Here is a 57671-nt window from a genome sequence, read left to right as displayed (position 1 = left end):
TCCCCCGACAACACCTGCTTCACCTTCGACGCCCGGGCCAACGGCTACGCGCGCGGCGAGGGCGCGGTCGTGCTCGTCCTCAAGCCGCTCGCCCGCGCCCTGGCCGACGGCGACCCGGTGCACGCCGTACTGCTGGGCAGCGCGGTCGGCAGCGACGGCGCCACGCCGGGACTGACCGTGCCGGGCGCCGCCACTCAGGCGGAGGTGATCCGGGCCGCGCTGAACCGCGCCGGGGTCGGTGGCGCCGATGTGCAGTACGTCGAACTGCACGGCACCGGAACCCGCGTCGGCGACCCGATCGAGGCCGCCGCCCTGGGCGAGGTCTTCGCCGCCGGTCGTACGCCCGACGCACCGCTGTTCGTCGGCTCGGCGAAGACCAACGTCGGACACCTCGAAGGCGCGTCCGGCATCGTCGGTCTGCTCAAGACCGTGCTCAGCGTCCGCCACGGCCGCCTCCCCGCCAGCCTCAACTTCGCCACCCCCCACCCGGACATCCCCTTCGAGGGCCTCCGGCTGCGGGTGCGCACCGAGTCCGGCCCCTGGCCCCACCCCGACCGCCCGCCGGTCGCCGGAGTCAGCTCGTTCGGGGTCGGCGGCACCAACGCCCATGTCGTGGTCGGCCCGGCACCGGTACGCGACGACACCGCCGCCCGGCATGACGGCCCCTGGCTGTGGCCGCTGTCCGCGCACACCCCGCAGGCCCTGCGCGCCCAGGCCGCACGCCTGCGCGCCCATGTCGCACGGCGGCCGGACCTCGCACCGCACGACATCGGGCACACGCTCGCCACCACCCGCACCGCCTTCGCCCACCGGGCCGTGGTGATCGGCGCCGACCGCGACGAACTGCTTGCCGCGCTCGCCGCCCTGGAGGCCGGCGAACAGACGGCCGGCCTCGTCACCGGCCGCGCGGGCGAACAGGGCGGCACGGTGTTCGTCTTCCCCGGCCAGGGCCCCCAGTGGCCCGCCATGGCCCGTGAACTCCTCGCCACCGAAGCGGACTTCGCCGCCTCGATCGACGCGGTCGCCGCAGCCCTCGCACCCCACACCGACTGGTCTTTGCACGACCTGCTGCGCGGCACACCGGACGCCCCGTCACTGGAGCGCGTCGACGTGGTCCAGCCCGCCCTCTTCGCCGTGATGGTGTCCCTGGCCACCCTCTGGCAGGCCCGAGGCGTGCGCCCGGACGCGGTGATCGGGCACTCCCAGGGGGAGATCGCCGCGGCCCACGTCGCCGGTGCGCTGACCCTGGAGGACGCCGCCGCGCTGGTCGCCCTGCGCGCCCGCGCCATCGCCGAACTCCCTCTGTCGGGCGGGGGCGGCGGCATGGCCTCCGTACCGCTGCCGGAGGCAGACGTACGGGCGCGACTCGAAGGCTTCGGCGGCGCGCTGAGCGTGGCCGCCGTCAACGGCCCGTCCACCACCGTGGTCTCCGGCGACCGCACGGCCGTCGAGGAACTCGTTGCCGGGTACGCGGCGGACGGGGTCCGGGCCAAGGTCGTGCCGGTCGACTACGCCTCCCACTCACCCCAGGTCGAGCCGCTGCGCGAGAGCCTGCCCGCCCTGCTCGCCGCGATCCGGCCCCGCCCGGCGCGGATCGCCTTCTACTCGACCGTGACCGGCGGCCTCCTCGACGGCACCGCGCTCGACCCGGGCTACTGGTACCGCAACCTCCGCTCCACCGTCCGTTTCCGGCAGACCGTGGAGGCCGCGCACGCCGCCGGTCACCGGGCCTTCGTCGAGGTCAGTCCGCATCCCGTGCTGACGGTCGGTCTCGCCGACCTGCCGGGCACGGCCGTCACCGGCACCCTGCGCCGCGACGACGGCGGACCGCGCCGCTTCCTCACCTCCCTCGCCGAACTGCACGTCCGCGGCGGGGAGCTGAGGTGGACCGAGGTGTACGGCACCGAGGCCCGCCGGGTCCCGCTGCCCACATACGCCTTCCAGCGCCGCCGGATCTGGCTCGACGCGCTGCCGGGACCCGAGGCCCCGACCTGGACCCCCACCGAGACGGCGACCGAGCCCGACAGGCCGCCAACATCACCTGACGTCACGGCGGTCGAGCCCGCGGCCCGACAGCCGGCCGTCGGGGCCGTCCCCGCCGACGCGGACCTGCTGCGGATCGTCCGCTCCGGCGCGGCCCTCGTCCTCGGACAGCCGTCTCCCGAAGCAGTCGACCCCGACCTGACCTTCCGGGAGCTGGGCTTCGACTCCGTCTCAGCAGTCGAGTTCCGCGACCGCCTCGCCGCCGCCACCGGACTGGACCTGCCGTCCACCCTCACCTACGACCGCCCCACCGCCCGCGCGGTCGCCGATCACGTACGGAACCTGCTGGGCGGTCTGGACGAGGCCGCCATGGAGCCCGTACGAGAGGCCGCTTCGCACGTCGACGACGACCCGATCGCGATCGTCTCCCTCGCCGGCCGCTGGCCGGGCGGTGCGCAGACCCCCGAGGAACTGTGGGACCTGCTGCGGGAAGGACGGGACGCCGTAGGGGACTTCCCGGACAACCGCGGCTGGGACCTGGCCGCCCTCCACGACCCGGAAGGCCTGCGGCACGGGACGTCGTACACCCGGCAGGGCGGATTCCTGTACGACGCGGACCGGTTCGACGGGGCGTTCTTCGGTCTGAGCCCGCGCGAGTCCACCGCCATGGACCCCCAGCAGCGGCTCCTGCTGGAGTCCTCCTGGGAACTCCTCGAACGCGCCGGGATCGTTCCCGCGACCCTGCGCGGCACCCGCACCGGTGTCTTCGTCGGCGTCATGCCGCAGGACTACGGCCCCCGCCTGCACGAGACCCCGGAGGGCTACCAGGGGCACGCGCTCACCGGAACCCTCACCAGCGTCGCGTCCGGCCGTCTCGCCTACGCGCTGGGTCTCGAGGGCCCGGCGATCACCGTGGACACCGCCTGCTCCTCATCGCTGGTCGCCCTGCATCTGGCGGCGCAGTCGCTGCGGTCAGGGGAGTCGGACCTCGCCCTGGCCGGCGGCGCCACCGTGATGTCGGGGCCGGGCATGTTCACCGAGTTCAGCCGCCAGCGCGGGCTGGCACCCGACGGGCGCTGCAAACCGTTCGCCGCGGCGGCCGACGGCACGGCTTGGGCCGAGGGAGTCGGACTGGTCCTCCTGGAACGCCTCTCCGACGCGCGCCACCACGGCCACCGGGTACTCGCCCTGGTGCGCGGCTCCGCCGTCAACCAGGACGGCGCATCCAACGGGCTGACCGCGCCGAACGGCCCTTCCCAGGAGCGGGTCATCCGCCAGGCCCTGGCCTCCGCCGGACTGCGGCCCGGCGACGTGGACGCCGTCGAGGCGCACGGTACGGGTACCGCGCTCGGCGATCCCATCGAGGCGCAGGCCCTGATCGCCGTGTACGGAAAGGGCCGGGACGCCGGGCGGCCCCTGCTCGTCGGTTCCGCGAAATCCAACATCGGGCACACTCAGGCCGCCGCCGGAGTCACCGGGGTCATCAAGCTCGTGCAGGCCCTGGAACACGGCGAACTGCCCGGCACCCTGCACGTGGACCGGCCCACCCCGCACGTGGACTGGTCGGCCGGTACGGTCTCCCTCCTCACAGCCCCCACTCCCTGGCCGGCCCCGGTCGAGGACCGGCCCCGACGAGCCGGCGTGTCCTCGTTCGGCATCAGCGGCACCAACGCCCACGTGATCCTGGAGGCGGCGCCGCCCGCCGGGGACGAGGGCACCGTCGTGGCGTCCGCCGCCGTACCGGGGCCGTGGATCGTGTCCGCCCGCGACCACGACGCCCTCCGAGCCCAGGCGCGCCGCCTTCTCGCCCGCCTGGAGACGCTCGACGGGCGGGACACCGATGTCGGCTGGTCGCTGGCCGTCGCCCGGTCACTCCACGACCACCGCGCCGTGATCCTCGGCGACACCCGCGCCGCGCGGACCGCCGCGCTGCGCGCCCTGGCCGACGGCACGGACGCGCCCGGACTCGTGCACGGCCCGGCCGCCGGCCGCGAGATCCGCACGGCGGTCCTGTTCCCCGGGCAGGGCAGCCAACGCCCGGGCGCCGGGCGGGCGTTGTACGAGAACCACCCCGTCTTCACCGCCGCCCTCGACGAGACGGCGGCGCTCTTCGACGCCGAACTGGACACCCCGCTGCTCGACGTGATGTTCGCCGAACCGGGCAGCGCGCACGCGGCACTGCTCGACACCACCGCCTACACCCAGCCCGCCCTGTTCGCCCTGGGCGTCGCCCTGTACCGGCTCGCCGCCTCGTTCGGAGTCCGGCCCGACGCGTTCATCGGCCACTCGATCGGCGAACTGACCGCCGCGCACCTCGCCGGAGTCTTCTCGCTGCCGGACGCGGTCCGCCTGGTCGCCGCGCGAGGACGCCTCATGCAGGCGCTCCCGGAAGGCGGCGCCATGGCCGCCCTCCAGGCCACGGAGGCCGAAGCGGCACCGCTGGTCGCCGCGACCGCCGGGCGGGTGAGCATCGCCGCGGTCAACGGTCCCACGTCCGTCGTGGTCTCCGGCGACGCGGACGACGTGCAGCGCATCGCCGGTCAGTGGCGAGAACAGGGTCGCAGGACCAAGCTGCTGACGGTCAGTCATGCCTTCCACTCGCCGCACATGGACGCGGCCCTGGAGGACTTCCGGGCGATCGCGGCGAGCATCGAACTCACCGAACCGGTCATCCCCGTGATCTCCAACGTCACCGGACGGCCCGTGGCGGCAGGGCAGTTGACCGACCCCGACTACTGGGTGCGGCACATCCGCGAGGCCGTACGGTTCCACGACGGACTCGAAGCCCTGCGCGACCTCGGAGTGACGGCCTTCCTGGAACTGGGCCCGGACGCCGTCCTCACCTCCCTCGTCGAGTCCCTTGCCGAGACGGGCGCCGACGACCGACTCACCGCGGTCGCCGCGCTGCGGGGCGGCCGTGCGGAGACCCGGACCTTCACCGAGGCCCTGTCCCGACTGCACGTGCACGGCACGGCCGTCGACTGGCGGGCCGCGTTCGACCGGCACACCGTGCGCGCCGTCGACCTGCCGACCTACCCCTTCCAGCGCAGGCGGCACTGGCTGGACGCGCCCTCCGGCACCGCCGCGACCGCGGCCGGCCTCGACCCCACCGACCACCCCCTGCTCGGCGCCAGCGTCGAACTCCCCGACGACGCGGGCACGTTGTTCACCGGACGCATCGCCCTGCGCAGCCACTCCTGGCTCGCCGACCACACCATCGCGGGCCGGGTCATCCTGCCCGGCGCGGCCCTCACGGACCTCGCCCTCCACGCCGGCGGCGGCCGGGTCGCGGAACTGACCCTGGAAACACCGCTCGAACTGCCCGCCGACGGCGCGGTCCGGCTCCAGCTCTCCCTGGGCGCGGCCGACGACTCCGGCCGCCGCCCGCTGGCCGTGCACTCCCGCACGGAGGGCACCGACGCTCCCTGGACACGCCACGCCACCGGCCTCACGGCCGAGGCCTCGGTCCCGGTCGGCGCGACGAACGTCGTCTGGCCACCGGAGGGCGCCGAACCGGTCGACCTCACGGACGTCTACGACCGTCTCGCCGACGACGGCTACCACTACGGCCCTGCGTTCCGGCTTCTGGCCAAGGCCTGGCGGCTCGGCGACGAGGTGTACGCCGAGGTCGGCCCGGCCCCCGAGACCACCACCGGGCACGCCCTGCACCCCGCCCTGCTCGACGCCGCTCTGCACGCCGTCGTCGCCCTGGTCCCCGGATCGGCACGGCTGCGGCTGCCGTTCGCCTGGGAGGGCGTCACCCTGTACCGCCAGCGTGCGTCGGCCCTGCGCATACGGGTCCGGCCCACCGGCGTCGACACGGTCGCCATGCAACTTCGCGACACCTCAGGTGAGGTGGTCGCCGACGTAGCCGCGCTCACCTTGCGCGCCGCGCCCCGGCAGGACACCACGGCCGGACACCGGCTGGAGTGGGTTCCGGTGAACGCGCCCGAGGCTGTGCAGACGCCGGTCGGGTTACTGCTCCCGGCCACCCCCGAAGACCCGCGGACCGACCCCGCCGAGGCCGTTGCCGCCCGCGCCGGCCATCCCGCTCCGCCCGGTCCCGCCGGACCGTCGAGTGTCGTTGCGGTGCCCGATGGGGGCGTGCCGTTCATCGACCGGGCTGCGCGGGGCGACCGAGGTGAACCGCTGCGGGCCGACCCGGCCGAAGGTACCCGAGGTCGCGTCGACACCGACTCCGCGGGCGCCCTTCGGCCCGTGGGCCCGCCGACCGCGGCCGTCGTGCCCAACGGCGGTGTGCCGTCCATCGGTCGGGCGATCCTCGCCGCCCCTGACGACCCCCTGCGGGCCGTCGTGGCCGAGGCCGTCGGTCGTGTCGTCGAGGCCTACGACGACCCCGCCGCTCTGCCCCGTCCCCTCGGACCGGTGGTCCTGGCCGCCGGTCCCGACGCCACCGCCGTGCTCGACCTGCTCCAGCGCTGGCTCGCCCTCCCCGACACCGAGGACACCCGACTCGTACTGGTGACCCGCGACGCGGTCGCCACCCACCCCGGCGAGGACGTTCCCGACCCGGCCGCCGCCGCGGTGTGGGGACTGGTGCGTGCCGCGCAGGCCGAACATCCCGGCAGGTTCGCCCTCGTGGACCTCAACGCCAAGTCGGCCACCGGCCTTCCGCTCGCCGGTCTCGGCGCGCTGCTCGTCTCGGCGGAGGACCAGATCGCCGTCCGCGGGACGGATCTGCTGGTTCCCCGGCTGACGCGTGCCGCCGACCCGGACCTGCTCGCTCCGCCGCCGGACGCCGGTGATGCGTGGCGGCTGGACGCCGAGCCGCGGGGCAGTCTCGACGGACTCACCCTGCTGCCCGCCCCCGAGGCGGCGGCCCCGCTCGGGCCCGGTCAGGTCAGGATCGCCCTGCGCGCCACCGGCCTGAACTTCCGCGACGTGCTGATCGCGCTCGGCGTCTACCCGGGCGAGGCACGCATCGGGGCCGAGGGCGCGGGCGTGGTCCTGGAGACCGGGCCCGGCGTCACCGGCCTCGGGCCGGGCGACCGGGTCACCGGACTGGTACAGGGCACTCTCGGGCCGGTCGTCGTCACCGATCACCGGCTCCTGGTCCGCATCCCCGACGGCTGGAGCTTCGCCCGCGCGGCCGGCGTGCCCGTGGTGTTCCTCACCGCCTACTACGGACTCTTCGACCTCGCCGAACTCCGCCCCGGCGAGCGCGTGTTGATCCACTCGGCGGCCGGCGGCGTGGGCCAGGCCGCCGTCCAGCTGGCCCGGCACCGGGGCGCCGAGGTGTACGCCACCGCGCACCCCGCCAAGTGGGACACCCTGCGCGGCCTCGGACTGCCCGACGACCACATCGCCTCCAGCCGCACGCTCGACTTCGAGGACTTCTTCCGACGCGGCACCCCGGACGGCCGGGGCGTGGAGGTCGTACTGAACTCCCTGGCACGCGAGTTCACCGACGCCTCGCTGCGACTGCTCGCGCCCGAGGGCCGGTTCGTGGAGATGGGCAAGACCGACTGGCGGGACGCCGCGGCCGTGGCCGCCGAGTACGACGGCGCCGCCTACCTCGACTTCGACCTGTTCGACGTGGAGCCGGACCGGATCGGTGAGATCCTCGCCGAGTTGTTCGGCCTCTTCGCCGAAGGCGCCCTGGAGCCGCTGCAGTTCAGGTCCCAGGATGTCCGGCAGGCACCGCAGGCGCTGCGGAGGCTCGGTCAGGCCCGGCACACCGGCAAACTCGTCCTCACCCTGCCCCCGCCGCCCCCGGACCCGGCCGGAACCGTCCTGATCACCGGCGGCACCGGCACCCTCGGTGCGCTTGTCGCCCGTCGTCTGGTCACCCACCACGGCGTACGGCACCTGCTGCTCACCGGGCGGCAGGGACCGGCCGCCCCGGGCACTCGCGAACTCCGGTCCGCGCTGGCCGAGTTGGGCGCCGAGGTCACGATCGTCGCCTGCGACGTCGGCGACGCGGACGCGGTCGACGCACTGATCGCCGGCGTGCCGACCACCCACCCGCTGACCGCCGTCGTGCACACGGCGGGCGTCCTGGACGACACCGTCCTGACCTCGCTCACCCCACAGCGGCTGGCCGCCGTCGCCCGCCCCAAGGCGGACGGTGCCCGGCACCTGCACCGGGCCACCGCCCACCTCGACCTCTCCGCGTTCGTGCTGTTCTCCTCGGCCGTCGGCGTCCTCGGCAACGCCGGACAGGCCAACTACGCCGCAGCCAACGCCCAGGTGGACGCCCTCGCCCAGTACCGCCGGGTGCGTGGCCTGCCCGCCGTGTCACTGGCGTGGGGCCACTGGGCCGAGGCCGGCGGCATGGCGGCCGGCCTCGGATCCGCCGAGACGGACCGGCTCACCCGCATCGGCCTCGCACCGATGACGAACGACACCGCCCTCGCCCTGTTCGACACCGCGCTCGGCACGCCGTACCCGGTGGTGGTCGCCGCCGAGATCGACACCACCCCGTCGGAGAGCGGCCGGCAGTCCGGCGTGCTGCGCGATCTCGCGGCGAGGGCTCGGCCCGCCGTACGGTCCCGCGACACGTCCCCCGACCCGTCGGGTGCGCTGCGGCGCGCACTGGAGAGCGCGCCGCAGGCCGACCGCCGGCGCAGGCTGCTGGCCCTCGTGCGGAGCACCGCCGCGGCCGTCCTCGGGCACACCGACGCAACCGCCGTACGTCCCGCGATCGGCTTCATGGAGAGCGGGTTCGACTCCCTCGGCGTCATCGAACTGCGCAACCGCCTCGGCGCGGCCACCGGACTGCGCCTCCCGAGCACCGTCGTCCTCGACCACCCCACCCCCAGCGCCCTGGCCGCCCACCTCGACACGCTCGTCGCACCCGCCGCACCGCCCGCGCCGGAACCCGAACCGGCGGAACCCGCTCCCGCGGTCGACGTCGAGGTCCTGCTCGCGGCCGCCGACGACGACGAGATCTTCGACCTCATCGACAACCAGCTCGGCATTTCGTAGGAGAGGCACCCACCACATGACCACGCATGAGGCGAAGCTCCGCGACTACCTCACCCGCGTCGCCACCGAGCTGCACCACACCCGTGAGCGCCTGAAGGAGGCCGAGGCCAAGGCGGACGGCGGCCGCGACGGCGAACCGATCGCCATCGTCGGCATGGCCTGCCGCTTCCCCGGCGGCGCCGACACCCCGGACGCCCTGTGGCGGCTGGTGACCGAGGAACGCGACGTCATCGGCGGATTCCCCGCCGACCGCGGCTGGGACCTCGACCACCTCTACGACCCGGACCCCGATGCGACGGGCCGCAGCTACGCCCGCGAAGGCGGATTCCTCTATGACGCGGGGGAGTTCGACGCCGAGTTCTTCGGTGTCTCCCCGCGCGAGGCGCTCGCCGCCGACCCCCAGCAGCGCCTGCTCCTGGAGACCTCCTGGGAGGCACTGGAGCACGCGGCCCTCGACCCGACCGGCCTGCGCGGCACCCGCACCGGTGTGTTCGCCGGCGTCATCGCCCAGGAATACGGGCCCAGCCTGCACCACCTGCCCGCCGAACAGACCGACGGCTACGTCCTCACGGGCTCCACCACCAGCGTCGCCTCCGGCCGTATCGCCTTCACCCTCGGCCTGGAGGGACCCGCCGTCACGGTGGACACGGCCTGCTCCTCCTCCCTCGTGGCCCTGCACCTCGCCGCCCAGTCACTGCGGCGCGGCGAGTGCGACCTCGCCCTCGCGGGCGGCGCCACCGTGATGGCCGCGCCCGGCATGTTCATCGAGTTCAGCCGGCAGCGCGGGCTCGCCCCGGACGGCCGCTGCAAGCCGTTCGCCGCGGCGGCCGACGGCACCGGTTGGGGCGAGGGCGCCGGTGTCGTCGTGCTGGCCCGGCTCTCCGACGCCCAGCGCCTGGGCCGTCCGATCCTCGCCGTGCTCCGGGGCTCCGCCGTCAACCAGGACGGCCGCAGCAGCCAGCTCACCGCGCCCAACGGGCCCTCGCAGCAGCGCGTCATCAACGACGCCCTCACCGCGGCCGGACTCGGCCCCGGCGACGTCGACGCCGTCGAGGCGCACGGCACCGGGACCCGGCTCGGCGACCCCATCGAGGCACAGGCCCTCATCGCCACCTACGGCAGCGCACACACGGCCGAGCGCCCGCTGCTGCTGGGCTCGTTGAAGTCGAACATCGGGCACACCCAGGCCGCCGCCGGAGTCGCTGGCGTCATCAAGATGGTGCAGGCCATCCGGCACGGCCGACTGCCCAGGTCCCTGCACGTGGACGCGCCGACCCCGCACGTCGACTGGTCCGGCGGAACCGTCCGGCTCCTCACCGCCGCCCAGCCGTGGCCCGCCACGGAGGGGGAGCGGCCCCGGCGCGCGGCGGTCTCGGCCTTCGGCGTCAGCGGCACCAACGCCCACGTCATCATCGAGCAGGCCCCGGCGCGGACCACCGAGCCGTCCGACACCCCTGTTCCGCCCGCCCTCCCGTGGGTCGTCTCCGGCCGCACCCCCGACGCCCTGCGCGCCCAGGCCGCCCGGCTGGCCGACCACCTCGACACCACCGCCGACGCGCCCACCGACGTGGCGTACTCCCTGACCACCACCCGCACCGCCTTCGACGAACGTGCCGTGCTGGTCGGCGACGACCCGGCGGACGCGCTGCGTGCCCTCGCCCGCGGCGAGCACCCGGCGACCGCCGTGCGGGGTGCCACTGGGCCCGTCGGCACCGACGGCAAGGTCGTCTTCGTCTTCCCCGGCCAGGGCTCCCAGTGGCTCGGCATGGCCGCCGAACTCCTCGACAACGCCCCGGTGTTCGCCGCGAAGATCGAGGAGTGCGCGGCGGCCCTCGCCCCGTACACCGACTGGTCGCTGCTCGACGTCCTGCGCGGCACCGGCGAAACCCCCGACCCGGACCGCACGGACGTCGTCCAGTCCGCGCTGTGGGCGGTGATGGTCGCCCTCGCCGACCTGTGGAAGTCCTACGGCGTCACCCCTGACGCCGTGGTCGGGCACAGCCAGGGAGAGGTGGCCGCCGCGTACGTCGCGGGCGGACTGAGCCTGGAGGACGCGGCCCGGATCGTCGCCCTGCGCGCCCAGGCCCTGGAGTCCATCGCGGGCCGGGGCGGCATGGTCGCCGTGGCGTTGCCCGAGGCCGAGGTGGCCCGGCGCCTCGCCGAGCGGTGGCCCGGCAAACTGTCCGTCGGCGTGGTCAACAGCCCCTCCGCCGTGGCCGTCTCCGGAGACCTCGACGCCCTTGAGGAACTGCGCGCCGGCTGTGCGGCGGAGGGCGTCCGCACCAGCGTCATCCCGATCGCCTACGCCTCCCACTCCCCCCAGACCGACGCCCTGCGCGAACGACTGCTGGAAGCACTCGCACCCGTCACCCCGCGCACCGGAACCGTTCCGCTGCTCTCCACCGTGACCGCCGACTGGCAGGACACCGCCCAACTGGACGCCGCGTACTGGGTGTCGAACCTGCGGAGCACCGTCCGCTTCGAGGAGGCCACCCGTCGGCTCGCCGGCACCGACCGCACGGTGTTCGTCGAGGTCAGCGCGCACCCCGTGCTGACCGGTGCGATCCAGGAGACCCTGGCCGAGGCGCGACCCGTCGTCACCGGCTCGCTGCGCCGCGGGCAGGGCGGCCTCGACCGCTGGCTGCGTTCGGTCGCCGAACTGCACGTACAGGGTGTGCCCGTCGACTGGTCGGCCGCCTTCGCCGCCGGGTCCCCGCGCCGCGTCGCCCTGCCGACGTACGCCTTCCAGCGGGACCGCTACTGGCTGGACGCCACCCGCTCGCCCGAACTCCTCGCCCCGGCGCCCACCGCGCAGGACGACGCCTTCTGGAACCTGGTGACCGACCCCGACACCGGCCTGCTGGCCTCCGCCCTGGGGCTGACCACTCCCGAACTCGCCCCCGTACTGCCCGCGTTGGCAACCTGGCGAGAACGCCGCCTGGCCGCCGAGGCGTCCGAGCGGTGGCTGCACCGCCTGCTGTGGCGCCCGGCCCGCTCCGCCCGCCCGGGCCGGCGGCTCACGGGGGAGTGGCTGCTCGTCGTCCCCGACACCCACACCGACCACGCCTTCCCCGGTGCCCTGCGCGGCGCCCTGGAAGCGGCCGGTGCCCGAGTCGTCACCGTCCTCGTTCCCGCGGACACCGACCGGGCCGCGCTCGCCGCGCTCCTGCCGTCCGGCGCCACCGGGGTGGTCTCGCTGCTGGCGCTCTCCGAGGGCCGGCTCGACGGCCACGACGCCGTCCCGCGCTCGTACGCCGCCCAGGTCGCCCTCACTCAGGCCCTGGACGACGCGGGCGTGCCGGCGCCGGTCTGGTTCCTCACCCGGGGCGCGGTCTCCACCGGCCCCGCGGACCGGGTGACCGACCCCGAACAGGCCCTGGTGTGGGGCTTCGGCGCGATCCTCGCGGTGGAGAACCCCGCACGCTCCGGCGGTCTGATCGACCTCCCCGCCGACCCCGACGAGCACGCCTGGTCCCAGGTCGCCGCCCTGCTCGCCGACACCCGTCCGGACCGGGAACGCGAGGCCGCCGTCCGCCCGGTCGGTGTCCTGGCCCGCCGACTGGTACCCGCCGGACCACTGTCCTCTCGTGCCGACGACTCGGCCGACTGGCGGCCGACCGGCACGACGCTGATCACCGGAGGCAGCGGTGCCCTCGGCGGACACCTCGCCCGCTGGCTCGCCGCACGCGGCGCCCGGCACCTGCTGCTGGTCAGCCGTCGCGGGCAGGACGCACCCGGTGCGAGCGAACTCGCCGCCGAACTGGCCGAGGTGGGCACCACGGTCACCTTCGCCGCAGCCGACGTCGCCGACCGCGACCAGCTCGCGGCGGTCCTCGCCCTCGTGCCGGTGGACCGGCCGCTGACCGCTGTCGTGCACACCGCCGCCGCCCTCCACGACGCCCTGATCGGGGAACTCACCCCCGAGCACCTCGACCGCGCCCTGCGCGCCAAGGTGCTCGGCGCGCGCAACCTGCACGAACTCACCGCCGGCTCCGACCTGTCGGCGTTCGTCCTCTTCTCCTCCGTCGCCGGGATCTGCGGCATCCCCGGCCAGGCCAACTACGCCCCGGGCAACGCCTATCTGGACGCGCTGGCCGACCACCGACGGGCGGCCGGACTGCCCGCCACATCGGTGGCCTGGGGGCACTGGGCGGGTGACGGGATCGCCGCCGACGGCGCCGAGGAGACACTGCTGCGGCACGGCCTCGTCTCCCTGCCACCGGACGGCGCCCTCAGCGTCCTCGGCCAGGTCCTCGACCGTGCGGAGCAGCACCTCGTCGCCGCCGACGCCGACTGGTCCGTGTTCTTCCGGGGACGCCCGCACCCGCTCGCCGCCGAACTCCTGCATGCGCAGGGCCGGTCGGCGGCAGCCCCCGAGGAAACCGTCCGCCCGGACCGGTGGAGCGGACTCGCCCCGGCCGAGCTGCGCCGCGAACTCCTCGCCGTCGTACGGTCGCAGGCCGCCGCCGTCCAGGGCCACGGCACCCCCGACGTGATCGACCCGGCCCGCGCGTTCCGCGCCCACGGCTTCGACTCACTGATGTCCGTGGAACTGCGCAACCGGCTCACGGCGGCCACCGGCCACCCGCTGCCCGCCACACTCGTCTACGACCACCCCACGCCCGCCGCGCTCGCCGACTGGCTGGCCGGTGAACTCGGCACCGAGACACCCCACTCGGCCGAGACCGAGACGTCCGTGGCGCTCTCCCCGGTGGACGACGACCCCGTGGTCGTGGTCGGCATGGCCTGCCGCTTCCCCGGTGGGGTCACCTCCCCGGACGACCTCTGGCGGCTGGTCGCCGACGGTACCGACGCCCTCACCGGGTTCCCCACCGACCGCGGCTGGGACCTCGACCGCCTCTACAGCGCGGACCCCGACCGGCCCGGCACCTCCTACTCCAGGCACGGCGGATTCCTCGACTCGGTCGCCGAGTTCGACCCGGAGTTCTTCGGGATCTCCCCGCGCGAGGCGCCCGCCATCGACCCCCAGCAGCGGCTGCTGCTGGAAACCACCTGGGAGTTGTTCGAGCGGGCCGGCATCGACCCCACCGCGCTGCGCGGCAGCCGCACCGGCGTCTTCGCGGGCATCTCCGGCCGCGACTACGCCGGCCGCGGTCAGCATGTCCCGGACGAGCTGGAGGCCTACCTCGGCATCGGCAACGCCGGCAGCGTGGCCTCCGGACGCGTCTCCTACACCTTCGGCTTCGAGGGCCCGGCGGTCACGGTCGACACCGCGTGCTCCTCCTCGCTGGTCGCCCTGCACCTGGCCGCGCAGGCACTGCGGGCCGGGGAGGCCGACCTCGCGGTCGCGGGCGGCGTGCTCGTGATGTCGACGCCGACCACGTTCGTCGAGTTCAGCCGGCAGCGTGCCATGTCACCGGACGGGCGCTGCAAGGCCTTCGCCGCCGGGGCGGACGGCACCGGCTGGGCGGAGGGCGTCGGACTGCTGCTGGTGGAACGGCTCTCCGACGCGCGACGGCTCGGCCACGAGGTGCTGGCCGTCGTCCGCGCCTCGGCCGTGAACCAGGACGGTGCCTCCAACGGCCTGACCGCGCCCAGCGGTCCCTCCCAACAGAAGGTGATCCGGCAGGCGTTGGCCGCCGGCGGACTCGTCCCTGCAGACGTCGACGCCGTCGAGGCACACGGCACCGGCACCACCCTCGGCGACCCCATCGAGGCCCACGCCCTCATCGAGACCTACGGCAAGAACCGCCCCGCCGACCGCCCCCTGCTGCTCGGCTCGGTGAAGTCCAACATCGGCCACACGCAGGCCGCCGCCGGAGTCGCCGGCGTGATCAAGATGATCCAGGCGATCCGCCACGGCGTACTGCCCAAGACCCTGCACGTGGACGCGCCGTCCCCGCACGTCGACTGGTCCGCGGGGACGGTGGAACTGCTCACCGAGGCCCGCCCGTGGCCGGTGACGGACGACGACCGTCCGCGCCGGGCGGCCGTGTCGGCCTTCGGCGTCAGCGGCACCAACGCCCACGTCATCCTCGAACAGCCGCCGCACCAGACGGATCCGGGCACCCGGGCCGTGCCCGCCGACCGGCCCCTGCCCTGGCTGCTGTCCGCCCGCACCCCCGAGGCACTGCGCGCCCAGTCGACCCGGCTCGCCCAGCACCTGGACCGCACCCCCGACCGCCCGCTCGACCTCGCCTTCTCCCTGGCCACCACGCGGGCCGCCCTCGACGAACGGGCCGTCGTCGTCGCAGACCTCGACGCGCTGCACGCCCTGGCCGACGGCGGACCGACCCCGGCCACCGTCGTGACGGGCTCGGCCGCACAACCCGGCCGCCTGGCCCTCCTCTTCACCGGCCAGGGCAGCCAACGCGCCGCCATGGGCCGGGAGCTGTACGCCGCCCACCCCGCGTTCGCCGCCGCCTTCGACGAGGTCGCCGCGGCCCTCGACCCGCTGCTGGACCGCCCGCTCGCCGAGGTCGTCACCTCCGGGGACGGCCTGGACGACACCACGTACACCCAGCCGGCCCTGTTCGCCGTTGAGGTCGCCCTGTTCCGGCTCTACGAGTCCTGGGGCGTGCGAGCCGACTTCGTGGCCGGACACTCCGTCGGCGAGATCACGGCCGCGCACGTGTCCGGCGTGCTCTCGCTCGCGGACGCCGCGGCCCTGGTCGCCGCCCGCGCCCGGCTGATCGGCGCCCTGCCGTCGGGCGGCGCCATGGCCGCCGTTCAGGCCACCGAGGACGAGATACGCGCCGAACTGCCCGACGGCGTGGACGTGGCCGCCGTCAACGGCCCCGAAGCCGTCGTCGTCTCCGGCGACACCGAAGCCGTCCACACGCTCGCCGCCTCGTTCGCCGCCCGCGGCCGTCGCGTCCGGCACCTCACGGTCAGCCACGCCTTCCACTCCCCGCACATGGACGCCGTACTCGACGACTTCCGCACGGTCGTCGCCCGACTGACCTACGCCCGGCCGCGGATCCCGGTGGTCTCGGCGCTGACCGGGCGCATCGCCGAGGGCGAGGACCTGACCACGGCCGAGTTCTGGGTACGGCATGTGCGCGACGCCGTCCGCTGGTCCGACGTGGTCCGCACACTCGACGCGTCCGGCGTCACGACCTACCTGGAACTCGGCCCCGACGGCACGCTGAGCGGGCTCGTCCGCCGGCACGTCGAGGACGGTGCCGCCGTAGCCGTACCGGCGCTGCGGCGGGACCGGTCCGAGACGGCGACCGCGCTGACCGCCCTCGCGCACGTCCATGTGCGCGGCCACGCGGTGGACTGGGCGGCCTACTTCACCGGCAGTGGCGCCCGGCGCGCCGAACTGCCGACGTACGCCTTCCAGCGGCGCCGGTTCTGGCTGGAGCCCGGCACCGCCGCCGACGCCGGCGCGCTCGGCCTCGGCGCTGTCGACCACCCGCTGCTGGGGGCGACCGTACCCCTGCCCGACACCGACGAGCTGCTCCTGACAGGCAGCCTCTCCCTGCGCACCCATCCATGGCTCGCCGACCACGTCGTCGTCGGCACGCCCGTACTGCCGGGCGCCGCGCTCGTCGAACTCGCCTCCCACGCGGCCGACGCGGTCGGGGCGGGACGGCTCGTCGAACTCGTTGTGGAGACGCCGTTCGTGCTGCCGGGACAGGGGGCCGCCCAGATCCAGGTCGCCGTGGGGGCGTCCGACGCGGCGGGCGGCCGGAGTGTCACCGTCCGGTCCCGGGTTCCCGGGACGGCCTGGGTCCGCAACGCCACCGGCATCCTCGGCACCGCACAGGCGCCGGACGGCGAACGGCTCGACCAGTGGCCGCCCGTCGGCGCCGAGCCCGTCGCGGTGGACGAGGTGTACGCGGCCCTTGCCGGGACGGGCCTGGAGTACGGCCCGGCGTTCCGTGGCATCCGCGCCGCCTGGCGGGACGGCGACATCTCCTACGCCGAAGTCGCCCTCCCCGAGGAGCGGCACAAGGAAGCCGCCGCCTTCGGTATCCACCCCGCCCTGCTCGACGCCGCCCTCCAACTCCCGGGACTGCACCAGGACGTGGCCGGCCCGACCCGCCTCCCGTTCGCCTACCGGGAGGTCGCCCTGCACGCCACCGGCGCCACGGAACTGAGGGTCCGGCTCACCGCCACCGGCCCCGACACCTTCTCCCTCCAGGCCACCGACCCGACCGGGGCCCCGGTGGTGTCGGTCGACGCCCTCACCACCCGCCCCCTGAAGACCACCGCTCTCGCCCCGGCGGACGGCCTCTACGCCCTCACCTGGCCGCAGCTCCCGGCCACCGGCGGCGACGTGGCGGACATCTTCGAGTGGACCCAGGTCACCCTCGGTGAGGGCCCGTTCGACACCGTGGCCACTCTCGACCGGGTCCGGGCCGCCCTGGAGCACGCCCTGGCCACCGTCCAGGACCGGCTCCGCGACAGCGGGCCGGCCGGTACCCGACTGGTCGCCGTCACCCGAGGCGGTGTGTCGACCGGCCCTGACGACACACCGGACCCGGTCACCGCCGCCGTATGGGGCCTGCTGCGCTCCGCGCAGACCGAGAACCCGGACCGGATCGTCCTCGCCGACACCGACGGCAGCCCGGAGTCGGCCGCCGCACTCGCCTCGGCCGTGGCCACCGGCGAACCGCAGTTCGCACTGCGCTCCGGGAGCGTCTACGTCCCGCGTCTGGTCCCCGCGCCTCCCGGCCGGACCCCCGTGACGGAGTGGGACCCGGACGGCACGGTCCTGATCACAGGAGGCACCGGAACCCTGGGCGCCCTGCTCGCCCGACACCTCGTCACGCACCGGGGCGTTCGCCACCTCGTGCTCACCTCACGCAGCGGCGAGACAGCACCGGGAGCAGCCGAACTCCGTGCCGAACTGGCGGAGTCGGGCGCCGATGTCACCATCGCCGCAGCCGACACCGCCGACCGGGACGCGCTCGCCGCCGTCCTCGACGCCATCCCTCCGGACCACCCGCTCACCGCCGTCGTGCACACCGCGGGAGTCGTCGACGACGGCGTCACCACGGCACTCACCCCCGAGCGCCTGGACACCGTGCTGCGCCCGAAGGCCGACGGCGCCTGGCACCTGCACGAACTGACCGCGCACCTGCCGCTGGACGCGTTCGTCCTGTACTCGTCGGTGGCCGGTGTACTCGGCTCGCCCGGACAGGGTTCGTACGCGGCGGCCAACACCTTCCTCGACGCCCTTGCCGCCCACCGGCACGCGCTCGGGCTGCCCGCCCAGTCCCTGGCCTGGGGCCAGTGGGCCGGAGCCAGCGGCATCACCGGTCACCTCACGGCGGCCGACCTCGCCCGGCTCGCCCGGCTGGGCGTGCGTCCTCTCAGTGACACGGAGGGGACGGGCCTGTTCGACGCCGCCGAGGCGGTGGGCGGGCCGCTGCTCGTGCCGTCGCCGTTCGACGCGGACGCCGTACGGGCATCCGGTGCACCCGTCTCGGCGCCCCTGCGCGGTCTGGTCCGGCCGGAGCGTGGCCCGGTCCGCCGCAGTGCGGCCACCGAGACGGCCGTCACCTCGCACACCGGGCTCGCCGAGCGCCTCGCCGCGCTGCCGGACACCGCGGCTCAGGACGCGGCCCTGCTGGACCTCGTGCGCGGCGAGACCGCGATCGTACTGGCCACGGCACCCGCCGCCATCGGCGTCCGCAAGGCGTTCACCGGACTCGGCGTCGACTCACTGACCGCCGTCGAACTCCGTAACGGCCTGGGCGCGGCGACCGGCCTCACTCTGTCCGCCGCCCTGGTCTTCGACCACCCCACGCCCGCCGACGTCGCCGCCCACCTGCGCGACCGGCTCCTGGGCGCCGCGGCCCCGCAGCCCGAACGGGTTCCCGTGCGGACCGTCGATCCGGACGACGACCCGGTCGTCATCGTCGGCATGGCCTGCCGGCTGCCGGGCGGGGTCGCCTCCCCGGACGACCTGTGGGCGCTGGTGCGCGACGGCGTGGACGCGGTGAGCGAGTTCCCCGACGACCGGGGCTGGGACCTGGACGCCCTCTATTCCGAGGACGCCGAACGCCCCGGCACCTCCTACACCCGGCACGGCGGATTCCTCGACCGGGCCGCCGACTTCGACGCCGCCTTCTTCGGTATCTCCCCGCGCGAGGCGCTCGCCACCGACCCGCAGCAACGGCTGCTCCTTGAGACCGCGTGGGAGGCGCTGGAGAGCGCGGGTGTCGACCCCGAGGCGCTGCGCGGCAGCCGTACCGGCGTCTTCGCCGGGGTCATGTACCACGACTACGCGCCCCGAGTGCGTGAGGTGCCCGCCGAACTGGAGGGCTGGCTGAGCAACGGCACCGCGGGCAGTGTCGCCTCGGGCCGGATCTCGTACACCTTCGGCTTCGAGGGTCCGGCGGTCACCGTCGACACGGCGTGCTCGTCGTCCCTGGTCGCCCTGCACCTCGCGGCGCAGTCGCTGCGCACGGGGGAGTGCGACCTGGCCCTGGCCGGCGGTGTCGCGGTGATGTCGACGCCGACCACCTTCGTGGAGTTCAGCAGGCAGCGGGCGCTGTCCGCCGACGGCCGCTGCAAGGCGTACGCGGCCGGGGCGGACGGCACCGGCTGGGCGGAGGGCGTGGCGCTGCTGCTCGTGGAGCGGCTGTCGGACGCCCGGCGACTGGGGCACCAGGTCCTCGCCGTGGTACGGGGATCGGCCGTGAACCAGGACGGCGCCTCCAACGGGCTCACCGCGCCGAGCGGTCCGTCCCAGCAGCGAGTGATCCGCCAGGCCCTCTCCGCGAGCGGACTGAACCCCGCCGACATCGACGTCGTCGAGGGACACGGCACCGGCACCACCCTCGGCGACCCCATCGAGGCCGAAGCCCTCATCGCCACCTACGGGCAGCACCGCGACCCCGAACAGCCTCTGTGGCTCGGTTCGTTGAAGTCCAACATCGGCCACGCCCAGGCCGCGGCCGGCGCGGCCGGTGTGATCAAGATGATCCAGGCCATCCGGCACGGAGTGCTGCCCAGGACGCTGCATGTGGACAGCCCGTCCCCGCACGTCGACTGGACGGCCGGAGCCGTGGAACTGCTCACCGAGGCCCGCCCCTGGCCCGAGACGGAGGACAACCGCCCGCGCCGGGCCGCCGTCTCCTCCTTCGGCGTGAGCGGCACCAACGCCCACGTCATCCTCGAACAGCCGCCCGCCACCACCCAGGTGTCTGCCACGCGCGCTGAACCCGCCGTGCTGCCATGGCTGTTGTCCGCCCGCACCCCCGAGGCGCTCCGCGCCCAGGCCGGTGGGCTCGCCGCCCACCTCGACCGCACCGACGACGAGCCGGTGGACATCGCCCACTCGCTCGCCGTCACCCGGGGCGCCCTGGAGGAGCGCGCCGTCGCCCTCGGCGATCCCGGACGTGCCCTCGCCGCACTCGCCGCCGCGGAATCCGCCCCCGGTGTGGTGCGCGGCCGGGCGGACACCGACGGCAGGACCGTCTTCGTCTTCCCCGGGCAGGGCTCCCAGTGGGCCGGGATGGCCGTCGAACTCCTCGACAGCGCACCGGTGTTCGCCGCGAGGATCGAGGAGTGCGCGACGGCCCTCGCCCCGTACACCGACTGGTCCCTGCTCGACGTCCTGCGCGGCACCGAAGACGCCCCCGGTCTTGACCGGGTGGACGTGGTCCAGCCGGTGCTGTGGGCGGTGATGGTGTCCCTGGCCGAGCTGTGGACGTCATACGGAGTCAGGCCGGACGCCGTGGTAGGCCACAGTCAGGGCGAGATCGCGGCCGCCACCGTGGCCGGCGGGCTCAGCCTGGACGACGGTGCCCGCGTCGTGGCGCTGCGCAGCCGCGCCGTCCTCGCCCTGTCCGGACGCGGCGGCATGGCGTCCGTCGCCCTGCCCGCCGACGCCGTGGCCGAGCGCATCGAACGGCGGTGGCCCGAGCGGCTGTCCGTCGCCGTCGTCAACGGCCCCACCTCGGCGGTCGTCTCCGGCGACACGGACGCGCTCGCCGAACTCGTCGCCGCGTACGAGGCCGAGGACGTACGGGCACGACTCATCCGCGTCGACTACGCCTCGCACTGCGCCCACGTCGACGGCCTGCGCGACGAACTCCTCCAGGCGCTCGCCCCGGTCCGGTCCCGCACCGGCACCGTGCCGCTGCTGTCCACCGTGACCGGCGACTGGCAGGACACCTCGGGACTCGACGCCGCCTACTGGGTGACCAACCTGCGGCAGACCGTCCGCTTCGAGGAGGCGACCCGTGCCCTCGCCGCCGCCGGGCACACCGCGTTCGTCGAGATCAGTCCGCATCCGGTGCTGACGGTGCCGCTCCAGGAGACGCTGGAAGCGGCCGGCACGGCCCGCGCCTCGGTCGTCGCGGGCACCCTGCGCCGCGACGAGGGAGGCCTGCGCCGCTTCCTCGCCTCGGCCGCCGAACTCCATGTGCGCGGGGTGCGCGTCGACTGGACGGCCGCCTTCGCGCCCGCCGTGCCACGCCGGGTCACGCTGCCGACGTACGCCTTCCAGCGGCGGCGCTACTGGCTGGACGCCGAGGTCACCAACACCACCGTCGTCAGTACGGCGGCCACGGAGCCCGATGCCGACACCCCGCGGGTACCGGCGTGGACCCGGCGCCTGGCCGCAATCGCCCCGGCCGAACGGGAGGCGGCACTCACGGAGTTGATACGCGCGGAGTCGGCCGTGGTCCTCGGACACACCGACGGCGTGGACGGCGTCGACGCCGAACGGGCCTTCCGGGACCTCGGGTTCAGCTCACTGACCGCGGTCGAACTGCGCAACCGGATCGGCGCCGCGGTCGGCCTGGACATCCCGGCCACGCTCGTCTTCGACCACCCCACTCCGGCCGCCATCGCCGCCCATCTGGTTGCCCAGATCCCCCTGGACCAGGGCGAGTCGCAGGCACCGACGGTCGGTGAGTCGCTCGCGGCCCTGGAGGAGGCCCTCGCCTCGCCGGAGGCGGCGGACGACGCAGTCCTGTCCCGGCTGCTCGCTCTCGTCGACCGTTTCGACCGGCCGACGGGGGATCTCGAACACGACCTCGACCTCGACACGGCCACCGACGAGGAACTGTTCCAGCTCGTCGAGCGCAACGCCGGGTCGCACTGAAACGACGTTCCATCCCTGACCGCCCCGATCCACCTGGACCAACCCGACGGGAAGAGGTACGTACCCCGATGGCCACCGAGCAGCAGCTCCGCGACTATCTGAAGCGCGCGCTCAACGACGCCAGGCAGGCCAACAGGCGGCTGCAGGAGGTCGAGGAGAGCCGGCGCGAGCCGATCGCCGTGATCGGCATGGCCTGCCGTCTGCCCGGCAAGGTCGCCTCCCCGGACGACCTGTGGGCGCTGGTGCGCGACGGCGTGGACGCCATCACCGAGTTCCCCGACGACCGCGGCTGGGACCTGGACGCCGTCTACGACCCGGACCCGGAGCGCGTCGGCACCTCCTACACCCGGCACGGCGGATTCCTCGACACCGTGGGCGACTTCGACGCCGAGTTCTTCGGCATCTCCCCGCGCGAGGCGCTCGCCACCGACCCCCAGCACAGGCTGCTGCTGGAGTCCGCGTGGGAGGCCTTCGAACGCGCGGGCATCGACCCGCGTTCCCTCAAGGGCAGCCGTACCGCCGTCTTCGCGGGTATCGCGGGTGGCGACTACACCCCGCGACTCGGCGACGCGCCGGGCGAACTGGAGGGGTATCTCGGCATCGGTGGCCTGGACAGCGTCGCCTCGGGCCGGATCTCCTACACCTTCGGCTTCGAGGGCCCCGCCGTGACCGTCGACACGGCGTGCTCGTCGTCCCTGGTCGCCCTGCACCTGGCCGCACAGTCCCTGCGCTCGGGGGAGTCCGACCTCGCGCTCGCCGGCGGGGTGAGCGTGATGTCCACGCCGCAGGGGTTCGTCGAGTTCGCACGGCAGCGCGGGCTGTCCGCCGACGGCCGCTGCAAGGCGTTCGGCGCGGGCGCCGACGGCACGGGCTGGGCGGAGGGAGTCGGGCTGCTGCTCGTCGAGCGCCTCTCCGACGCCCGGCGCCTGGGCCATCCGGTGCTGGCCGTCCTGCGCGGTTCCGCCGTCAACCAGGACGGCGCCTCCAACGGCCTCACCGCGCCCAACGGCCCCTCGCAGCAGCGCGTCATCCGGCAGGCCCTCGAAGCCGCCGGGCTGCGCTCCGCCGACGTCGACGCCGTCGAGGCGCACGGCACCGGCACCTCCCTCGGCGACCCCATCGAGGCTCAGGCGATCCTGGCCACCTACGGACAACAGCGCGAGCCCGGGCGCCCCCTGCTGCTCGGCTCGTTGAAATCCAATATCGGCCACACCCAGGCCGCCGCCGGAGTCGCCGGCGTCATCAAGGTGATCCAGTCGCTCCGGCACGGAGTCCTCCCGCGCACCCTGCATGCCGACGAACCCACACCCTACGTCGACTGGACCGCGGGCGCGGTACGGCTGCTGACCGAGGAACAGCCCTGGCCGGCCACCGAGGTGGGCCGCCCGAGGCGCGCCGGTGTGTCCGCGTTCGGCGCGAGCGGCACCAACGCGCACGTGATCATCGAGGAGGCTCCGGCGGAGGAGGCCCCGGCGGCGGGCGCCGGCGACGCGCCGGAGACACCCGCCGGGAGCGAAACCGGCCCCCTGCCGTTCGTCCTCAGCGCGCAGACCCCCGACGCCCTGCGCGCCCAGGCGGCCCGCCTCGCCGAACGCGTGCCGCACACCCGTCCGTTGGACATCGCCTACTCGCTCGCCACCACCCGCGCACCGCTCAAGGAGCGCACCACGATCGTCGCCGACAGCCGCGACACCCTGCTGGCCGCACTGCGGGACCTCGCCGAGAAGGGCCCGGCGGACACCGCGAACGCCCACCCCGGCTCCCTGGCCGTCCTCTTCACCGGGCAGGGCAGCCAACGCAGCGGCATGGGACGGCAGTTGTACGACGCCCATCCCGTCTTCGCCGCGGCCTACGACGAGGTCGCGGCCCACCTCGACCCGCTGCTGGACCGTCCGATCGCCGAAGTGACCGCGACCGGACACCGGCTGGACGACACCGAGTACACCCAGCCCGCCCTCTTCGCCCTCCAGGTGGCCCTGTTCCGCCTCTACGAATCCTGGGGGGTCCGCCCGGACCATGTCGCCGGGCACTCCATCGGCGAGCTGACCGCCGCCCATGTGGCCGGAGTGCTGGACCTCCCGGACGCGGCGGCGCTGGTCGCCGCCCGGGCCCGGCTGATGCAGCAACTGCCCCGTGGCGGGGCGATGATGGCCGTGCAGGCCACCGAGGACGAGATCCGGGTCGAACTCGCCGCGCCGGGCCGCGCGGTGGACGTGGCAGCCGTCAACGGGCCTTCCTCCGTGGTGATCTCGGGCGACATCGAACCGGTCCTCGCGCTCGGCGCCCGCTTCGCCCAACGAAACCGGCGCACCCGACGCCTCACCGTGAGCCACGCCTTCCACTCGTCCCACATGGACGGCATGCTCACCGAGTTCGCCCGGGTGGCCAAGGGGCTCACCTACCGGGCGCCCCGGATTCCCGTCGTCTCCGACGTGACCGGCCGGATCGCGACGGACGACGAGATCACCACCGCCGACTACTGGGTACGGCACGTCAGGGAAGCCGTCCGGTTCGCGGACGTCGTACGCACGTTGGATGCGGCCGGTACCGGCACCTACCTCGAACTCGGCCCGGACGGCACGCTCACCGCCCTGGTCCGGGCCACCCTGGAGGACGCGTTCGCGCTGCCCGCGCTGCACCGCGACAAGCCGGAGGCGGAGACCGCGGTGGCCGCCCTCGGCCGGCTGCACGGCCGCGGCCGGCCCGTCGACTGGTCCGCTTTCTTCGCCGCGAGCGGCGCCCGGCGCACCGACCTGCCCACCTACGCCTTCCAGCACCGCCGCTACTGGCTGGAGCCCGGCACCACGACCCGCCCCTCCGGTCTCGGACTTGACGACGTGGGCCATCCGCTCCTCGCGGCGACCGTACCGCTGCCCGACACCGACGGCGTCCTGTTCACCGGCAGCCTCTCCCTGCGCACCCACCCATGGCTGGCCGGTCACGCCGTGCAGGGCACCGTGATCGTCCCCGGCACCGCGCTGCTCGCACTCGCCCGGCGGGCGGGTGACGAGGTCGGCCTCGACGTCATCGCCGAACTCGTGGTCGAGGGGCCGCTGGTCCTGCCGTCGCGCGGTGCCGTACAGATCCAGGTCGAGGTCGGCGCCGCCGATCCGACGGGGGCTCGCGAGGTCGTCATCCGTTCCCGAGTGCACGGCGGCGACTGGTCCCGCAACGCCACGGGCACCCTGACCGCGCCGCCCGCCGACGGGCCCGCCGAGACCGCGGACCTGATCGCCTGGCCGCCGCCCGGCGCCACCGCCGTTCCCGTCGACGACGTGTACGCCGAACTCGCTGCCTCCGGACTGGAGTACGGCCCGGCGTTCCGCGGACTGCGCGCCGCCTGGCGGGACGGCGACACCTTCTTCGCCGAAGTCGCCCTGCCCGAACCGCAGCACGCCGACGCCGCCCGTTTCGGCCTCCACCCCGCCCTGCTGGACGCCGCCGTCCATCTCACCGCGCACGACGACCTGACCGGCACTCCGGAAGGATTCAGCCGACTGCCCTTCGCCTACGCGGGAGTTCGGGTGTACGCGGACGGCGCGACCGCGCTGCGTGTACGTCTCGGCCGCACCGGCCCCGACACCCTCGCCGTCGACCTCGCGGACGGGTCGGGCGCCCCGGTCGCGACGATCACCGCACTCCACGCCCGTCTGGTGTCCGCCGGCCAACTCGCCGCCGCGCGCAGTACCGACCCCGACTCCCTGTTCCGCCTGGAATGGCGGGAGCTGGCCACCGGAGCCGGACCGGTCCCCGTACCGGACGCCGTCCACCTCGATGGAGCGGACGGGGCCGATGACGTTCCAGGACGTGTCCGCGCCGCCCTGGCCGAGGCCCTGGACCTGTTGCACCAGCATGCGGAGACGCCCTCGCCCTTGGCCGTCGTCGTCCGTGCCGCACAAGCCGTACGGGAGACCGACCAGCCGGACCTGGCCGCCGCATCCGTGTGGGGACTGCTGAGCTCCGCACAGGCCGAACAGCCCGACCGGCTGCTGCTGGTCGACACCGACGGGGCCCCGGAGAGCACCGCTCTGCTCCCCGCCGCCGTGGCAGCGGCCCGGGCGGCCGACGAACCCCGACTCGCCCTCCGCGCCGGCACCGCCTACGTCCCCCGCCTGGCGCGGGCGCCCCGGACGCCCGACGACGAGACCGCCGGCAGCGGGTGGAACCCGGACGGGACCGTCCTGATCACCGGAGGCACCGGCGTGCTCGGCGCCGCCCTCGCCCGCCACCTCGTCACACGACACGGCGTACGCCACCTCCTCCTGGCCTCACGCCGCGGCCCACAGGCCCCTGGCGCCGACGAGCTGACGTCCGAACTCAGTGCGGCGGGCGCGCAGGTCACCGTCGTGGCCGTCGACACGACCGACCGTGCCGCGCTCGCCGCGCTCATCGCCTCGGTGCCGCCCCGCCACCCGCTGACGGCCGTCGTGCACACGGCCGGCACCGTCGACGACGGCCTCGTCGACACCCTGACCCCCGACCGACTCGACACCGTGCTGCGTCCGAAGGCCGACGGCGCCTGGCATCTGCACGAACTGACCGCGCACCTCCCGCTGGACGCCTTCGTCCTCTACTCCTCCGTCGCGGCCGTCCTCGGCGGCCCCGGCCAGGGCTCCTACTCCGCGGCCAACACCTTCCTCGACGCACTCGCCGCCCACCGCCACAACCTCGGGCTGCCCGCCCAGTCCCTGGCCTGGGGCCAGTGGGAGCAGCCCAGCGGCATCACCGGCCACCTCACCGAAACCGACCTCGACCGGGCCCGCCGGGCGGGCCTGCGCACCCTGCCCACCGACCGGGGGACGCAACTCTTCGACCGCGCACACGCGTTGGCAGTGCCGTACCTGGTGCCGGCACCCCTGGACCTGGCCACACTGCGCGAGCGGCAGCCGGTCCCGGCGCTCCTGCGCGGCCTGGTGCGACCGCCCCGCCGGACGGCCCGCGCCACCACGGAAGGACCCGCGCTGTCCGCCAGGCTCGCCGGGCGAACGGCGGCGGAGCGGCAGGAGATCCTGCTCACCCTGGTCCGCGACGAGACCGCGTCCGTACTGGCCGCCCGCCCGGAAGCCGTGACGCGGGACGCTCCCTTCAACGAACTCGGGCTCGACTCGCTGGCCGCCGTGGAACTGCGCAACCGCCTCACCGCCGCCACCGGTCTGCGGCTCGCCGCCACCATCACCTTCGACCATCCCACGCCAGCGGAACTCGCCGCGTACGTCGACGAGTTGATCGGTACGGTGCAGGACTCCGGCCCCGTCGCCGCACCGCGCACCCCTGACGACGAACCCTTGTCCACGCTCTACCGGCGGCTCGCCGCCGAGGGGAAGTTCGCCGACGCCTCCGCGCTCATCGGCGTCGCCTCCGCACTGCGCGGACGGTACACGCTCGACGAACGCGCGGCGCACACCCCGCAGCCGCTGCACCTGGCACAGGGCGACCGCGACACCGCGGTCGTGTGCTTCCCCGCCCTCAGCGCCATCTCGGGACCGCACGAGTACGCCCGCTTCGGCCACGCCTTCCAGGGCGAACGCGACCTGTTCGTCGTGCCCTCGCCGGGCTGGGCGGCCGGAGACCCGCTGCCCGACAGCCTGGACACGTTCCTCACCCAGCACGTCGAGACCGTGCGCCGACTCGTCGGCGACGAGCGGCCGTTCGTCATCGTGGGACGGTCCATGGGCGGCTGCCTCGCGAGCGCGGTCACCGCCCGCCTGGAACAGGAGGGCCGCACACCGGCCGGACTCCTCCTGATCGACACCTACCCCATCGACAGCGCCGTCCGCGAGGGCATGGGGGAGTGGTGGCTGACCGCCCTGCTCACCGGCATGCTCGACCGCATCGAGGCCTACGACATGGTGTGGAGCGACGCGAGCCTGACCGCGATGGGCGGCTACAACAACATCTTCGCCCACTGGCAGCCCCGGCCCGTCGCCGCGCCGACCCTCGCGTTGCGCGCCGACACACCTCTGCGACACATGGCCGTGGACCCCACCGGCCGTGCCGACTGGCGCGCCTACTGGCCCGTGCCGCACCGCGTCGAGGACATCCCTGGCGACCACTTCACCGTACTGGAGGAGCACACCCCGACCACGGTCGAGGCTGCCCGCCAGTGGCTGCACACGCTGGAGAGCCACGCCTGAGCAGCCGCCCACCCACCCGAAGCACGAAGGAGTCGACGATGACGTCACAAGCCGCACCCGCGGCGCCGGTCACGCTGGTCACCGGGGCCGCGTCCGGAATCGGGGAGGCCACCGCGCGTCTCTTCGCCGAACGCGGTCACCGGGTGGTCGCCGTGGACGTACAGGAGGAGGGCCTGGCCAAACTGGGCACCCTGGACGGCGTGGCCACCCTCCTCGGCGACGTCGCCGAGGAATCCACCAACTCCGCCGCCGTGGAACTGGCCCTGGAACGCTTCGGGCGGCTCGACGCGGCCGTGCTGAACGCGGGCATCGGCGGGGCCGGTCCGCTGGAGTCACCCGGCGCGATCGAGCGCTTCGACCGGCTGTTCGCCGTCAACGTGCGCTCCGTCGTGCTCGGCATCCGGGCCGCCGTGCCCGCACTGCGCGCCTCGGGCGGCGGCTCGATCGTGGCGACCTCGTCCGTCTCCGGGCTGCGCGGCGACCCCGGGACCTGGGGCTACAACGCCACCAAGGCCGCCGTCATCAACCTCGTGCGGGCCACCGCCATCGACTACGCCGCCCAGAACATCCGCGTCAACGCCATCGCCCCCGGCGGCACCGCCACCGCACTGACCGCCGGCCAGATCGCGGACCCCGACTTCTCCGCACTCATCACCGGCCGCATCCCGGCCCACCGCTGGTCCGACCCCCGGGAACAGGCCGAGGTCATCTGGTTCCTGACCTCGCCCGCCGCCTCCTACGTGACCGGGGTGACCGTCCCGGTCGACGGCGGACTGAGCGCCAACGGAGGCATCCTGCCCCCGCCGCCCGCACCCGCAGCCCACTGACCCACCGAGAGAGAGCAGGCACCAAGTGAGCTCCACCCACAACAACTTCGACTTCGAGACCGAGATCGAGCGCAACAAGACCGTCGCCCGGCGCTACTTCGAGGAGTTCGTCGACGGACGCAGCCTCGACACCCTGGACGAGATCGTCGCCGCGGACGCCGCCGACGAGACACGGGTCGGCGTCGGCGGCAGCGGCACCCGCGAGGACTTCCGCGAACACGCCAAGTGGCTGTGGGAGAACGTCAAGGACGTCCACGTCACCGTCTCCGACCTGCTCGCCGAGGGCGACCGGGTGATCGTGTTCTGGAAGATCGAGGGCCTGCACACCGGCAACATCTTCGGCGTGCCCGCCACCGGCAAGCCCTTCACCGGGCACAGCATCAGCTGGCTGACCATCCGCGACGGGCAGGTCGTCCGCTACAACGTGCTGCCGGACCGCCTCGGCATCATCCAGCAGCTCGCCGAAGTACACCTGTGACGCCTTCGGCGACTCGCTGACCCCGACAACATCCGCTGCCCGGCCGCCCGTTCACGGGCCGGGCAGCGCCCGTTCTCCTTGGAGCCCTCATGTCCTCTCCTGCCGGTCTCAGTCACGACGACCTCGCCGAACTCCGGCACCTGCTCTCTCTGTTCGCTCACGTCTTCGACAACGGCGACCTCGACGGTCTTGCGGAGGTGTTCACCGAGGACGGCGTCATCATCCTGGCCGGACCGGGGCGCGAGTTCCACGGCCTCGAAGCCATCAGGGAGTTCAACCGGAGCCTGGGGGAGCGGTCCCCCGACCACCACACCCTGGACACGGTCTTCACCGTCGACCCCACCGACCCCTACGGCACCGTGCGCGCCCGCAGCCGCTACCTCGCGCTGCTCCCCGACGGCAGCGCGCACAACGGCGACTACCTCGACGTACTCGTCCGCACCCCCAAGGGGTGGCGCATCGCGCACCGGCGCTCGGTGCCCCGGTACCCGGTACGGGTCCAGTAGGGGTCCGGTAGGGGCGTGCGGCCCGTGCACCCCGGTTAATTTCGTGCCATTCCCCCACGTCATCAGCCGGTCGGCCGTACGCCGCCCTTCCCGCCCGCAACACACCGGAGTTCCCACATGCCCGTCAACCGCTCCAGAGCCCTCGTCCTGGCCGCCGCCGGTTCACTGTTCCTCGCGGCCTGCTCCGGTGCCGGCGACACCGACGGCGCGGCGGCCGGCGCCACCGGAAAACCGGTGAGCGGCGGCTCGTTGACCTACGCCGTGGACACCGAGCCGGTGTCCTTCGACATCCACGCCAGCCCGCAGGACATCACCGGCGCCATCCAGCGCAACGTCTTCGACTCGCTCGTCTACCAGGACTCCAAGGGTGACTTCCACCCCTGGCTCGCCACCAAGTGGTCGGCGTCCAAGGACCTGAAGACCTACACCTTCCACCTGCGCGACGACGTGAAGTTCACGGACGGCACCGCCTTCGACGCCGAGGCGGTCAAGGTCAACTTCGACCGGATCGTCAACAAGTCGACGAAGTCCCAGTACGCGTCCAGCCTCCTGGGCCCCTACACCGGCACGACCGTCGTCGACGCCCACACCGTCGAGGTCCACTTCTCGGCCCCCGTCGCCTCTTTCCTCCAAGCCGCCAGCACCCCCTACCTCGGGTTCTACTCGCCGGCCGCCATCAAGAAGTACGGCAGCAAGCTCAGCGCGGGCGGCGCCGCCGACGTGGGCACCGGCCCCTTCAAGTTCACCAGCTACACCAAGGGGCAGAGCGTCGTCCTGACCCGCAACCCCGCCTACAAGTGGGCCCCTTCGACCGCCGCCCACACCGGCCCCGCCTACCTGGACAAGCTCACCATCCGCTTCCTGTCCCAGGACGCCACCCGCGTCGGCGCCCTCACCAGCGGCCAGGTCCAGGTGGCCGACCCCATCCCGCCCGCCGACGTCAAGACCGTCGAGGCGAACTCGCAGCTGCAGGTCCTCACCACCGACGCGCCCGGAGCCAACTACGCGCTCGTCCTGAACACCACCCAGAAGCCTCTCGACGACATCCGCGTCCGCAGGGCCATCCTGCGCGGCATCGACATCGACACCGCCGTCAAGAGCGTGTACTTCGGCGTCTACAAGCGCGCCTGGGGTCCCATCTCGCCGACAACGCCGTACTACGACAAGGCCCTTGAGAACACCTGGACGTACGACCCCACCCTCGCCGCCAAGTCGCTGGACGAGGCCGGCTGGACCGGCCGCGACTCCGACGGATACCGCACCAAGAACGGCAAGCGCCTCAGCATCGAATGGCCGCTCATGCCGCAGGAGTACATCCGCGAACAGCGCGACACCCTCGGCCAGGCCATCCAGGCCGACCTGAAGAAGCTCGGCATCGAGATCAAGCGCCCCCGCCTCGACATCGGCACCTACATCGCCAAGGTCTACGGCGGTCAGGAGGGCATCGCCGACTACAGCTGGGCGCGCTTCGACCCCGACGTGCTGCGCCTGTACTTCAACAGCTCCAGCGACCCCCGCAAGGGCGGCCAGAACGCGACCTTCTACAAGGACGCCGACCTCGACAAGTGGACCGACGACGCGCAGACCACCCTGGACAAGAACACCCGCCAGGACCTCTACGCCAAGACCCAGCAGCGCGCCATCGACCTGGCGCTGGAGGTCCCGCTCTATGTGCGCACCGCCGTCGTCGGCGTCGCCTCCGACGTCCACGGCCTGAAGACCGACCCGAACACCTGGGCGAACTTCTACGACACCTGGATCGGCAAGTGAACCTGCCCGCACTGCTCAGGGCGATCGTCAAACGCCTGGTCGCCGCGCTGGCCGTGCTCTTCGGCGCGGCGACCCTGGCCTTCCTGACACTCCAGCTCATCCCCGGAGACCCGGTGGCCGTCATGCTCGGACCGGGCAATGCCGCGAGCCCGCAGATCCGCGCCGAGATCACCCACGAGTACGGCCTCGACCGCTCGCCGGCCGAGCAGTACCTGCACTACCTCGGCAACCTGCTGAGCGGGAACCTCGGCGCGTCGTACCAGCTCCAGCGTCCGGTGACGGACCTGATCGGCGACCAGCTCTGGCCCACCGTCCAACTCGCCCTGTTCGCCCTGCTCCTGGCGGTCACCGCGGCCCTCGCACTGGCGACGGCCACCGCCGGACGCCACCCGGCCCTGCGCGCCGCCGCCTCCCTCGCCGAACTCCTCGCCGCGTCCACCCCGGCCTACTGGACGGGCATCCTGCTGCTGACGGCGTTCTCCTTCCAGCTGCGGATCTTCCCGGTCGCCGGAGCACAGGACTTCGCCTCCCTCGTCCTACCCGCCGTCACCCTCGCACTGTCGTTGGCGGGGGTACTGGCCCAGGTGCTGCGCGAGGGCCTCGAAGCCGCCCTCGCGCAGCCGTTCGTGGTGACCGCCCGCGCCCGGGGGCTCAGCGACACCGCCGTACGGCTCCGGCACGTGCTGCGCCACGCCGCGATCCCCCTGGTCACCCTCACCGGCTGGCTCACCGGCTCGCTGCTCGGCGGCGCGGTCCTGGTCGAGACGGTCTTCGGCCGCCCGGGCATCGGCGCGCTCACCCTCCAGGCCGCCACCAACAAGGACATCCCCTTGGTGATCGGTCTCGTGCTGCTGTCCGCCCTGGTCTTCGTCGTCCTGTCCACCGTGATCGACCTGCTGTACCTCGTCATCGACCCCCGTCTCAGGACCCGTTGACATGTCCCCCCGGGCATCCGGGCGTTCGGCGCCCCGGGCGAGAAAGGCCGCCACCCCATGACCACCCTCACCGTCGCCGCCCCGCCACGGCGGCGACCCCGGCTCCGCACCGCCGTACGCCCGGCGCGCGTGGCGACCGCGGCCGTCCTCACCCTGATCGTCCTGGCGGCGGCCTTTCCCGGCCTGTTCACCTCCGCCTCACCCGTCGACACCGACCCGGTCCACGCCCTCACCGCGCCGGGCGCCGCGCACTGGTTCGGCACCGATCAGCTCGGCCGCGACATCTTCGCCCGTGTCCTGTACGGCACCCGCACCTCGGTGTGGCTGGGCCTCGGCTCCACGGTCCTCGCCGTGGCCGCCGGTTCCGTCCTGGGCCTGGCCGCAGCCCTCGGCGGCAGATGGACCGACCAGGCACTGATGCGCCTGGTGGACGCGCTGCTCGCCCTCCCACCGATCCTGCTCGGCCTGCTCGCCGTGACCATCCTCGGGCCCGGCACCCTCAACGTGATGATCGCCATCGCGGTGGCCTTCTCCCCGGGCTACGCCCGCCTCGTACGGGCCGAGGCCCTGGTGGTGCGCACCTCGGGATACGTCGAGTCGGCCACCGTGCTCGGTCTGCGCCGCCCCCTGCTCGTCGTACGGCACATCGTGCCCAACGCGCTCGGCCCGCTGCTCGTCCTCGCCACCGTCGGGTTCGGCTCGTCCCTGATCGCTGCCTCCGGGCTCAGCTTCCTCGGGCTCGGCCCCCAACCGCCCTCGCCCGAATGGGGAACCATGCTCTCGGAAGGCCGCAACTTCCTCGCCACCGCCTGGTGGATCGGCGTCTTCCCCGGCGCGGCGATCACCTTCACCGCGCTCTCCGTCAATGTCATAGGCCGTCGGGCGCAGGCCCGCTTCACGCGGAGGACCGACGGATGAGCCTTCTCGACATCGACGGACTCGACGTCTCCTTCGGGACCCTGCACGCCGTCCGCGACGTCTCCCTGCGCCTCGACCGCGGCGAGTGCCTGGCCCTGGTCGGCGAGTCGGGTTCCGGCAAGAGCGTCACCGCCCGTGCCCTGGCCGGACTGGCCGGCCGCGGCGCGTCGGTCACCGCCCACCGCCTCACCTTCGACGGTACGGACCTGCGCACCCTCAAGGATCGCGCCTGGCGCGACATCCGGGGCCGCCGCATCGGTCTCGTCCTCCAGGACGCCCTGGTCTCGCTGGATCCGCTGCGCCGCGTCGGTGCCGAGGTAGCCGAGCCCCTGCGTACCCACCGACTACTGCCCCGGGCCGAACTACGGCCACATGTACAGAAGTTGCTGTCCGACGTGGGAGTACCCGACCCCGCCCGCCGCGCCGACCAGTACCCGCACCAACTCTCCGGGGGCCTGCGCCAACGCGTCCTGATCGCCTCCGCCGTCGCCGCCGCCCCCGACCTGCTGATCGCCGACGAGCCGACCACCGCACTCGACGTCACGGTGCAGGCGCAGGTGCTGAGCCTGCTGGCCAAACTCCGTGGCGAGGGCACCGCCCTCCTCCTGATCAGCCACGACCTCTCGGTGGTGGCGGACCTCGCGGACCGCGTCGCGGTCATGTACGGCGGCAGGATCGTGGAACACGGCCCCACCGGCCGCGTGCTCAGGTCACCACGCCACCCCTACACCCGGACGCTGCTGGACGCCGTACCCACCACACACGCGAAGGGCACCCGACTGTCCCCGTCCGCGCCGTCGGGCCTGCCCGCCGAACCGGCCGGCTGCGCCTACACAGCCCGCTGCGCCCTGGCCGACGACGGCTGCCGCACCGCGCTCCCCGACCGGGACGACCACGGAACACTCTGCCACCACCCGCTGTCCGCCACGACGGCGGCGAAGATCCTCCCCACCCCCACGGTGACCGAGACCGCTCCGCCCGGACCGCCCCTGGTGGTGGCGGAGGACCTCACCAAACGCTACCGAGCACCCGACGGCACACCGTACGACGCCGTCCGTGACGTCTCCCTGACGCTGCACCGGGGCGAGACCCTGGGCGTGGTCGGCGAGTCGGGCTCGGGCAAGACCACCGTGGCCCGCATTCTCCTCGGACTGACCGAACCCGACACGGGAACGGTGCGGTTCGACGGTGCGCCCTGGACCGGGGTGCCCGAGCGTGTACGGCGCCCGCTGCGGCACCGCGTCCAGGCCGTGCAACAGGACCCGCTCGGTTCCTTCGACCCCCGCTTCGACGTGGAGCGGGTGATCGGGGAGGCCGTCGCCCTCGCCGGCCCCCGGCGCGGGCGGGCGCGCCGGGCCAGAGTGGCCGAACTGCTCGACCAGGTGGGGCTGTCGGCGTCGGTACTGGACCGCCGCCCGCGTGAGCTCTCCGGCGGCCAGCGTCAACGCGTCGCCATCGCCCGCGCGTTGGCGCCGGCTCCCGACGTGATCGTCTGCGACGAACCCGTCTCCGCCCTCGACGTCTCCGTCCAGGCCCAGATCCTGGACCTCCTCGCCGACCTGCGTCGCGACACCGGCGTGACACTCCTGTTCATCTCCCACGACCTCGGAGTCGTCCATCATGTCAGCGACCGGGTCCTGGTCATGAGGAACGGCCGGGTGATCGAGTCCGGTGACGTGGCGGCCGTCTTCACCGACCCGCACGAGGAGTACACGAGGGAACTGCTGGCGGCGGTACCCGGGGTGACCACGGCCTGACCACGCCGACGAGCCGCCCGTCAACTCGTCCGGGACCAGTCGCTCAACGATCCCCACCACGGGCGTGTTCGGGTGGCTACTGCCTTGTGAAGGCGCGGATGAGCGGACGGCGTGGAGCCGGATGTTCGTCCAGGCGATCTGCCCGGCGCTCGCCGAAGCCGTGGCGGCGGATCACGAGCACGGCAGGCGGTGAGAGAACTACAGCCCGAGCCGCAGGGCTCGCGTGACGGGTGTGCGGAATCCGACCAACCCTGGGACGTCACCTGTCTCAAAAACGAGGTGGGCAAACTGGGGTGAAGCGCCTGCGCCCGGCCCATTCTGTATCGACATGTAAGACGATCGTCCAGTTGTGTTGTCTCTGTGAAGGCCGCTGCTACTGTTCCCGGCGTGATTCGGACATCCTCCCCGGCGTTGACGCGGCGTCTCGCCGTCGACCTGATGCGTGTGGGCAGCGCCAGCTGTTGCCCCGGCGTCGCCGTGGCCTGCTGCTGAGTCGGACCGACACTCACACGCGCGCTCACTCCTCCCGGCCGTGACCCCCACGTGCGCGGGCACGCCAAGGCATCTCCCTCTTCTCCTGGACGATCGGCCGACAGCCGTTCTGATTCCGGTCGTTCAGCCCTGCGGTCATCCGCCTTCCCGCGCTTCCCCCTGCTCGCAACCTCCGCGTCCGCGCTCTCCCCTGCGCGGAAACGACCGGCTCGCGGGCACGTCTTCCGAGGAGTTCACCCATGCGCAAGAGACGCACCTCCGTCGTGGCCACCGCCGTCGTCATCGCGACGCTCGCCACGCCCCTCGCCCTCACCTCCACCGCCGCGTACGCCGACCCGGGCGTCGGCATCACCGCCCACCAGCTCGTCGGCGTCGGGTCGGACGTCACCCAGGACGTCCTGGACGCGCTGGCCGGCGAGACCGTCAACGGCACCAGCTACGCCACGACCGCGGTCACCGCGGACGGCTACACCCTGGCGTCGTACGACGCGACCGAGCCGGGCACCGGCTCCACGACCTCGCAGATCCAGACCCGGACGAGCGGGCCGAAGTTCCTGCGCCCCAACGGCGCCAACGCCGGCCGCCTCGCCCTCAGCGACTCGGTCGCGGGCGGCAACTACGCCGTCTCCTCCAGCCAGAGCGACGGCACCGTCGACATCCAGGACCAGCTCGACTTCGCCCGCAACACCAGCGCGCCCGCCGTCTCCGGCACCGCGCTGACCGCGATCCCCTTCGCCCGCGACGCGGTGGGCTACGCCGCCAAGGGGTCCGCGCTCGCCCAGCTGACCAAGCAGCAGTTGCACGACATCTACACCGGCGCGCTGACGGAGATCGGCGGGGTGAAGATCCACCCGTTCATCCCCAACTCCGGCTCCGGCACCCGCACCTTCTTCCAGAAGGCCATCGGCGTCACCGACGCACAGCTCGGCAGCAACGTCGACACGCTGGACTACGACGGCAAGGCGGTCCAGCAGAACCGTCTGAACAGCGTCGTCGAGAACGCCGGCGACATCGTCCCGCTCTCCGTCGCCAGCTTCGTCGCCCAGCACAACGGCACGGCCCCGGACCGCAGTTCGACCGCGGTGGCGGGCGGCGCCTTCGTCGGCGCGCTGGACGAGGAGAACACCGGCACCTACACCGCGCCGGTGACCGACAACGCCGACGGCACCATCTCCTCCAACGCCGACTTCTTCGCCGACACCACCTTCGGCCGTGACGTCTCCAACGTCGTCTCTACCCGGGCCATCGACCCGACCAGCGTCTTCTTCAACCAGGCCCTCTACGACGTCTTCGTGACCGACGACAGCCACACGGCGGCGCTGGACTCCGCCGCCGCCCAGTCGGTGATAGCCAAGTTCGGCTTCCTGAACGTCAGTTACAACGGGGTCGCCGACCCGACCAACAAGCACGTCAAGCGCGGCGGCCTCGAGGACAGCAACCTCTCCACGGCCGTCCCGGCGGCCCCGGCCGTGACCGCGACGCCGGGCGCCGGCACGCTGAAGCTGTCCTGGGCCCCCGCCGCCGGTGCCTCGGTGAGCGACTACCGCGTCACCGTTCAGGACGGCAACGGCGCGGCCGTCGGCGGCTACGCCTACAAGGACGTGGCCGCCGCCACCACCGGTGCGAACCTGAGCGGCCTCGCGGCCGGCACGTACACCGTCACGGTCTACGCGGCGAACATCAACGGCAACAGCGACGCCGCCACGACCACCGCGACCGTGAAGACGGCCACGACCGTGACCGCCACGGCCTCGGCGGCCAAGCCCGCCTACGGGACCACCGAGTCGGTCGCGGTGACCGTCGGCCACACCGACGCCGCCGTCCCGACCGGCACCGTCGCCGCCTACTACGGCACCACCAAGGTGGGCTCCGCCACCCTGAACACCTCGGGCAAGGCCACCGTCAAGGTCGCCACCACCAAGCTCGGCGCGGTCGGCGGCAAGACCCTGAGCATCCGCTACGGCGGCGACAGCGTCCACGCCGCCTCCAGCAAGAACGTCACCTTCACCGTCGTCAAGGCCACCCCGACGCTGACCGTCACCGCCCCGGCCCGGATCAGCCACACCAAGCACGCCTCGATCACCGTCAAGGTGAGCGCCACCGGCACCACCCCGACCGGCAGGATCCGGATCTACAACGGCTCCACGCAGGTCGGCACCGGCACCCTCAGCGGCGGCAAGGTCACCATCACCGTCGCCAGGCTCTCCAAGGGCAAGCACACGCTCAGCGTCCGCTACGGCGGCAGCGGCTACGTGAACACCAAGTCCAAGAGCATCAGCATCACCAGCTACTGAGCACCCCCGGAGGACCGGAGCCGGCACCACACCGGCTCCGGCCCCGGGCACCGCCGTACCCGAAAAAGCCCGAACAGGGCCGAAACAGCCGGAACGAGGAAGGAGCACGGGGACCATGGGCCTCCCGCTGACCGCGCCGGGCGAGGACACGCCACGGCGGCTGTCCACCGCACGGGGCACCGACGACCGTCTCTTCCGGGGCGTGCTGCGCGGCTCCGGTCTCGCCGTGCTCGCCATCATGGCGGCCGTCGGGCTGTTCCTGCTGCTGCGCGCCCTGCAGGCGCTGCACACCGCCGGGTTCTCCTTCCTCACCACCGAGCGCTGGGAACCCGACACCCATGACTTCGGCATCGCCGCCGTCCTCACCGGCACCCTGCTGATCGCGGCCGTGGCCGTCGTGGTGTCGGTGCCGCTGGCGCTCGGGACAGCGCTGTACATCTCCGAGATCGCGCCGGCCCGGCTGCGGCGCACCCTGATCGCGCTGGTCGACCTGATGGCCGCGGTGCCGTCGGTGGTCTACGGCCTGTGGGGGCTGTTCTTCCTGCAGAGCAAGGTGATCGGCCTGTCCCGGTGGCTGTCCACCTGGTTCGGCTGGATCCCGTTCCTGCACGTCGACGGGGCACACCAGGACGACCCCCTTGCGTCCGCCAGCGTGTACACCGCCTCGACGTTCGTCGCGGGCATCGTGGTCGCGCTGATGGTGGCGCCCATCCAGTGCTCGGTGATGCGCGAGGTGTTCAGCCGCGCACCGGCGGGGGAGCGGGAGGGAGCGTACGCGCTCGGCTCGACACGGGCGGGCATGATCCGCAGCGTCGTCCTGCCGTACGGTGCCGCCGGCATCATCGGCGGGACCATGCTCGGACTCGGCCGGGCCCTGGGTGAGACCATCGCCGTCTATCTGATCATCTCGCCGGTCTTCAGCATCCAGCCGCACATCCTGCAGACCGGCTCGAACTCCGTGTCCTCCCTGATCGCCCTGCACTACGGCGACTCCTCCGCCTTCGGCGTCTCCGCGCTGATGGCGGCCGGACTGGCCCTGTTCCTGCTGACCCTGGTGGTCAACTTCACCGCGTCCTCGATCGTGGCCCGTTCCCGGTCCGGCGCACAGAGCGAGGCCTGAGCCCATGACGACCACGCTGGACAAGCCGTCGGCTCCGACGCCCGGACCCGGTCCCACGACCACCGTCGTACCGCGCCCCGAGCCGCTGGAGGAGCCCGAGGAACACCGTCGCGTCGGCGGACTGCGCCGCGACGACCTGCTCGCCCTGGGCGGAGCGGCCACCACCGGCCTCACCCTTGCCTGGCTGCTCTTCGGTCAACTGGCGCCGCTGTCGGGACCGTTGGGCTTCGCCGTCGTCGCCTATCTGGTCTTCTTGCTGGTCTACGCGGTGCTGGTGTGGATGGACGCCTCGGCCGACGGATCCGACGCCGGACCCGCGGAACCCGCCGGACCCGCCGTACGCGACCGGCTGCTGACCGTCGTCCTGGCCTCCGCCGCCGCCCTGCTGTTCGCCGGGCTGGTCCTCGTCATCGGCTTCACCGCGGCCCGCGGCTGGCGCGCGCTGCCGCACGCCGGCTTCTACACGCAGGACATGCAGGCGGCCGGTCCGCTGGACCCGGTCACCGTCGGCGGCGTCAAGCACGCCGTCGTCGGCACCCTGATCCAGATCGCCATCGCGCTCACCGTCACCATTCCGCTGGGCATCACCTGCGCCGTCTACCTCGGGCAGGTCCCGGGCCGGTTCTCCCGTTTCGTGCGCACCATCGTCGAGGCGATGACCGCGCTGCCCTCGGTCGTGGCCGGCCTCTTCGTCTACGCGAGCTGGATCCTGATGCTCGGCTTCGAGAAGTCGGGCCTGGCGGCCGGGCTCGCCCTCAGCGTGATGATGCTGCCCATCGTGATCCGGGCCTCGGACGTCGTGCTGCGCCTGGTGCCCGGCACGCTCACCGAGGCCGCGGAGGCACTGGGCGCCCCGCGCTGGCGCACCGTGTGGCACGTGGTGCTGCCCTCCGCGCGCTCGGGCCTTGCCACCGCCGTCATCCTGGGCACCGCACGCGGCATCGGCGAGACCTCCCCGGTGCTGCTCACGGCCGGTGCGACGGCCGCGCTCAACGCCGACCCCACGCACGGCCCGATGATGTCCCTGCCGCTCGCGGTGTTCACCTTCGTCAGGTCGCCCCAACCCGCCATGATCACCCGGGCCTTCGGCACCGCGCTGGTGCTGCTCGCGCTGGTCCTGCTCCTCTTCTCACTCGCCCGCGTCGTCGGCGGCCGCGGCCCCGGACAGCTGAGCCCCCGCCAGGCCCGCCGCGCGGCCCGCCGTTCACGGCGCGACCTGGACCGCTTCGAGGCCACGGTCCTCGACGGCCCCATCGCCACGCCGGCCGACGGCCCGGCCGTCACCGTGCCCGCGGACCCGAACCCCGCTCCCGCTCCCACCGAGGTGGACTGATGCCCCGACTGATCCCCCGTCGGATACGTTCCTCGCTGCGAGCAGCGATCGCGGCGCTCGTTCCGGCCGTGGCGCTGCTGCTCGGCGCCGCCGCGCCCGCGGTCGCCACGAGCTACACCCCCATCAGCGGGGCCGGCTCCAGCTGGGCCTTCAACGCCGTCGACCAATGGCGCCGGGACGTCAGGCAGTACGGCATGCAGATCTCGTACACCCCGCAGGGCTCCTCCTACGGCCGCCAGCAGTTCCTGGCCGGCACCACGGACTTCGCGGTCTCGGACATCCCCTTCCAGACCAACCCGACGGACGGTTCCGCCCCGGAGCGGCCGGTGGCCGGGTCGTACGCCTACATGCCGATCGTGGCGGGCGGCACCGCCTTCATGTACCACCTGACGATCAACGGCCAGCGCGTCACCAACCTGCGGCTGAGCCAGCCCACACTGACAAAGGTCTTCACCGCCGCCGTGCGCTACTGGGACGACTCCTCGATCCGGGCGGACAACCCCGGCCTGAAGCTGCCGCACCGGGCCATCGTGCCCGTCGTCCGCTCGGACGGCTCCGGAGCCTCCGCCCAGTTCACGCTCTGGATGGCCAAGCGGCAGAGCGCGCTGTGGAAGACGTACTGCGCCAAGGTCGGCCGCAGCAACGCCTGCGGCGAGACCTCGTACTACCCGACCGTCACCGGCATGATCGCCCAGTCCGGCGACCTCGGCGTGGCCGGCTACATCTCCCAGGGCTACGGCGAGGGCTCCATCGGGTACGTCAACTACTCCTACGCCCTCAACGCGCACTACCCCGTTGCCAAGCTGCTGAACGCGGCCGGTTACTACACCGAGCCCACCGCGCAGAACGTCGCGGTGTCGCTGCTCAAGGCGAAGATCAACACGAACAGGAGCTCCGCGGACTACCTCACCCAGAACCTGGACTCCGTCTACACCGACAGCGATCCGCGGTCCTACGTGCTCTCCAGCTACTCGTACATGATCCTGCCGCTCAGGGTGCAGGGGACCTTCACCACCGCCAAGGGCGCCACCCTCGGCGCGTTCTCCTACTACTTCATGTGCCAGGGCCAGCAGCAGGCACCCGAACTGGGCTACTCACCGCTGCCGATCAACCTGGTCAAGGCGGGCTTCGACCAGATCCGCAAGATACCCGGCGTTGTCCCCAAGAACATCAACATCAAGGGCTGCAACAACCCGACCTTCAGCGCCGACGGCACCAACCGGCTGGCCACCACCGCGCCCATGCCGCCCGCCTGCGACAAGAAGGGCGCGACCCGGCAGTGCGCCACCGGCTCCGGCGGCGCCAGGCAGTCGACCGCGAACAGCGGCTCCTCGACCGGCGGTTCCACCGGCGGCTCCGGCACCGCCGGAGGGACCGGCGCCGGCGGTGGCACGACCGGCGGTACGGCGGCCACCGGAGGAGCGGCCGGGGGCACGAGCCCCACCGGCGGCGCGAGCGTCGACCCGGACACCGGCCAGACCGTCAACGCTGCCGCTACCGGTGGCAGCGGCGGTACGACAGTCCTGGCCTCGCCGGTCTCCCTGTCGGCCGACGACGGCTGGAGCAGCCGGCAGACCCTGATGGTCCTGGCCGGGATCACCCTGCTCGTGGTGGTCCTGGTGCCCGCGGTCACCGCCCACGTCCTGGCCGCCCGCAGAGCCGGCACCGCGAAGGGGGACCAGAAGTGAGGACACGTCAGCTCGTCCGCACACTCGTGGGGGCGACCGCGGGCGCCCTCGTGGGCGCGCTGGTCTCGGTGGCGGCGGCGCCCGGCGCGGGCGCGGCCCCCGCTGCCCCCGCGGCCGGCTCCGCCGTGACCGTGTCCGGGCGCGGCGAGTTCGCCGGCATGAAGTTCACCGTCAGCCAGACCCAGGGACTGACCGACCGGGCCGTCACCGTCTCCTGGACCGGCGGCACGCCCACCACCTTCGCCGGAAGCCAGTTCAACACCGACTTCGTGCAGATCATGCAGTGCTGGGGCGACGACGACGGCACCGTCCCCACCAACCCCGGCCCGCCCCGCACCCAGTGCGAGTACGGCGCCTCACCCACCACCGACCGTTCCAACTGGCCCGGCAACGGCGACGACGACACTCGTGCCGTCGTCTACCGGGCCAGGCCCGGCCACTACGGCGACGACGACACCTACGGCTCCACCATGCCGTACGGCCTGGGCGAGGTGCCGTTCAAGTCGGTCGACGGCACCGTGGTCACGAGCGGCACCCAGAACAACAAGTTCTTCAACCACGCCACCACCAACGAGATCGACTTCGCGCGCACCGAGGCGGACGGCACCGGTTCGGAGATCTTCGAGACCCAGACCGCCAACGAGGCACCGCAACTCGGCTGCGGATCCCCGGTCACCCACGCCGACGGCACCGTCAGCGGCCGCTCCTGCTGGCTGGTCATCGTCCCGCAGGGCCACCTCGACCTGGACGGCAAGCCCTACGCGGACCAGACCCAGGTCAACGCCGGCTCCCCGGTGTCCTCGACCAACTGGAAGAACCGCATCGCCGTCAAGCTCGGTTTCAACCCCGTCGGTGCCTCCTGCACGATCGGCGCCGAGGAGCAGGACACCATCGGCAGCGAACTCGTCGCCGAGGCCATGACCAGCTGGCAGGCCAAGCTCTGCGCCACCGGCACGGTCTACGGCTTCACCCAGCTCGGCGACGCCGACACCCGCGCCCGCATCACCTCCGGCGCCGACACCCTCGGCTTCGTCACCCGCCCCCTCGGCTCCGACGACGCCACCACCGCGCCCACGGGCAAGGTGACGTACGCCCCGGTCGCGCTCTCCGGCGTGGTCATCGGCTTCAATATCGAACGACAACCCGGCTCCACCGCCACCAAGGACCAGAAGGCCCTGGCCGGAACCAGGTTCACCTCGATGAGGCTCACGCCCCGGCTGATCGCCAAGCTGCTCACCGAGTCGTACCGCAACTCCCCCTGGGGAGCGGTCAAGACCGTCTACTCCGGCGGCAACGCCACCCTCACCGCCGCCAAGGGCTACGGCTGGGCGAAGAACAACCCGCCCGGCCTGCTCTCCGACCCGGAGTTCCTGGCCCTCAACCCCGAGTACGCCAACCAGTCCATCGCCGAGAACCCCAGCACCGACACCGACCTCGAAGTGGCGCTCGGCCACACCGACGCGGCCCGGCAGCTGTGGAACTACGTGCTCGCCGACAAGGACGCCAGGCGCTTCCTGGCCGGCGTGCCCGACGAGTACGGCATGCAGGTCAACCCGTACTACGGCACCAACGCCGACCTGAACCCCACCGGTTACGCCTTCACCGCGGCCCGGGACGACTACCCCAAGGCCGACCCGTGGACGACGATCCCGCCGGGCTCCGCCGAGGCCACCGTCAAGCAGGGCATGACCGACTTCCACCCCTACGTGGACGACATGCTCCTCGCCGCCCAGCACGCCCGCCGCGGCGACCAGCTGTGGAAGTCCAGCTGGGACGCGAACGCCAACCCGCCGGTGTGGAAGTCGCCCGGTCCGCAGAACGTCGGCCAGCGCTTCCAACTGGTCGTCACCGACGCGGCCTCGGCGGCGCGCTACGGCCTCCAGACCGCCGGCCTGCTCAACTCCGCCGGCAAGTACGTCACCCCGACCTCGGCGTCCCTGACCGCCGCGGCCGCCTCCGCCACCGGCAGCCCCGCCGTCGTACCCGTCACCGCCTCCCGGACCGGCGCGTACCCGGTGACCATGCTGGTGGACGCGGTGGTCCGCCCGGGCCAGGTCAAGGCGGCGGAGCGGAAGAGCTACGCCGCGCTGCTGCGCTACGCCGCGCGGGCGGGCCAGCGGACCGGCATCGAACTCGGCGACCTGCCCCCCGGTTACGCACCACTGGACGGCAAGCAGCGCGGCGTGACACTGGCGGCCGCGAAGGCGCTGGAGTCCTACAAGGGCCCCACCACGGCCGGTGACACGACCGGCTCCGCAGCCGGCGGCGGCACGGGAGACACCGGGGGAGCGGGTACGTCCACCGGCGGCACCGGTACGGGTGCCGCCACCGGCACCCCGGCCGGCACCACCGCCTCCGCCTCGGGCAGCCCCGCCGCCCCGCACGGCAGCACCGCCCCCGACCTGATCAGCACCGCGAGCGGTCTCACCCCGGCCGACCCGGCGGTACCGCTCCGCCTGGCCCTGCCCGTCGGCGCCGGACTCGGTGCCCTCGCCGGACTGATCGCGCCGTTCGCGGCCGGCTGGCGTCCCCGGGGTGCGGCAGCGGCCCTCTTTGGAGCACAGTCCTTCGTCCGCCGTACGACTCGCCGACCGGGCAGGAGGTTCCGCAGGTGACCCCGCTGACGATCGACAAGCACGCCGGCACGGAAGGGGCCGTACCCCCGTCCCCCGCCGGCAAGGCGGCCAAAGGCAGGAAGCGCGGGACGGCCAAGCCCTACCTGACCGGCGGCGCACTGCTCACGATCAGCGTGCTGCTGATCGGCATCTGCGCCCAGCTGGTCCTGCTCAGCCCGCTGCAGCACCGGGCCGCCCAGTCGGCGGGCTTCGACCGGCTGCGCGGCGAACTGGCCGCCGGAACCGTGGCGGTGTCCCAGGCCGACCAGCAAGGGCGGCTGCTCAGGCCGGGTACCCCTCTGATGCTCCTCGAGATCCCCAAGCTGCACGTCCGCCAGGTGGTCTTCGAGGGCACGGACTCCGACGTACTGGCCAAGGGTCCCGGCCACCGCCGGGACACCCTGCTGCCCGGCCAGGCCGGAACCAGCGTGCTCATGGGCCGGGCCGCCGCCTACGGGGGTCCGTTCGGGCACCTGGACGACCTGACCCCCGGCGACACCTTCCGGATCACGACGGGTCAGGGACGTTTCACCTTCCGGGTCCTCGACCTGCGCCACGCCGGTGACCGTGCCCCGGACGCACCCGCCGCGGGCCGGAGCCGGGTCGTCCTGATGACCGCGACCGGCCCGCCGTACCTCCCCGAGGGCGTGCTGCGTCTCGACGCCGACCTGGTCGGCACCGCGGCCGACACCCCGGCCCTGCGGATCGTCCCCGACTCCCTCCCGGCGGCCGAACTCCCGCTCCACGGCGACTCCGTGGTCTGGTGGCAGGTGGTGCTCTGGCTCCAGGCGCTGGCCGCCGCCTCCGCGGCGGCGGTCTGGGCCTGGTTCCGGTGGGGGCGCCGCCAGACCTGGGTCGTGTTCACCGGACTGCTCGGCGCCATCGGCCTTCAGGTGGCGGAACAGGTCACCCGGCTCCTTCCCAATCTGCTCTGACCCGCCCAGGACTGAGGTTTTCCCATGACCGACACCACCGCCGCCACCGAAGAGGCCGCAGAGACCAGACAACTGAACACCGTCGAGTACGACGCGGGGGCGGAAGCCGAGACGGCCGAGCAGCCCATCGTCCGCACCGTCGGCCCCACGACCGTTGCGGGTCCGACCGCCGGTGCGGGCCCCGCCGAACTCGACGCCCGCAGCGTGTCCGCCTGGTTCGGCAGCCACAAGGTACTCGACCGCGTCTCCCTGACCATGCCCGCCGGCCGGGTCACCGCCCTGATCGGCCCGTCCGGCTGCGGCAAGTCCACCTTCCTGCGCACCCTCAACCGCATGCACGAACTGGTCAGCGGGGCGGCCTTCGCCGGCGAGGTACTGCTGGACGGCGCCGACCTGTATGCGCCCGGACGCAGACTCACCCAGGCGCGGCGGGACATCGGCATGGTGTTCCAGAAACCCAACCCCTTCCCGGCGATGTCGATCTACGACAACGTGGTGGCCGGACTGCGGCTGACCGGCGTCAAGGCCGGCCGTGCGGCCAAGGACGCGCTGGTCGAGGAGTGCCTGACCCGCGCGGGTCTGTGGAACGAGGTCCGGGACCGGCTGCGTCGGCCCGGTGGCGCGCTCTCCGGCGGCCAGCAGCAGCGGCTGTGCATAGCACGGGCGCTCGCGGTACGGCCCCGGGTTCTTCTGATGGACGAGCCCTGCTCGGCACTCGACCCGACGTCCACGCGGCGCGTGGAGGAGACCATCCAGAGCCTGGCGCAGGAGGTCACCGTCGTCATCGTGACCCACAACATGCAGCAGGCCGCCCGGGTCTCCGACCGGTGCGCCTTCTTCCTCGCCGAGCAGGGCGAACCGGGCGGCATCGTCGAACACGGCCCGACCGACGCCATGTTCAACGCCCCGCAGGACCGACGCACCGCGGACTACGTCAACGGCCGCTTCGGCTGAGCGGACGCAGAGCACACCTACGGGCCCGGCATCGTGCCACCGGGCCCTGGGGGAGATGCGCTGGGGGCCGGGCTGCGAAAGTCCACTCGAAGCGGCGCCCGACGCGGTGAGAGCGGTCCTCGGCACAGCGTCCACGACCCGGAGAGAGGAGCCATGGTCGACCAGGTACGCCGCAAAGCGCCGGTCGCTTCCTGGCCGCGTCGGCAGACGGCGCTGGCCGCGCGACGGAAGTCGAAGCGTGCCGGCGGCGTACGGGGGGAAGCTGCGCGCGGGACACGGCCCCATGGTGGGTGAGCACAACGACGGCGCCGACGTTTCTCTACTGGTCTCAGTGGTCCGGACAGCGGCAGTCGGCGCCCAGACAGGGCATCAGATCGGGCGGCACGAGGCAGCTTCGGGAGGACCGGTGCAACGGCGGCGTGCGGCCACGGCGCCTGGCCGTGGCGAGGAACAGGATGCCGACAGTGACGACGTAGGCGGCCGGTACGAGGCTCGGGTCGTCGTAGGCGCTCTGGACTCCCAGGGGCCGTACGGAGCAGGAAGCTGGTCGGTCCCGAGCCCACGCGGTCATCCGGCGCCGTCTAGCCGACGAGCTCGCCCACGAGTGCGGCGACTTGTCCCACTTCGATGAGGAAGCCGTCGTGACCGTACGGGGATTCGACCACCCGGACGTGATCGGCTGTAGAGATCCCGGCTGCCAACTCCGCTTGCTGGGACAGCGGATAGAGACGGTCGGAGTCGACGCCTGCGACCAGGGTCCTGGCCGTCACACGGCTCAGGGCGGCCCGCGTACCACCTCGGCCGCGACCGATGTCGTGACTGTTCATGGCCTCTGCCAGTGTGACGTAGCTGCCCGCGTCGAAGCGGCGCACGAGCTTGGCAGCGTGGTGGTCGAGGTAGGACTCGACCTGGTACCGACCGCCGTTCCAGGGATCCTCCGTGCCCTGCGGCGCGCGGCCGAAGCGGACCTGGAGTTCCGGTTCGCTGCGGTAGGTGACGTGGGCGAGGCGACGGGCCAGGCCGAGTCCCGCGTGCGGGCCGAGTCCGGGGCCGGCGTCGTGGTAGTCGCCGCCGCGCCAGTGAGGGTCGCTGCGGATGGCATGGAGCTGGATGTTCGCCCAGGCGATCTGCTCCGCGCTCGCCGCGGCCGTCGTGGCGAGCAGCAGGAGCGCCCGCGTCCGTTCCGGATGCGACACGGCCCATTCCAGCGCCCGCATTCCGCCCATCGACCCGCCGACGACCAGTGCCCAGCGGTCGATGCCCAGCGTGTCGGCCAGGTCCGCCTCTGCGGCCACCTGGTCACGCTGTGTCAGGAAAGGGAAGCCGCCACCCCAGTGGCGTCCATCCGGTGTGAAGGACGCGGGTCCGGTGCTGCCCTGGCAGCCGCCCAGCACGTTGGGAGCGACGACGAACCAGCGGTCGGTGTCCAGTGCGAGACCGGGCCCGATGAGCCCGTCCCACCAGCCTGGAGTGGGATGACCGGGTTCGGCCGGTCCGGCGACATGGCTGTCGCCGGTGAGCGCGTGGAGCACGAGTACGGCGTTGGAGTGGTCCGGTGCAAGCCGCCCCCAGGTTTCGAACGCGAGCAGCACGCCGGGCAGTTCACCTCCGGCCTCCAGCGGCAGCGGTTTCTCCCGTACGTGCCATTGGCGGCGCCCCGGAGGGTCCCCCTCTCGCCAGGCCCCGGAGGCCGGCGGGAGGGGGACCGCGGAGGTCGCCAGTACCGTGTTCAGGACGCGCCCTTCGCCGCGCGGAAGCCTGCCTCCAGGTCCGCCTTGAGGTCGGCGAGGTTCTCGATGCCGACCGACAGGCGGACCAGGCCGGGTGAGGTGCCGGTCGCCGCCAACTGTGCCTCGTCCAGCTGGCTGTGCGTGGTGGACGCCGGATGGATGATGAGACTGCGCACGTCGCCGATGTTGGCGAGATGGCTGAACAGCTCGACAGCGTCGACGAACCGCTTGCCCGCCTCGACGCCGTCCCGCAGTTCGAAGGCCAGCACCGCGCCGGCGCCGCGCGGCAGGTAGCGCTGCCCTGCCTCGTACCACCGGTTGGATACCAGGCCCGGGTAGTGGACGGCGGCGACCTCGTCGCGCTGTTCCAGCCATTCGGCCAGGGCCTGCGCATTGGCGGAGTGCCGTTCGAGGCGCAGGCTGAGCGTCTCCACGCCTTGCAGCAGGAGGAAGGCCGAGTGCGGGGAGAGCGCGGGCCCGATGTCGCGGAGCAGCTGGACGCGCAGTTTGATGGCGAAGGCACCCGGGCCGAGCGCGGGCCAGTACTGCAGGCCGTGGTAGCTGGGGTCCGGTTCGCTGAAGTCGGGGAAGCGGTCGGCGTGCGCGCCGAAGTCGAACGTGCCGCCGTCGACGACGACTCCAGCGATGGTGGTGCCGTGACCGCCGAGGAACTTGGTCGCGGAGTGGACGACGATGTCGGCGCCGTGCTCGATGGGCCGCAGCAGATACGGGGTGGGCACGGTGTTGTCCACGATCAGCGGGACGCCCGCCGCGTGCGCGACGTCGGCCACCGCCCGTACGTCGAGCACATTGCCGCGCGGATTGCCGAGTGTCTCGGCGAACAGGGCCTTCGTGTTCGGCCGGATCGCCGCTCGCCAGGCTTCGAGGTCGTCCGGGTCGTCGACGAAGGACACCTCGATGCCGAACTTGGGCAGCGTGTGGCGGAAGAGGTTGTAGGTGCCGCCGTACAGGGACGTGCTGGAGACGATGTGGTCGCCCGCGCTCGCCAGAGTCAGGATGGCGAGGGTCTCCGCGGCCTGCCCAGAGGCCAGGGCCACCGCGGCGACCCCGCCTTCGAGCGCGGCGATCCGCTGCTCGAAGACGTCCTGGGTCGGGTTGTGGATACGGGTGTAGATGTTGCCCGGCTCGGCGAGCGAGAACAGGTCGGCGGCGTGCTGGGTGTCGCGGAAGACGAACGAGCTGGTCTGGTAGATCGGCACCGCCCGTGCCCCGGTCGTCGGATCCGGCGCGGCACCGGCGTGGATCTGCTTGGTCTCGAACGACCAGGCCGAGGTGTCGGGACCGGCAGGTTCGTCCTCGGGGGTGTGACCGGCGGTGACGGAATCGATCGGCTGGCTCATGGTTCTCCCTTGTGCGGGGCGTGCGGGGTGCGTGAAGAGACCGCGCGGCTGCCTTCCGGACCGGAAAGAGGGCGGGCCGGAGCAGGGCGCGGCACGATGGTGCGGAGAGCGCGCGAGGTGAAGAGAGGGGGATCAGATGCCGGAGCGCGGCGTCAGCTCACGGCGGAACAACCCGTGGTGGTGACACGCACGTAGTCAACGTGGCGGCGGGTCACGAGCACGGTCATGGGCTCAGGTAACCACAGATGGTGACGGCGCACCAGCATGACTTGGGAACAAAGCGATGCCTCGGGCTCCTTGCTTGCCGGCCGCCCTGACCGCCGTCTCACCCGTCGGGACGGTCAATGGGCGCACCTGCAGCGTTGTTTTGATCCGGCCATGGAGACCACTGGCCAGGCGCACACGGTGTCGGTGCACCTCTGCTGAACGGCCGGGTTTCCGGCCAGTCCTCGAGCGGCGGACCATCTTCGACAGCTCGCCGCCCACTTGATCCGCATACCGGCGCCGGGTGACGGCCGATGGCCCACGATCTCCCGGCTCCAGCGATCCCGGGCCGTGGCCACTCGGCAGGACAAGAGCGCGCGCCTACGTCCTCCTCGGCACCACAACCGCAGCAGCCCTGGTCATCTGGCTCCGCACGTGATCGTCCGGTGAGACCTGGGGCCCATTGCGAAAGTGGATCGTCTGTCAGACCTGCCTGGGATGCTCCGAGCATGGAGATGACAGTGCAGCTGACGATCGACTGCTCCGATCCGCGGAGAATGGTGACTTTCTGGGCCGAGGCCCTGGGCTACGTGCCTGAGCCTCCGCCGGGCGGGCATGCCACGTGGCGTGCTTACTGGGCGGCGGCGGGGGTGCCCGAGGCAGAGTTGCCCCCCGGTGCCGGGGATATTCCGGAGTCGATCATCGATCCCGCGGGGCGTGGACCGAGGGTGTGGTTCCAGGAGGTTCCGGAGCCGAAGGCAGCCAAGAACCGGTGGCACTTCGACCTGAAGGTCGGTGGGGGGCGTGACGTCCCACTGGACGTCCGCACACAGAGGGTCAAGGCTACGGTGGAACGGCTGGTCAAAGCTGGTGCCACCGTGCTACAGATCAAGGATGAGCCAGAGACGGGGTTCTACGCCGCCGCCATGCAGGACCCCGAGGGCAACGAATTCGACGTCATCTGAGGGCCGTTGCGACGGTGCTGGTCACAGCCACTCGTTCACGGTGGTGACCAGCACCGTCGCCTCGTAGCGGACGGAGAGCCTGTCGTACCTCGTGGCCACTGCCCTGGGCCTGCAAGTCGGTTGATTCCGCACTCGACCGCATGGCGCTCGCGGTGATCCACCGCATCGAAACGCGGCGGTCGGCCGTCACGGGAGCCGAGCTTCCTGCGGTTGCGGGCCCGGTAAGTCTTGTACGGGATGGTGCAGCGGATTCCATGGCGGCGCAGGTAGGCGCGGTTCTTGCGGGAGGAGTACGCCCGATCGGCGCGTACCCGAATCGAGTCGGAGGTGTACCCGGCCCGATCCGATGCGGGGGACGCGGGCATTCTCCGGCACGCCCTCGAAGGGCGGCGAGTCGTCGCGCTGCCCGGCCGTCACCACGATCGGCATGGGCTTCTCGCCCTGCTCGACAGCCACGTGCAGCTTGGTGGCGAACCCGCCACGGAAGCGTCCCAGCACCTGATCACAGGGCTCGGCCAGCACCCTGCCCGCTGGTTCCCTCTGCAGGTCCCCCTGCCTCCTGGCCCCTGCCGCATACCGATGGCTGAGGGGCGCGACACACCTCCGGACCCGGAACCGTATGCCGTCGATCAGCTCACGTGGGCAACAACGGCTCCAACACCGCCCACGGTGGATCCGTGCCCCGCGCCATGAACCACGATCATTCATCACTCAAGATCCACTTTCGATACACGCCTAATCCTGCGCAGAAGCCACCGTGTCGCCCAGCTCACCGCACGCCACCTCCAGGACCGCTTTTCCGGAGACACGACGCCCGCGGAGGGCCTCAGCGGCCTCGGCGAAGCGGTCCCAGGGTCCTCGCCAGCCAATCTCGATCGTGACGGCCCCCTCAGCGGCCAGCTCAGTAAGAACGGCCAGTTCCGCGCCGGCATCGCTGTCGATGACGAAGGAGGACAGCGATTTGGCCGGACCGACGGTCGCATACGGCGGAAAGACCGCAGGCTCCCCGGATGTCCAGCCGACGCTCTGCACGCTGCCCCCGGGAGCGAGCAGGTTCCACGCCGCGACCAGTTGGGGACCGCCAACGCTGTCGATGACCACGTCGACCGGCCGCTGAAGTCCCTCCAGACCGATCAGCACCTCGTCGGCTCCCGCCTCGGCCAGCCCGTCCCCGCGGCCGGCCGAACCCACGGACGCGATGACGTGGGCACCGGCCCGCGCTGCCAATTGGACTGCGAACCGGCCGACTCCACCGGATGCGCCGGTGATCAGCACCCTCTTGTCGGTCCGAGCCCGGCGGCCCGCAGCGAGCGCAGTGCCGCCACTCCGGCGACCGGCAGAGCCACCGCTCGCGCCAGGTCCAAGCCCTTCGGTACCTCGGCGAGCGCACTCACGTCGATCGCGACGCGCTCCGCGAACGCCCCCGAGGTCAAAGCCACCACCCGGGTGCCCACCTCAGGGCCGGTTCCGTCGGCTGCGGCACGAACGACCACTCCGGCGGCGTCCGAACCGAGCACCGCACCCACAGGGATCCGACCGGAGCGGGCGTCGTTGAGGTCACCGTAGTTCAACGAGGCGTGGGAGACGTCCACGAGGACCTGGCCCGGCCCGGGCACGGGGTCGGGCACGTCGGCGAGGCGGACGGCGGTGGATGCGGACGGATCGACGACGAGAGCGCGAACAGACATGCCATTCCCCCTTGGTTGACGACTTGTAACAGCAGTCATCATCGATAACCTTGCTGCTCATCGGAAGGAGGCACTTTTATGTCACGCAGTCACACCCGTGTGACCGAAGCGCTGAGGGACGAAGCCTGCCCGGTCACCGAGGTACTTGACCGTGTGGCGGGCAAGTGGAGCATCGGGATCCTGATTGCCGCCGCCCACGGCCCGGTCCGCTTCACCGAACTCGAACGCGCCATCAATGGCATCAGCCGACGGATGCTCACCCTCAACCTACGCAGGCTGGAGCGGGACGGCCTGCTCGTTCGCACCGTGCATCCCACCGTGCCGCCCAAGGTCGAGTACAGCCTCACGCCCATGGCCCGGGAGCTTCACGCCTCGCTGACCGAGCTGGTGGGCTGGGCCGAGCGGCATCGGGCCGCCATCGCCGAGGCCCGCGCCGCCTACGACACCGCGGCGGAGCAGAGATCAGACGCCGACTGAACGAGCCCGGACCGGCTCTCGCGCTACTGCAATTCAGCGACAGCCAGCGAGGGTCTGGCGGCCACCATCGGCGTCCCAAGATCCGCATGGTCGGCCGGACAAGTCCTGGCAGCGGCGCCGCGCAGATCCGCCGGCGAGGAGGACCGTCGCAGCACGGAGGGGGCAACAGGGGTCCTCGCGTCCGCGGCCGTCGCCTCCCGCGATCGACTGAGCGGCTGCTACAGCTCGATGACGGCACCGGGGCCGACAGCTGTCCATGGTGGAGGATGTCCGACTCGTCGTCGAGAGCGGTCCGGTCGGGGAGGTTCTGCTTTCCGTGCGGTCGGGAAGCGGTCCTGTTACTGCCGGTCAGGAAGGCGCTGACCTTCCAGATAGCGGCCAAGGCCTTCTCGCTCGACAGGTGGCTCAGCGCCCCTGGAGACAGTCCTCGTCGGCTTCCCGGCCGTCCGCCGGGTCGATGGCTCTTCCGGGCGGACTTACGCCTCTTCCGCGGGAATGGCCGGCCGTGCCGCGTAGCGGGTGCGCATCGCATCGCTGGCTGCGGGGCCTGCGGTGAAGACGTAGGCGGCGCTGTCGTCGAGTCGGCGACCGGTTTTGGCGTCGACGACGACGGGCTCGACTTCCTCGCCGGTGTCCGCGTCGACGAGGATCATGCTGCGCTCCGTCGGCGTGAGGCGGGAGTTGCCCCACGCAGCGAGGGCGACGATCACCGGGCGCAGGGAGCGCCCGAGTCCGGTCAGGACGTACTCGTGCCGGACGGGGCTGGTCTGGTAAGGCCGGCGCTCCAGCAGACCGTCGGCGACCAGGGTTTTCAGCCGGGTGGTGAGCATGCTGGAGGAGATGCCCAGGCTCTCCTGGAACTGGTCGAAGCGGGTGTAGCCGTCGAAGGCGTCGTGGAGGATCAGCAGCGTCCACCACTCGCCCACGTGTTCCACCGTCGTGGACAGCGGGCACTCCCGGTCCTCCAGCCTGATCCGGCTTGCCACGGCGACCATCCCTTCAGTTACTGCTAAAGTCGAAGTTAGTAGCTTCTATTTTAGCAGTAAGGACGGGAGCGGAGCCTCGTATACCCGCACCCGGGAACGGAACACAAAGTGACCACATCCATCAGCGAATCCCTCGAAGGCCGACGTGCCCTGGTCACCGGCGGAACCAAGGGCACCGGAGCCGCGATCGCCCGACGGCTCGCCGAGGCCGGCGCAACCGTGCTGGTCACCGCCCGCAGCCGCCCCGACGACGTCGAGGAGAAGACGTTCATCAGCGCCGACCTGTCCACCGCCCAGGGGGCCGCCCACGTCGCCTCCGAGGTGGACGCCCGCACGGGAGGTGTCGACATCCTGGTCAACACCCTCGGCGGCTCCGAGGCACCAGCGGGAGGATTCGCCGCGCTCGGCGAGGACGACTGGGCAAGAGAGCTGAACACGAATCTGCTGGCCGCCGTCCGCCTGGACCGCGCACTCCTACCGCACATGATCGCCACGGGCAAGGGCGCGGTCGTGCACGTCACCTCGATCCAGCGCCGCATGCCGCTGTGGAACGGCACCCTGGCCTACGCCGCCGCCAAGGCCGCCCTGACCACCTACAGCAAGGGACTGGCCAACCAGGTCGCCCCGCACGGCGTCCGCGTCAACACCGTCTCGCCCGGCTTCGTCCAGACCTCGGCCGCCGACAACCTCGTCACCCGGATCGCCCACGACGCCGGCATCAGCCAGGAAGCAGCGCTGGGCCGGCTCATGGACTCCCTGGGAGGCATCCCGCTCGGCCGTCCCAACCGGCCCGAGGAGGTTGCCGAGCTCGTCGCCTTCCTCGTCTCCGACCGAGCCTCGGCCATCGTCGGCGCCGAACACGTCATCGACGGCGGCACCACCCCCACCGTCTGAACCCGCCACCACCATCAGGAGCGTCATGCACGACAACCAGCCCCGGACCATCACCCCGGACGACCTGCCCGCGGTGATCACCCGCTACCTCACGGCGCACCGCGTCCACGACACCGCCACCGCGGTCACGGCGTTCACCGACGACGCCACAGTCATCGACGACGGCAACACCTACCAGGGACGCGCCGCGATCGAGCGGTGGCTGGACCGATCCGCCACCGAATTCACCTACACCATCCACCTCACGAACGCCCAGCAGACCGACACGGCCCACTACATCGCCACACACCACCTCGAAGGCAACTTCCCCGGCGGCACCATCGATCTCCGCTATCGGTTCACGCTGCGCGACGACCTCATCGAACACCTCGCGATCGAACCCTGAACCCGCTCCCGCACCCCCTGTTCCTGCCCACGAGAGAGAGACCCACCCGCTCCCGGACCGCCCGCATCTGCCCGGGTCGGACCGGTGCCTCACCCGTAACGGTCTGCGGTGCAGCCGGCCTGATGCATTACCTGCTGGAGCGGCAGCACGGGTCGGCGCCGATTACAGCTGAGGCCGTTGCCTCCGGCAGGATGAGCGCCATGACCGAGATCCGTACTCCCCGCCTCCTCCTCCGTCGCTGGCACGACGACGACCTCGCGCCCATGGCGGACATCAACGCGGACCCGCGGGTCATGCGCTGGATCGACGACGGCTCGGTGCGCGACCTGGACCATACGGCAGAAGCCATCGAGCAGTGGGAGGAGGAGTGGGACGAGGAAGGCTTTGGACTTTTTGCCGTCGAGCTACTGGCTTCCGGTGAGCTCGCCGGCTTCACGGGTCTGTCGGTGCCCGAGTTCCTACCGGAGGTACTGCCCGCCGTGGCGATCAGCTGGCGGCTCGGCTCGCAGTTCTGGGGTCAGGGCTACGCATCCGAAGCGGCCCATGCCACGCTGGAATTCGCGCTCCAGGACCGCGGCCTCGACCGCGTCATCAGCATCAACCGGGTGGGAGACGACGCCTCCGAGAACGTCATCCACAAGCTCGGCATGGTGCCGGAGCGAGAGACGGCGCACCCGGTGTACGGCTATCCGCTGCGCGTGCACACCATCGATCTCACCGAGTTCCAGGCGTGAACCAGCCGAGCCGTCGATCATCACAAGGCAGCCGACCACTGCCCGTACGTCACCGATCGCATTGATTGCCACGGGATGGACGCCCAGACGAGGGATGTTGCTTCAAGGTCGTTGACTTTTGTCTTCACGGAACTGCGGCTAGAGATCTTTAACGGCTGGGGTTACGAAGGAGCACATCCCCTTGGGCGGGCCGTGGGCGCCGCGCGGAGCCATCGATTTGGCAAGGTCGACCGCCATCGGTGGCAGGCTGGTGCTCGCCACAGCTGTCGCATATGACATCTACGATGTGGCGACGCCGCCGAGCGGCCCAGCGCACGCAGACGGCCGTGCACGACGGGGCGAGCCTGGCGGGCCGGCTTGCGAGCGCGGGCTACGGCGCCAGGGCCAGCTCCCTCGGCGGGCAGGTCGGGCTGTGGTCGGCAGCGGGATCGGCGAGGGCAATTGTGGACGGAATCGAGGATCTGTTCCAGATGAGGAACTGGCTGGCAAGGCTGCTCAGGAAGGAGCGGCACCGCAGTGCGGAAGAGGACTCGGCAGCGGTCTCGTCGCCGGGCCCGGTGTGGAGCGATCCGGAGATCCCGGACGAGGAGCGCGCGGTTTTGCTCGTATGCCTCATCGAAGACCCCACGGCGCGCGAGGACGAGCAGGAGGAGGCGGCGTGGGGTCTGGAGTTCCTCTCTGGTCCGTTCGTCGAGGCGGCCTTGATCCGGGCCATCCGGGACGGCGACTTCAACAGCGACCTGGCCCAGGCCTGCGCCGAGTCCCTCTCCGGCATCTGGGCCAGGGAGGGCCAAGTCGATGCCGCCTTCCTGGCGGAACTGCGCGGCCTGGCGAAGGAGCTGATCTTCGGCATCCTTGGCAACCGTGCCCCGCACTTGCTGCCCCCTAGCGCCCCCTAGAGATCTTTAACGCCTGGGGATGCGGCGGTTGGAGGTTGAGGCCGGTTTTGGCGATGAGGCCATCGATGAGGCCGGGTCGGTACTGCATCTGTTTGAGCCGGGTTTTCACCAGTACGGTGAGCTCGTCGAGGCTGTGTTTGGTGAGGTTGGCCAGCGACCGTTTCAGGTGCGACCACACGCCCTCGACCGGGTTGAACTCCGGAGCGTATGGCGGCAACTGGTAGACGGTCAGCCATAATCGGGCGTCGATCAGCCGCCGCATGGTGCGGCTGACGTGCGTGTTCAAATTGTCCCAGACCAGCACGACCGGGCCGCCGAGCTGCTGGTGAGCGGCATCAAGCAGGTGGGCGTAGTCGGTCTCGGCGAAGCCCTTGCGTCGGTCTTTGGCGGGGCCGCGGTCGAGGTGGATGCGATAGATCAGCCGTGGCCGGTGGCCGGCCTTGGTGCAGATCAACGCCGCCATCGAGACCCGTTTTGTGCCCGCGGCGGTGACCTTCACGAGCGGGGTGCGGCCTCGGCGGCCCCAGGTGCGGCCTTTGGGTGGCCTCAGGCCCTGACCTGCCTCGTCGCTGAGTAGGCCCGGGGCGCGGTGTCGGGATTGCTCCCGGTCCGTTTCCCCGGACCTCTCGCC

General features: G+C 72.5%; 28 protein-coding genes and 1 pseudogene (1 of these 29 running past the window's edge). 23 read left to right on the top strand and 6 right to left on the bottom strand.

The genetic code is table 11. From position 1 onward, the window contains the following. From ACFY0P_RS45045 to ACFY0P_RS44965, 17 genes and pseudogenes are all read left to right on the top strand, one after another. Positions 1-8931, top strand: the 3' portion of a protein-coding gene (locus tag ACFY0P_RS45045) for a type I polyketide synthase (RefSeq protein ID WP_388927740.1). Its footprint begins 642 nt before the window's first position; 8931 of the gene's 9573 nt are visible here — the last part of the coding sequence; its start codon lies beyond the left edge, outside the window; its stop codon occupies positions 8929-8931. 16 nt (positions 8932-8947) lie between these two features. Then, complete coding sequence (locus ACFY0P_RS45040; RefSeq protein WP_388927737.1) at positions 8948-21961, top strand: type I polyketide synthase; 13014 nt, start codon at positions 8948-8950, stop codon at positions 21959-21961. A gap of 86 nt (positions 21962-22047) precedes the next feature. Then, positions 22048-28095 (top strand): annotated as a pseudogene (locus ACFY0P_RS45035) (SDR family NAD(P)-dependent oxidoreductase); the annotation flags it as partial. Between the two features lie 38 nt (positions 28096-28133). Further along, entirely contained in the window at positions 28134-28922 is a 789-nt protein-coding gene (locus ACFY0P_RS45030; protein WP_388927734.1) for an SDR family NAD(P)-dependent oxidoreductase, read from the top strand. Positions 28923-28947: 25 nt separating this feature from the next. Continuing rightward, positions 28948-29400, top strand: a complete 453-nt coding sequence (locus tag ACFY0P_RS45025; RefSeq protein ID WP_388927731.1) for an ester cyclase — start codon at positions 28948-28950, stop codon at positions 29398-29400. Between the two features lie 89 nt (positions 29401-29489). Next, positions 29490-29906, top strand: a complete 417-nt coding sequence (locus tag ACFY0P_RS45020; RefSeq protein ID WP_388927728.1) for a nuclear transport factor 2 family protein — start codon at positions 29490-29492, stop codon at positions 29904-29906. 117 nt (positions 29907-30023) lie between these two features. Continuing rightward, positions 30024-31676, top strand: a complete 1653-nt coding sequence (locus tag ACFY0P_RS45015) for an ABC transporter substrate-binding protein (protein ID WP_388927725.1) — start codon at positions 30024-30026, stop codon at positions 31674-31676. Further along, entirely contained in the window at positions 31673-32611 is a 939-nt protein-coding gene (locus ACFY0P_RS45010) for an ABC transporter permease (RefSeq protein ID WP_388927723.1), read from the top strand. The genes ACFY0P_RS45015 and ACFY0P_RS45010 overlap by 4 nt, the downstream gene beginning before the upstream one ends. Before the next feature lie 57 nt (positions 32612-32668). Further along, complete coding sequence (locus ACFY0P_RS45005; protein ID WP_388927721.1) at positions 32669-33529, top strand: ABC transporter permease; 861 nt, start codon at positions 32669-32671, stop codon at positions 33527-33529. Continuing rightward, positions 33526-35286: a dipeptide ABC transporter ATP-binding protein gene (locus tag ACFY0P_RS45000; RefSeq protein ID WP_388927718.1), complete on the top strand. Its 1761-nt coding sequence runs from the start codon at positions 33526-33528 to the stop codon at positions 35284-35286. Before ACFY0P_RS45005 ends, ACFY0P_RS45000 begins: the two co-directional genes overlap by 4 nt. A gap of 731 nt (positions 35287-36017) precedes the next feature. Beyond that, positions 36018-38072 carry an Ig-like domain repeat protein gene (locus tag ACFY0P_RS44995; protein WP_388927715.1) on the top strand — a complete coding sequence of 685 codons (2055 nt, stop codon included), beginning with the start codon at positions 36018-36020 and terminating at the stop codon, positions 38070-38072. A gap of 115 nt (positions 38073-38187) precedes the next feature. Then, complete coding sequence (pstC, locus tag ACFY0P_RS44990; protein ID WP_388927712.1) at positions 38188-39192, top strand: phosphate ABC transporter permease subunit PstC; 1005 nt, start codon at positions 38188-38190, stop codon at positions 39190-39192. A 4-nt stretch (positions 39193-39196) separates the two neighbouring features. Then, positions 39197-40525, top strand: coding sequence for a phosphate ABC transporter permease PstA (pstA, locus tag ACFY0P_RS44985; RefSeq protein ID WP_388927709.1), 1329 nt, complete (start codon positions 39197-39199; stop codon positions 40523-40525). Beyond that, the gene (locus ACFY0P_RS44980) at positions 40525-42213 is read left to right on the top strand and encodes a substrate-binding domain-containing protein (protein ID WP_388927706.1); all 1689 of its coding nucleotides are present in this window, start codon (positions 40525-40527) and stop codon (positions 42211-42213) included. Before pstA ends, ACFY0P_RS44980 begins: the two co-directional genes overlap by 1 nt. After that, a complete protein-coding gene (locus tag ACFY0P_RS44975) occupies positions 42210-44828 on the top strand; it encodes a hypothetical protein (protein WP_388927703.1) in 2619 nt (872 codons plus the stop codon). The genes ACFY0P_RS44980 and ACFY0P_RS44975 overlap by 4 nt, the downstream gene beginning before the upstream one ends. Continuing rightward, complete coding sequence (locus tag ACFY0P_RS44970) at positions 44825-45763, top strand: sortase (RefSeq protein ID WP_388927700.1); 939 nt, start codon at positions 44825-44827, stop codon at positions 45761-45763. Before ACFY0P_RS44975 ends, ACFY0P_RS44970 begins: the two co-directional genes overlap by 4 nt. Positions 45764-45787: 24 nt before the next feature. Next, complete coding sequence (locus ACFY0P_RS44965; protein WP_388927697.1) at positions 45788-46717, top strand: phosphate ABC transporter ATP-binding protein; 930 nt, start codon at positions 45788-45790, stop codon at positions 46715-46717. Positions 46718-47298: 581 nt separating this feature from the next. Here the strand turns inward: ACFY0P_RS44965 and ACFY0P_RS44960 are convergent. Further along, entirely contained in the window at positions 47299-48450 is a 1152-nt protein-coding gene (locus ACFY0P_RS44960) for a homoserine O-acetyltransferase (RefSeq protein ID WP_388927843.1), read from the bottom strand. Beyond that, on the bottom strand, positions 48447-49808 hold the full coding sequence (locus ACFY0P_RS44955; protein ID WP_388927694.1) for a bifunctional o-acetylhomoserine/o-acetylserine sulfhydrylase: 1362 nt from the start codon (positions 49806-49808) through the stop codon (positions 48447-48449). Before ACFY0P_RS44955 ends, ACFY0P_RS44960 begins: the two co-directional genes overlap by 4 nt. 713 nt (positions 49809-50521) lie before the next feature. Here ACFY0P_RS44955 and ACFY0P_RS44950 point away from each other — a divergent pair. Next, positions 50522-50977, top strand: coding sequence for a VOC family protein (locus ACFY0P_RS44950; RefSeq protein WP_388927691.1), 456 nt, complete (start codon positions 50522-50524; stop codon positions 50975-50977). 735 nt (positions 50978-51712) lie between these two features. Here the strand turns inward: ACFY0P_RS44950 and ACFY0P_RS44945 are convergent. Together ACFY0P_RS44945 and ACFY0P_RS44940 are read right to left on the bottom strand one after the other, a co-directional pair. Further along, positions 51713-52252 carry a zinc-binding dehydrogenase gene (locus ACFY0P_RS44945; protein WP_388927688.1) on the bottom strand — a complete coding sequence of 180 codons (540 nt, stop codon included), beginning with the start codon at positions 52250-52252 and terminating at the stop codon, positions 51713-51715. After that, positions 52246-52665, bottom strand: a complete 420-nt coding sequence (locus tag ACFY0P_RS44940) for an alcohol dehydrogenase catalytic domain-containing protein (RefSeq protein ID WP_388927685.1) — start codon at positions 52663-52665, stop codon at positions 52246-52248. The genes ACFY0P_RS44945 and ACFY0P_RS44940 overlap by 7 nt, the downstream gene beginning before the upstream one ends. Positions 52666-52743: 78 nt before the next feature. On the opposite strand from ACFY0P_RS44940, the gene ACFY0P_RS44935 reads away from it, so the two are divergent. Continuing rightward, positions 52744-53142 carry a winged helix-turn-helix transcriptional regulator gene (locus ACFY0P_RS44935; protein WP_388927682.1) on the top strand — a complete coding sequence of 133 codons (399 nt, stop codon included), beginning with the start codon at positions 52744-52746 and terminating at the stop codon, positions 53140-53142. 476 nt (positions 53143-53618) lie between these two features. On the opposite strand, the gene ACFY0P_RS44930 is transcribed toward ACFY0P_RS44935, so the two are convergent. Further along, positions 53619-54137: a winged helix-turn-helix transcriptional regulator gene (locus ACFY0P_RS44930; RefSeq protein ID WP_388927679.1), complete on the bottom strand. Its 519-nt coding sequence runs from the start codon at positions 54135-54137 to the stop codon at positions 53619-53621. A 99-nt stretch (positions 54138-54236) separates the two neighbouring features. On the opposite strand from ACFY0P_RS44930, the gene ACFY0P_RS44925 reads away from it, so the two are divergent. The 4 genes from ACFY0P_RS44925 (at position 54237) to ACFY0P_RS44910 (ending at position 57040) form a co-directional block, all read left to right on the top strand. Further along, on the top strand, positions 54237-55022 hold the full coding sequence (locus ACFY0P_RS44925) for an SDR family oxidoreductase (RefSeq protein WP_388927676.1): 786 nt from the start codon (positions 54237-54239) through the stop codon (positions 55020-55022). Positions 55023-55047: 25 nt separating this feature from the next. Next, positions 55048-55407, top strand: a complete 360-nt coding sequence (locus tag ACFY0P_RS44920) for a nuclear transport factor 2 family protein (RefSeq protein WP_388927674.1) — start codon at positions 55048-55050, stop codon at positions 55405-55407. A 200-nt stretch (positions 55408-55607) separates the two neighbouring features. After that, positions 55608-56141: a GNAT family N-acetyltransferase gene (locus tag ACFY0P_RS44915; protein ID WP_388927841.1), complete on the top strand. Its 534-nt coding sequence runs from the start codon at positions 55608-55610 to the stop codon at positions 56139-56141. Between the two features lie 326 nt (positions 56142-56467). Beyond that, positions 56468-57040, top strand: coding sequence for a hypothetical protein (locus tag ACFY0P_RS44910; RefSeq protein WP_388927671.1), 573 nt, complete (start codon positions 56468-56470; stop codon positions 57038-57040). On the opposite strand, the gene ACFY0P_RS44905 is transcribed toward ACFY0P_RS44910, so the two are convergent. Beyond that, on the bottom strand, positions 57027-57590 hold the full coding sequence (locus tag ACFY0P_RS44905) for a transposase (RefSeq protein WP_254648730.1): 564 nt from the start codon (positions 57588-57590) through the stop codon (positions 57027-57029). The genes ACFY0P_RS44910 and ACFY0P_RS44905 overlap by 14 nt on opposite strands. Positions 57591-57671 lie beyond the last annotated feature (81 nt).

It is taken from the genome of Streptomyces sp. NPDC001714 (genome assembly GCF_042892755.1).
Taxonomy (GTDB): Bacteria; Actinomycetota; Actinomycetes; order Streptomycetales; family Streptomycetaceae; genus Streptomyces.
Note: the sequence above shows the minus strand (reverse complement) of the source record. Positions and strands in the feature narration are given on the sequence as shown.

What these genes read in the sequence shown, in the direction of transcription:
- ACFY0P_RS44920 (WP_388927674.1), top strand. Translation starts at nt 55,048, where the DNA reads ATGCACGACAACCAGCCCCGGACCATCACCCCGGACGACCTGCCCGCG.
- ACFY0P_RS44940 (WP_388927685.1), bottom strand. Translation starts at nt 52,665, where the DNA reads ATGTCTGTTCGCGCTCTCGTCGTCGATCCGTCCGCATCCACCGCCGTC.
- ACFY0P_RS44950 (WP_388927691.1), top strand. Translation starts at nt 50,522, where the DNA reads ATGGAGATGACAGTGCAGCTGACGATCGACTGCTCCGATCCGCGGAGA.
- ACFY0P_RS44980 (WP_388927706.1), top strand. Translation starts at nt 40,525, where the DNA reads ATGCCCCGACTGATCCCCCGTCGGATACGTTCCTCGCTGCGAGCAGCG.
- pstC (WP_388927712.1), top strand. Translation starts at nt 38,188, where the DNA reads ATGGGCCTCCCGCTGACCGCGCCGGGCGAGGACACGCCACGGCGGCTG.
- ACFY0P_RS45030 (WP_388927734.1), top strand. Translation starts at nt 28,134, where the DNA reads ATGACGTCACAAGCCGCACCCGCGGCGCCGGTCACGCTGGTCACCGGG.
- ACFY0P_RS44995 (WP_388927715.1), top strand. Translation starts at nt 36,018, where the DNA reads ATGCGCAAGAGACGCACCTCCGTCGTGGCCACCGCCGTCGTCATCGCG.
- ACFY0P_RS44965 (WP_388927697.1), top strand. Translation starts at nt 45,788, where the DNA reads ATGACCGACACCACCGCCGCCACCGAAGAGGCCGCAGAGACCAGACAA.
- ACFY0P_RS45000 (WP_388927718.1), top strand. Translation starts at nt 33,526, where the DNA reads ATGAGCCTTCTCGACATCGACGGACTCGACGTCTCCTTCGGGACCCTG.
- ACFY0P_RS45005 (WP_388927721.1), top strand. Translation starts at nt 32,669, where the DNA reads ATGACCACCCTCACCGTCGCCGCCCCGCCACGGCGGCGACCCCGGCTC.
- ACFY0P_RS44955 (WP_388927694.1), bottom strand. Translation starts at nt 49,808, where the DNA reads ATGAGCCAGCCGATCGATTCCGTCACCGCCGGTCACACCCCCGAGGAC.
- pstA (WP_388927709.1), top strand. Translation starts at nt 39,197, where the DNA reads ATGACGACCACGCTGGACAAGCCGTCGGCTCCGACGCCCGGACCCGGT.
- ACFY0P_RS44930 (WP_388927679.1), bottom strand. Translation starts at nt 54,137, where the DNA reads ATGGTCGCCGTGGCAAGCCGGATCAGGCTGGAGGACCGGGAGTGCCCG.
- ACFY0P_RS45020 (WP_388927728.1), top strand. Translation starts at nt 29,490, where the DNA reads ATGTCCTCTCCTGCCGGTCTCAGTCACGACGACCTCGCCGAACTCCGG.
- ACFY0P_RS45015 (WP_388927725.1), top strand. Translation starts at nt 30,024, where the DNA reads ATGCCCGTCAACCGCTCCAGAGCCCTCGTCCTGGCCGCCGCCGGTTCA.
- ACFY0P_RS44935 (WP_388927682.1), top strand. Translation starts at nt 52,744, where the DNA reads ATGTCACGCAGTCACACCCGTGTGACCGAAGCGCTGAGGGACGAAGCC.
- ACFY0P_RS45040 (WP_388927737.1), top strand. Translation starts at nt 8,948, where the DNA reads ATGACCACGCATGAGGCGAAGCTCCGCGACTACCTCACCCGCGTCGCC.
- ACFY0P_RS44915 (WP_388927841.1), top strand. Translation starts at nt 55,608, where the DNA reads ATGACCGAGATCCGTACTCCCCGCCTCCTCCTCCGTCGCTGGCACGAC.